The 55,506-nt window shown below is 74.7% G+C and carries 60 protein-coding genes (1 of these 60 only partly in view); 24 read left to right on the plus strand and 36 right to left on the minus strand.

Going from position 1 to position 55,506, the window contains the following annotated elements:
* A partial coding sequence (locus E4P43_RS20505) for a PhnD/SsuA/transferrin family substrate-binding protein (protein ID WP_348522226.1) occupies window positions 1-202 on the minus strand: 202 nt, incomplete at its 3' end.
* Here E4P43_RS20505 and E4P43_RS09610 point away from each other — a divergent pair.
* From E4P43_RS09610 to E4P43_RS09645, 8 genes are all read left to right on the plus strand, one after another.
* Window positions 195-851 carry a DUF881 domain-containing protein gene (locus E4P43_RS09610; RefSeq protein WP_245159049.1) on the plus strand — a complete coding sequence of 219 codons (657 nt, stop codon included), beginning with the start codon at window positions 195-197 and terminating at the stop codon, window positions 849-851. The two genes, E4P43_RS20505 and E4P43_RS09610, sit on opposite strands and share 8 nt — an antisense overlap.
* A 36-nt stretch (window positions 852-887) precedes the next feature.
* The gene (gene gcvH, locus E4P43_RS09615) at window positions 888-1,292 is read left to right on the plus strand and encodes a glycine cleavage system protein GcvH (RefSeq protein ID WP_135145236.1); all 405 of its coding nucleotides are present in this window, start codon (window positions 888-890) and stop codon (window positions 1,290-1,292) included.
* 265 nt (window positions 1,293-1,557) lie between these two features.
* Window positions 1,558-2,073, plus strand: a complete 516-nt coding sequence (locus tag E4P43_RS09620; protein WP_135145237.1) for an FHA domain-containing protein — start codon at window positions 1,558-1,560, stop codon at window positions 2,071-2,073.
* Entirely contained in the window at window positions 2,073-2,801 is a 729-nt protein-coding gene (locus E4P43_RS09625; protein ID WP_135145238.1) for a MerR family transcriptional regulator, read from the plus strand. Before E4P43_RS09620 ends, E4P43_RS09625 begins: the two co-directional genes overlap by 1 nt.
* A 116-nt stretch (window positions 2,802-2,917) precedes the next feature.
* On the plus strand, window positions 2,918-3,409 hold the full coding sequence (locus tag E4P43_RS09630; RefSeq protein ID WP_135145239.1) for a bifunctional nuclease family protein: 492 nt from the start codon (window positions 2,918-2,920) through the stop codon (window positions 3,407-3,409).
* A 233-nt stretch (window positions 3,410-3,642) separates the two neighbouring features.
* The gene (locus E4P43_RS09635; RefSeq protein WP_245159054.1) at window positions 3,643-4,185 is read left to right on the plus strand and encodes a MerR family transcriptional regulator; all 543 of its coding nucleotides are present in this window, start codon (window positions 3,643-3,645) and stop codon (window positions 4,183-4,185) included.
* A 74-nt stretch (window positions 4,186-4,259) separates the two neighbouring features.
* Window positions 4,260-7,253, plus strand: coding sequence for an aminomethyl-transferring glycine dehydrogenase (gene gcvP / locus E4P43_RS09640; protein WP_135145241.1), 2,994 nt, complete (start codon window positions 4,260-4,262; stop codon window positions 7,251-7,253).
* 40 nt (window positions 7,254-7,293) lie between these two features.
* Window positions 7,294-7,893: a DinB family protein gene (locus E4P43_RS09645; protein ID WP_135145242.1), complete on the plus strand. Its 600-nt coding sequence runs from the start codon at window positions 7,294-7,296 to the stop codon at window positions 7,891-7,893.
* Here E4P43_RS09645 and E4P43_RS09650 read toward each other — a convergent pair.
* Entirely contained in the window at window positions 7,890-8,093 is a 204-nt protein-coding gene (locus E4P43_RS09650; RefSeq protein WP_135145243.1) for a DUF5999 family protein, read from the minus strand. The genes E4P43_RS09645 and E4P43_RS09650 overlap by 4 nt on opposite strands.
* Before the next feature lie 213 nt (window positions 8,094-8,306).
* Window positions 8,307-9,269: a type I pantothenate kinase gene (gene coaA, locus E4P43_RS09655; protein WP_135145309.1), complete on the minus strand. Its 963-nt coding sequence runs from the start codon at window positions 9,267-9,269 to the stop codon at window positions 8,307-8,309.
* 113 nt (window positions 9,270-9,382) lie between these two features.
* On the opposite strand from coaA, the gene E4P43_RS09660 reads away from it, so the two are divergent.
* Window positions 9,383-10,195 (plus strand): GNAT family N-acetyltransferase, encoded by an 813-nt coding sequence (locus E4P43_RS09660; protein ID WP_135145244.1) that lies wholly within the window; start codon window positions 9,383-9,385, stop codon window positions 10,193-10,195.
* A gap of 36 nt (window positions 10,196-10,231) precedes the next feature.
* Here the strand turns inward: E4P43_RS09660 and E4P43_RS09665 are convergent, their stop codons facing one another.
* The gene (locus E4P43_RS09665; RefSeq protein WP_135145245.1) at window positions 10,232-10,777 is read right to left on the minus strand and encodes a YbhB/YbcL family Raf kinase inhibitor-like protein; all 546 of its coding nucleotides are present in this window, start codon (window positions 10,775-10,777) and stop codon (window positions 10,232-10,234) included.
* 154 nt (window positions 10,778-10,931) lie between these two features.
* On the opposite strand from E4P43_RS09665, the gene E4P43_RS09670 reads away from it, so the two are divergent.
* Both E4P43_RS09670 and E4P43_RS09675 read left to right on the plus strand, forming a co-directional pair.
* Window positions 10,932-11,675, plus strand: coding sequence for a beta-phosphoglucomutase family hydrolase (locus tag E4P43_RS09670; protein WP_135145246.1), 744 nt, complete (start codon window positions 10,932-10,934; stop codon window positions 11,673-11,675).
* Window positions 11,672-14,041: a glycosyl hydrolase family 65 protein gene (locus E4P43_RS09675; protein WP_135145247.1), complete on the plus strand. Its 2,370-nt coding sequence runs from the start codon at window positions 11,672-11,674 to the stop codon at window positions 14,039-14,041. Before E4P43_RS09670 ends, E4P43_RS09675 begins: the two co-directional genes overlap by 4 nt.
* Before the next feature lie 81 nt (window positions 14,042-14,122).
* Here the strand turns inward: E4P43_RS09675 and E4P43_RS09680 are convergent, their stop codons facing one another.
* A complete protein-coding gene (locus E4P43_RS09680; protein ID WP_135145248.1) occupies window positions 14,123-14,827 on the minus strand; it encodes a M50 family metallopeptidase in 705 nt (234 codons plus the stop codon).
* A 126-nt stretch (window positions 14,828-14,953) separates the two neighbouring features.
* Between E4P43_RS09680 and E4P43_RS09685 the strand changes: the two genes are divergently transcribed.
* Entirely contained in the window at window positions 14,954-15,550 is a 597-nt protein-coding gene (locus E4P43_RS09685) for an antibiotic biosynthesis monooxygenase (protein WP_135145249.1), read from the plus strand.
* A 27-nt stretch (window positions 15,551-15,577) separates the two neighbouring features.
* Here the strand turns inward: E4P43_RS09685 and E4P43_RS09690 are convergent, their stop codons facing one another.
* The 3 genes from E4P43_RS09690 to E4P43_RS09700 all read right to left on the minus strand — a co-directional run bounded on the left by E4P43_RS09690 (window position 15,578) and on the right by E4P43_RS09700 (window position 17,793).
* A complete protein-coding gene (locus E4P43_RS09690) occupies window positions 15,578-15,766 on the minus strand; it encodes a hypothetical protein (protein WP_135145250.1) in 189 nt (62 codons plus the stop codon).
* A 63-nt stretch (window positions 15,767-15,829) separates the two neighbouring features.
* Entirely contained in the window at window positions 15,830-16,504 is a 675-nt protein-coding gene (locus E4P43_RS09695; RefSeq protein WP_135145251.1) for a response regulator transcription factor, read from the minus strand.
* Complete coding sequence (locus E4P43_RS09700; RefSeq protein WP_209313817.1) at window positions 16,501-17,793, minus strand: histidine kinase; 1,293 nt, start codon at window positions 17,791-17,793, stop codon at window positions 16,501-16,503. Before E4P43_RS09700 ends, E4P43_RS09695 begins: the two co-directional genes overlap by 4 nt.
* A 139-nt stretch (window positions 17,794-17,932) precedes the next feature.
* On the opposite strand from E4P43_RS09700, the gene E4P43_RS09705 reads away from it, so the two are divergent.
* The gene (locus E4P43_RS09705) at window positions 17,933-18,859 is read left to right on the plus strand and encodes an ATP-binding cassette domain-containing protein (RefSeq protein ID WP_135145252.1); all 927 of its coding nucleotides are present in this window, start codon (window positions 17,933-17,935) and stop codon (window positions 18,857-18,859) included.
* The gene (locus tag E4P43_RS09710) at window positions 18,856-19,620 is read left to right on the plus strand and encodes an ABC transporter permease (RefSeq protein ID WP_135145253.1); all 765 of its coding nucleotides are present in this window, start codon (window positions 18,856-18,858) and stop codon (window positions 19,618-19,620) included. Before E4P43_RS09705 ends, E4P43_RS09710 begins: the two co-directional genes overlap by 4 nt.
* A gap of 58 nt (window positions 19,621-19,678) precedes the next feature.
* Here the strand turns inward: E4P43_RS09710 and E4P43_RS09715 are convergent, their stop codons facing one another.
* Entirely contained in the window at window positions 19,679-20,041 is a 363-nt protein-coding gene (locus E4P43_RS09715) for a VOC family protein (protein ID WP_135145254.1), read from the minus strand.
* A 58-nt stretch (window positions 20,042-20,099) separates the two neighbouring features.
* Window positions 20,100-20,684, minus strand: coding sequence for a hypothetical protein (locus E4P43_RS09720; protein ID WP_135145255.1), 585 nt, complete (start codon window positions 20,682-20,684; stop codon window positions 20,100-20,102).
* A gap of 543 nt (window positions 20,685-21,227) precedes the next feature.
* Here E4P43_RS09720 and E4P43_RS09725 point away from each other — a divergent pair.
* Window positions 21,228-21,467: a hypothetical protein gene (locus E4P43_RS09725; protein WP_135145256.1), complete on the plus strand. Its 240-nt coding sequence runs from the start codon at window positions 21,228-21,230 to the stop codon at window positions 21,465-21,467.
* A gap of 9 nt (window positions 21,468-21,476) precedes the next feature.
* On the opposite strand, the gene E4P43_RS09730 is transcribed toward E4P43_RS09725, so the two are convergent.
* A complete protein-coding gene (locus E4P43_RS09730; protein WP_167759138.1) occupies window positions 21,477-21,782 on the minus strand; it encodes a hypothetical protein in 306 nt (101 codons plus the stop codon).
* 231 nt (window positions 21,783-22,013) lie between these two features.
* Here E4P43_RS09730 and E4P43_RS09735 point away from each other — a divergent pair, with 231 nt between their 5' ends.
* From E4P43_RS09735 to E4P43_RS09755, 5 genes are all read left to right on the plus strand, one after another.
* On the plus strand, window positions 22,014-22,790 hold the full coding sequence (locus E4P43_RS09735; RefSeq protein WP_209313818.1) for a glycerophosphodiester phosphodiesterase: 777 nt from the start codon (window positions 22,014-22,016) through the stop codon (window positions 22,788-22,790).
* Window positions 22,787-23,677, plus strand: a complete 891-nt coding sequence (locus tag E4P43_RS09740) for a lysophospholipid acyltransferase family protein (RefSeq protein WP_135145257.1) — start codon at window positions 22,787-22,789, stop codon at window positions 23,675-23,677. Before E4P43_RS09735 ends, E4P43_RS09740 begins: the two co-directional genes overlap by 4 nt.
* Window positions 23,678-23,723: 46 nt before the next feature.
* Window positions 23,724-25,076, plus strand: coding sequence for an MFS transporter (locus E4P43_RS09745; protein ID WP_135145258.1), 1,353 nt, complete (start codon window positions 23,724-23,726; stop codon window positions 25,074-25,076).
* A complete protein-coding gene (locus tag E4P43_RS09750) occupies window positions 25,073-25,837 on the plus strand; it encodes a thymidine kinase (RefSeq protein ID WP_245159050.1) in 765 nt (254 codons plus the stop codon). The genes E4P43_RS09745 and E4P43_RS09750 overlap by 4 nt, the downstream gene beginning before the upstream one ends.
* A 192-nt stretch (window positions 25,838-26,029) precedes the next feature.
* On the plus strand, window positions 26,030-26,374 hold the full coding sequence (locus E4P43_RS09755; protein ID WP_135145259.1) for an RNA polymerase-binding protein RbpA: 345 nt from the start codon (window positions 26,030-26,032) through the stop codon (window positions 26,372-26,374).
* A gap of 60 nt (window positions 26,375-26,434) precedes the next feature.
* Here E4P43_RS09755 and E4P43_RS09760 read toward each other — a convergent pair whose 3' ends face one another.
* The 4 genes from E4P43_RS09760 to E4P43_RS09775 all read right to left on the minus strand — a co-directional run bounded on the left by E4P43_RS09760 (window position 26,435) and on the right by E4P43_RS09775 (window position 31,456).
* Window positions 26,435-26,944, minus strand: coding sequence for an FxsA family protein (locus tag E4P43_RS09760; protein ID WP_135145260.1), 510 nt, complete (start codon window positions 26,942-26,944; stop codon window positions 26,435-26,437).
* Between the two features lie 51 nt (window positions 26,945-26,995).
* Window positions 26,996-27,769, minus strand: coding sequence for a polyprenol monophosphomannose synthase (locus E4P43_RS09765; protein WP_135145261.1), 774 nt, complete (start codon window positions 27,767-27,769; stop codon window positions 26,996-26,998).
* A complete protein-coding gene (gene lnt / locus E4P43_RS09770) occupies window positions 27,766-29,439 on the minus strand; it encodes an apolipoprotein N-acyltransferase (RefSeq protein ID WP_245159051.1) in 1,674 nt (557 codons plus the stop codon). Before lnt ends, E4P43_RS09765 begins: the two co-directional genes overlap by 4 nt.
* Before the next feature lie 496 nt (window positions 29,440-29,935).
* A complete protein-coding gene (locus tag E4P43_RS09775) occupies window positions 29,936-31,456 on the minus strand; it encodes an amidohydrolase (RefSeq protein WP_135145263.1) in 1,521 nt (506 codons plus the stop codon).
* A gap of 141 nt (window positions 31,457-31,597) precedes the next feature.
* Here E4P43_RS09775 and E4P43_RS09780 point away from each other — a divergent pair, with 141 nt between their 5' ends.
* Window positions 31,598-32,125, plus strand: a complete 528-nt coding sequence (locus tag E4P43_RS09780) for a GNAT family N-acetyltransferase (protein WP_135145264.1) — start codon at window positions 31,598-31,600, stop codon at window positions 32,123-32,125.
* A gap of 4 nt (window positions 32,126-32,129) precedes the next feature.
* Here E4P43_RS09780 and E4P43_RS09785 read toward each other — a convergent pair whose 3' ends face one another.
* The gene (locus tag E4P43_RS09785) at window positions 32,130-32,990 is read right to left on the minus strand and encodes a lysophospholipid acyltransferase family protein (RefSeq protein WP_135145265.1); all 861 of its coding nucleotides are present in this window, start codon (window positions 32,988-32,990) and stop codon (window positions 32,130-32,132) included.
* A gap of 9 nt (window positions 32,991-32,999) precedes the next feature.
* Window positions 33,000-34,175: a glutamate--cysteine ligase gene (locus E4P43_RS09790; protein WP_135145266.1), complete on the minus strand. Its 1,176-nt coding sequence runs from the start codon at window positions 34,173-34,175 to the stop codon at window positions 33,000-33,002.
* Window positions 34,176-34,430: 255 nt separating this feature from the next.
* Here E4P43_RS09790 and E4P43_RS09795 point away from each other — a divergent pair, with 255 nt between their 5' ends.
* Entirely contained in the window at window positions 34,431-35,288 is an 858-nt protein-coding gene (locus tag E4P43_RS09795; RefSeq protein ID WP_135145267.1) for a hypothetical protein, read from the plus strand.
* A gap of 4 nt (window positions 35,289-35,292) precedes the next feature.
* Here the strand turns inward: E4P43_RS09795 and E4P43_RS09800 are convergent, their stop codons facing one another.
* Genes E4P43_RS09800 through E4P43_RS09810 form a run of 3 tightly spaced genes read right to left on the minus strand, consistent with a single transcriptional unit; the run spans window position 35,293 to window position 38,064 of the window.
* Entirely contained in the window at window positions 35,293-36,426 is a 1,134-nt protein-coding gene (locus E4P43_RS09800; protein WP_135145268.1) for an Rv2578c family radical SAM protein, read from the minus strand.
* Window positions 36,427-36,467: 41 nt separating this feature from the next.
* Window positions 36,468-36,941: an Lrp/AsnC family transcriptional regulator gene (locus E4P43_RS09805; protein WP_135145269.1), complete on the minus strand. Its 474-nt coding sequence runs from the start codon at window positions 36,939-36,941 to the stop codon at window positions 36,468-36,470.
* A complete protein-coding gene (locus E4P43_RS09810; RefSeq protein ID WP_167759139.1) occupies window positions 36,916-38,064 on the minus strand; it encodes a Xaa-Pro peptidase family protein in 1,149 nt (382 codons plus the stop codon). The genes E4P43_RS09805 and E4P43_RS09810 overlap by 26 nt, the downstream gene beginning before the upstream one ends.
* Window positions 38,065-38,140: 76 nt before the next feature.
* Between E4P43_RS09810 and E4P43_RS09815 the strand changes: the two genes are divergently transcribed.
* On the plus strand, window positions 38,141-39,058 hold the full coding sequence (locus E4P43_RS09815) for a 5'-3' exonuclease (protein ID WP_135145315.1): 918 nt from the start codon (window positions 38,141-38,143) through the stop codon (window positions 39,056-39,058).
* 22 nt (window positions 39,059-39,080) lie between these two features.
* Here the strand turns inward: E4P43_RS09815 and E4P43_RS09820 are convergent, their stop codons facing one another.
* From E4P43_RS09820 to E4P43_RS09855, 8 genes are all read right to left on the minus strand, one after another.
* The gene (locus E4P43_RS09820; RefSeq protein WP_135145270.1) at window positions 39,081-39,806 is read right to left on the minus strand and encodes a DUF4333 domain-containing protein; all 726 of its coding nucleotides are present in this window, start codon (window positions 39,804-39,806) and stop codon (window positions 39,081-39,083) included.
* A 98-nt stretch (window positions 39,807-39,904) separates the two neighbouring features.
* The gene (locus E4P43_RS09825) at window positions 39,905-42,742 is read right to left on the minus strand and encodes a DEAD/DEAH box helicase (RefSeq protein ID WP_135145271.1); all 2,838 of its coding nucleotides are present in this window, start codon (window positions 42,740-42,742) and stop codon (window positions 39,905-39,907) included.
* Between the two features lie 72 nt (window positions 42,743-42,814).
* Window positions 42,815-43,699 (minus strand): YegS/Rv2252/BmrU family lipid kinase, encoded by an 885-nt coding sequence (locus tag E4P43_RS09830; RefSeq protein ID WP_135145272.1) that lies wholly within the window; start codon window positions 43,697-43,699, stop codon window positions 42,815-42,817.
* A gap of 4 nt (window positions 43,700-43,703) precedes the next feature.
* Window positions 43,704-44,573: a twin-arginine translocase subunit TatC gene (gene tatC / locus E4P43_RS09835; RefSeq protein WP_135145273.1), complete on the minus strand. Its 870-nt coding sequence runs from the start codon at window positions 44,571-44,573 to the stop codon at window positions 43,704-43,706.
* Between the two features lie 86 nt (window positions 44,574-44,659).
* Window positions 44,660-45,010 carry a Sec-independent protein translocase subunit TatA gene (gene tatA, locus E4P43_RS09840; RefSeq protein WP_135145274.1) on the minus strand — a complete coding sequence of 117 codons (351 nt, stop codon included), beginning with the start codon at window positions 45,008-45,010 and terminating at the stop codon, window positions 44,660-44,662.
* Window positions 45,011-45,099: 89 nt separating this feature from the next.
* Window positions 45,100-45,312 carry a hypothetical protein gene (locus tag E4P43_RS09845; protein ID WP_135145275.1) on the minus strand — a complete coding sequence of 71 codons (213 nt, stop codon included), beginning with the start codon at window positions 45,310-45,312 and terminating at the stop codon, window positions 45,100-45,102.
* A gap of 10 nt (window positions 45,313-45,322) precedes the next feature.
* The gene (locus E4P43_RS09850) at window positions 45,323-46,300 is read right to left on the minus strand and encodes a WYL domain-containing protein (RefSeq protein ID WP_245159052.1); all 978 of its coding nucleotides are present in this window, start codon (window positions 46,298-46,300) and stop codon (window positions 45,323-45,325) included.
* Window positions 46,297-47,274, minus strand: a complete 978-nt coding sequence (locus E4P43_RS09855) for a WYL domain-containing protein (RefSeq protein ID WP_135145276.1) — start codon at window positions 47,272-47,274, stop codon at window positions 46,297-46,299. Before E4P43_RS09855 ends, E4P43_RS09850 begins: the two co-directional genes overlap by 4 nt.
* Before the next feature lie 64 nt (window positions 47,275-47,338).
* Here E4P43_RS09855 and E4P43_RS09860 point away from each other — a divergent pair, with 64 nt between their 5' ends.
* Window positions 47,339-48,505 carry a DUF3866 family protein gene (locus tag E4P43_RS09860; RefSeq protein WP_135145277.1) on the plus strand — a complete coding sequence of 389 codons (1,167 nt, stop codon included), beginning with the start codon at window positions 47,339-47,341 and terminating at the stop codon, window positions 48,503-48,505.
* Window positions 48,506-48,526: 21 nt separating this feature from the next.
* Here the strand turns inward: E4P43_RS09860 and pafA are convergent, their stop codons facing one another.
* The 8 genes from pafA to E4P43_RS09900 all read right to left on the minus strand — a co-directional run.
* Window positions 48,527-49,885 carry a Pup--protein ligase gene (pafA, locus tag E4P43_RS09865; RefSeq protein ID WP_135145278.1) on the minus strand — a complete coding sequence of 453 codons (1,359 nt, stop codon included), beginning with the start codon at window positions 49,883-49,885 and terminating at the stop codon, window positions 48,527-48,529.
* A gap of 74 nt (window positions 49,886-49,959) precedes the next feature.
* Entirely contained in the window at window positions 49,960-50,310 is a 351-nt protein-coding gene (locus E4P43_RS09870; RefSeq protein ID WP_135145279.1) for a hypothetical protein, read from the minus strand.
* Between the two features lie 32 nt (window positions 50,311-50,342).
* Window positions 50,343-51,209, minus strand: a complete 867-nt coding sequence (prcA, locus tag E4P43_RS09875; protein WP_135145280.1) for a proteasome subunit alpha — start codon at window positions 51,207-51,209, stop codon at window positions 50,343-50,345.
* Window positions 51,210-51,212: 3 nt separating this feature from the next.
* Window positions 51,213-52,070 carry a proteasome subunit beta gene (gene prcB, locus E4P43_RS09880; protein ID WP_209313819.1) on the minus strand — a complete coding sequence of 286 codons (858 nt, stop codon included), beginning with the start codon at window positions 52,068-52,070 and terminating at the stop codon, window positions 51,213-51,215.
* A 107-nt stretch (window positions 52,071-52,177) separates the two neighbouring features.
* Window positions 52,178-52,606: an endonuclease VII domain-containing protein gene (locus E4P43_RS09885; protein ID WP_245159053.1), complete on the minus strand. Its 429-nt coding sequence runs from the start codon at window positions 52,604-52,606 to the stop codon at window positions 52,178-52,180.
* 251 nt (window positions 52,607-52,857) lie between these two features.
* Entirely contained in the window at window positions 52,858-53,067 is a 210-nt protein-coding gene (locus E4P43_RS09890) for a ubiquitin-like protein Pup (protein WP_135145282.1), read from the minus strand.
* Between the two features lie 113 nt (window positions 53,068-53,180).
* Window positions 53,181-54,686: a depupylase/deamidase Dop gene (dop, locus tag E4P43_RS09895; protein ID WP_135145283.1), complete on the minus strand. Its 1,506-nt coding sequence runs from the start codon at window positions 54,684-54,686 to the stop codon at window positions 53,181-53,183.
* Window positions 54,687-54,723: 37 nt separating this feature from the next.
* A protein-coding gene (locus tag E4P43_RS09900) for an NAD(P)-dependent alcohol dehydrogenase (RefSeq protein WP_135145284.1) crosses the window boundary here: on the minus strand, window positions 54,724-55,506 show its 3' portion. It continues 186 nt past the right edge of the window; only the last 783 of its 969 coding nucleotides appear in the window; the start codon falls outside the window, past its right edge; the stop codon is at window positions 54,724-54,726.

Genomic DNA, 55,506 nt, shown 5'->3' on the forward strand with positions numbered 1-55,506 from the left:
CGACGTCGGAGGCGGTCGGCCCGCCCTCGGCCAGCCGGCTCTCCCACACCTGCTCGTTCAGCACGCCGGCCTGGTAGCTGCCGGAGGCGACCAGCGCGATGGTCGCGTCGTGCGAGCCGGAGAACCCAGGGCCGCCCGCAGCGCCGCCCGCGGCGCCCGGCCCGGGCCGCCGCCGGCGCGACCTGGTCGCCGCGGTGCTCATCGGCGTCCTCACCCTCGCCCTGGGGTTCGCCCTGGCCGTGCAGGTGCGCAACGCCGACGAGGCGCAGGTGCTCGCCGGCGCGCGCGAGGAGGACCTGGTGCGGATCCTCGACGAGCTCAACTCGCGGGAGCTGCGCCTCCGCGAGCAGATCTCCGAGCAGCGCTCCGCGCTGCAGGAGCTCTCGGGCTCGGGCAGCCGGACCGGCGCGGCCCTCCAGGAGGCCCGGCGGCGCGCCGAGGCGCTCGGCATCCTCAACGGCACGCTCCCCGCCCAGGGCCCGGGCCTCACCCTGACCATCCGGGACCCCTCCGCCGACGTGCGCGTCCGCGACCTGCTCGACGTCATCCAGGAGCTGCGCGGCGCGGGGGCGGAGACCATGCAGGTCGACGGCGTCCGCATCGGGCTCTCCAGCGCGGTGACCGGCCGGGCCGGCGGCCTGCGGGTCGACGGCACGGCGCTCCGGGCGCCCTACGAGTTCGTCGTCATCGGGGACCCGCAGGGCATCGAGACCGCCATGAACATCCCCGGCGGCGTCGTCCAGGCCATCGGCAACCGCGGCGGCGTGGTCGACATCGCGCAGTCGGAGCTGCTCGTGGTGGACGCGTTGCGACCGCTGGACCGGCCTCAATACGCTTCGCCCGACGACTGACCCACCCCCCACACGACCCAGGAGACCGACGCCCGCATGAGCACCCCCGACGACCGCCGCTACACCGACCAGCACGAGTGGGCGATGGTGCAGGGCACCGACGGCACGTCGACGGTCGTCCGGGTCGGCATCACCGACCACGCGCAGGACGCGCTCGGCGACATCGTCTTCGTCCAGCTCCCCGACGTGGGCGCCGAGGTCGGTCCCGGGACGCCGATCGGCGAGGTGGAGTCCACCAAGAGCGTCTCCGACGTCTACGCGCCCGTCGCCGGCACCGTGGCGGCCGTGAACGAGCGCCTGGCCGACGCGCCCGAGACGATCAACTCCGACCCCTACGGCGACGGCTGGCTGGTGGAGATCGCGGTGGCGGGGGAGGGTGGCGACCCGGTGGGCCAGCTGCTCGACGCCGCCGCCTACCAGGCGCTGGTCGACGCGTCGTGAACGGGTCGCCGGGAGGCTGACTCCCGGCATCGATCACTATGATCGCGCTGGGGCGGGAAGCACGTGGGTCACCTCCGGGAGACCCGACCGCCCCACCCTGCACATCCGGTTGACCCTCGGGCCGACCGGCTGGTTCCATGACCAACGGTCCGCCGCCCTCCCGCGGCGGCCGACCACGACGGGCTGACCGGCCCGTCGTCCGCCGGCCGCCCGCGGCCCGTCCCGAGGCCCCGCGGCGGGCCCCTCGCACCGGAGGAGACGCAACGTGCACTGCACTCGATGTGGCCACGAGAACCCCGAGGGCAGTCGCTTCTGCGCGCAGTGCGGTGCGGCGCTCGCCCCCGAGCGCATCGGCGAGGCCACCAGCGTGATCCCCAAGGTCGGTGGCGAGGACTCGGGTGACCAGCCCGAGGCCACCGAGGCCGCCGACGTCCACGCCGGCGCCGTCGAGTCGCTGCCGGCGGGTTCGGCCCTGCTGGTCGTCAAGCGCGGCCCCAACGCGGGCAGCCGCTTCCTGCTGGACCAGGACGTCACCACGGCCGGGCGGCACCCCGACAGCGACATCTTCCTCGACGACGTCACCGTCAGCCGTCGTCACGTCGAGTTCCACCGCGAGGGCGGCGGCTTCTCGGTGCACGACGTCGGCAGCCTGAACGGCACCTACGTCAACCGGGAGCCGGTGGACGTGGCCAACCTGGCCGGTGGCGACGAGGTGCAGATCGGCAAGTTCCGGCTCGTGTACCTGACCGGCCCCCGCACCGGCGAGCCGGCCGCTCGCTGATGGGCGTGCCCGAGCGCGAAGGTGCGCTCGGGGACGCCGCCGACCAGCACAAGCCACGCCTCACCATCGGGGAGGTGCTGGCTGTTCTTCGCGACGACTTCCCCGACGTGACGATCAGCAAGATCCGGTACCTGGAATCCGAGGACCTGGTGCACCCGCAGCGCACGCCGTCGGGGTACCGCAAGTTCTCGCGGGCCGACGTGAGCCGGCTGCGCTACGTGCTCACGGCGCAGCGGGACCACTACCTGCCCCTGCGCGTCATCAAGGACCACCTCGACGCGCTGGACCGCGGGGAGCCGCTCCCCGGCACCGGCGGGGCGGCCCCCCTGCCCCCGGCGTCCACCGCCGAGGGCGAGGAAGCCCCGCTCAGCCCCGAGCAGTTCGCCCGGGCGGCAGGGCTGGAGCCCGACCAGCTCGCCGACTGCGTGCAGTTCGGCCTGCTCTCCACCGACGCCGAGGGGCGGCACCCGGCCGGCGACCTGCCGATCGCGCGGGCGGCCGCGGGCCTGGCGCGGCACGGCATCGAGCCCCGCCACCTGCGGGTCTACCGCAGCGCGGTGGAGCGCGAGGCCGGTCTGGTCGAGCAGCTCGTCGCCCCGGTCCTGCGGGCGCGGTCGGACGAGGCGCGCACCCGCGCCACGGAGAAGCTGGCCGAGCTGGCGGCGCTGTCCGCGCAGTTGCACACGGCACTTCTCGAGACGCGCCTGAGGGACCTCCTGCGGCCCTGACCGGGCGTACCGTGGAGACGTCGCCGTCCGAGACCGACCGACGTCCCGACCCGTCACCGGCCGCCTGACCTGACCGTTCCGCCCGACCCCCCGGGCCGCAGCCGAGGAGCCGCACCGTGCAGGAGCTTCGAGTCGTCGGCGTCCGCGTCGAACTGCCGGGCAACCAGCCCATCCTGCTGCTCAAGGAGACGCAGGGCGAGCGGTACCTGCCCATCTGGATCGGCGCGGTCGAGGCCGCCGCGATCGCCTTCGAGCAGCAGGGCGTCCGCCCCGCCCGCCCGATGACCCACGACCTCCTCCGCGAGGTGGTGCGCACGCTGGGCGCGGAGCTGGAGGCGGTCAACATCACCGAGATGCGCGACGGCATCTACATCGCCGAGCTCGTCTTCGGCGACGACCGGGTGGTCAGCGCCCGCCCGTCGGACGCCGTCGCGCTCGCGGTCCGGACCGGCGCGCCCATCTACGGCGCCGAGGACCTGCTCGACGAGGTCGGCATCGAGATCCCGGACGAGCAGGAGGACGAGGTCGAGAAGTTCCGCGAGTTCCTCGACCAGATCTCCCCGGAGGACTTCGGCGCCGGCTCCGGCTCCGGTGGCGGGCCCGCCTAGGCCCAACAGGTGCCTATCGGCAGGGCGCGGCGGATCATCACTCGAAATGAGTGAGCGGCCCGACACGCCGTCCCGCTCAGTTGACCGGCCCCCTGGCCCGGCTTACCGTCGGCGGACAACAACGGTGTGACACCTGAGGTCACGGGGTGCGGGCCGGCGACCTGCCGCGGTTCGTGGCGGGACAGAGGAGGACGCTGGACGTGAGCGACCAGGACAACGGCTCCCAGGGTCAGCTGTTCAGCGACGCCGCCGTGGGGGCGCCGTCGTACGACGACGTCGACACCGACCTCGTCGGCTACCGCGGCCCGACCGCCTGCGCCGCCGCCGGCATCACCTACCGGCAGCTCGACTACTGGGCCCGCACCGGCCTGGTCGCGCCCTCGGTGCGCAGCGCCACCGGCTCGGGGACCCAGCGGCTCTACTCCTTCCGCGACATCCTGGTGCTCAAGGTCGTCAAGCGGCTGCTGGACACCGGCGTCTCGCTGCAGAACATCCGCAAGGCCGTCGACCACCTCCGTCAGCGGGGTGTGAAGGAGCTGGCCAACGTCACGCTCTTCTCCGACGGCGCCACGGTGTACGAGTGCACCTCCGCCGAGGAGGTCGTGGACCTGCTCGCCGGCGGGCAGGGCGTCTTCGGCATCGCCGTCTCCGGGGCCCTGCGGGAGCTGTCGGGCGAGCTCGCCGAGCTGCCGGCCGAGCGCCTCGACGGCGGCCAGGTCGTGCCGTCCGACGACGAGCTGTCGCTGCGGCGCCGCCGCCGCGCCGCGACCGCCTGAGCAGAACGCCCTCTCTCTCCGAGGGCCCCTGCACCGCGGCCGTGGCGGCGTAGGGCGCTGGTAGCGTCGCGGCAGTGACCGACCGCGCTGACGACCTCGCGCCGCTGCCCTCGCTGAGCGCCCTCGACACCGCCGGCTCGTTCGCCGGCCGGCACATCGGGCCCCGGCCGGACGAGACCGCCGAGATGCTCCAGGTGGTCGGGCACCCCACGCTGGAGTCGCTGGTCGACGCCTGCGTCCCCGAGGGCGTCCGCGACCGGGAGCCGCTGGCCCTGCCGCCGGCCGAGGACGAGGCCGCCGTCCTCGCGCTGCTGCGTGAGCGGGCGTCGGCCAACGAGGTCTTCACCTCGATGATCGGCCTGGGCTACTCCGGCACGGTCACCCCGCCGGTCATCCAGCGCACGGTGCTGGAGAACCCGGCCTGGTACACCGCCTACACGCCCTACCAGCCCGAGATCAGCCAGGGCCGGCTCGAGGCGCTCATCAACTTCCAGACGACGGTCGCCGACCTCACCGGCCTGCCCGTCGCCGGGGCCTCGATGCTCGACGAGGCCACCGCCGCGGCCGAGGCGATGACCCTGGTGCGCAGGGCCGGCCGGGGGAAGCCGGACGCGGTCTTCGTCGTCGACGCCGACACGCTGCCGCAGACCCTCGGGGTGCTGCGGACGCGCGCCGAGCCGCTGGGCATCCGGCTGCACGTCACCGACCTCGCAGCCGGCTGGCCCGCGGACCTGCCCGAGGCCGGCGCGTTCGGCGTCCTGCTGTCCTACCCCGGCGCCAGCGGCGCGGTGCGCGACCACCGCGCCCTGGCGGCCGCCGCGCACGAGGCCGGTGCGTCCGTCGTCGTCGCCGCCGACCTGCTGGCGCTGACGCTGCTGGAGGCACCGGGGGAGTGGGGCGCCGACGTCGCCTGCGGCACCAGCCAGCGCTTCGGCGTCCCGATGGGCTACGGCGGCCCGCACGCCGGCTACCTGTCCGTCCGCGAGGGGCTGGCCCGCCAGCTGCCGGGCCGGCTGGTCGGCGTCTCGGTCGACGCCGACGGCGACGTGGCCTACCGGCTGGCCCTGCAGACCCGCGAGCAGCACATCCGCCGCGAGAAGGCGACCAGCAACATCTGCACCGCCCAGGTGCTGCTGGCCGTCATGGCCGGCGCCTACGCCGTCTACCACGGCCCCGAGGGCCTCACGGCGATCGCGGCCCGGGTGCACCGCAGCGCCACCGTGCTGGCCGGCTGGTTGCGCGACGGCGGGCTGGACCTGGTGCACGAGCACTTCTTCGACACCCTCCAGGTCTCGGTGCCGGGCCGGGCGGCCGAGGTCGTGGCCGCGGCGGCGCAGCGCCGGGTCAACCTGCGCCTGGTGGACGCCGGCACCGTGGCGGTCGCCTGCGACGAGACGACCACGCCGGCGGTCCTGCGTGCGGTCGCGGAGTCCTTCGGCGTCGCCGTGGACGACGCGGCGCTCGACGACGCCGGTCAGGACGCCCTGCCGGCCGCGCTCCGCCGCCGGACGCCCTTCCTCACCCACCCGGTCTTCTCCGCGCACCGGTCGGAGACGGCGATGCTGCGCTACCTGCGCTCGCTGAGCGACAAGGACCTGGCGCTGGACCGCACGATGATCCCGCTGGGCTCGTGCACGATGAAGCTGAACGCCGCCACGGAGATGGCCGCCATCACCTGGCCGGAGTTCGCGAACCTGCACCCGTTCGCCCCGGCCGAGCAGGCGCGGGGCTACCGGCAGCTGATCGACGAGCTGTGCGCCGGGCTGGCCGAGGTCACCGGCTACGCGGCGGTGAGCGTGCAGCCCAACGCCGGCTCCCAGGGCGAGTTCGCGGGCCTGCTGGCCATCCGCGGCTACCACCGCTCGCGCGGCGACGACCAGCGCGACGTCTGCCTGATCCCGAGCTCGGCGCACGGCACGAACGCCGCCAGCGCCGTGATGGCCGGCATGCGCGTGGTCGTCGTCGCCTGCGACGAGGCCGGCAACGTGGACCTGGCAGACCTGCGGGCGAAGGTGGACCAGCACGCCGAGCGGCTCGCCGCCATCATGATCACCTACCCGTCGACGCACGGGGTGTTCGAGACCGACATCCAGGAGATCTGCGGCGCGGTGCACGACGCCGGCGGCCAGGTCTACGTCGACGGCGCCAACCTCAACGCGATGGTGGGGCTCGCCCGCCCCGGCCGCTTCGGCTCGGACGTGAGCCACCTGAACCTGCACAAGACCTTCTGCATCCCGCACGGCGGCGGCGGTCCGGGCGTCGGCCCGATCGGCGTCCGGGAGCACCTGGTGCCGTTCCTGCCGGGGCACCCCGTCGTGGACACCGGCGCCGGTGGCCCGGTGGTGTCGGCGGCGCCCTGGGGCTCGGCGGACATCCTGCCGATCTCCTGGGCCTACATGCGCCTGATGGGACCCGACGGCCTCACGAAGGCCACGCAGCACGCCATCCTCGGCGCCAACTACCTCGCTGCCCGGCTGCGCGAGCACTACCCGGTGCTCTACACCGGCGCCAACGGGCTCGTCGCCCACGAGTGCATCCTCGACATCCGCCCGCTGACCAAGGCCACCGGCGTCACCAACGACGACATCGCCAAGCGGCTGGTCGACTTCGGGTTCCACGCGCCGACGATGAGCTTCCCCGTGGCCGGGACGCTGATGGTCGAGCCGACCGAGAGCGAGGACAAGGCCGAGCTCGACCGGTTCGTCGACGCGATGGTGCACATCCGCGGCGAGATCGAGAAGGTCGCGACGGGGGAGTACGACCGCGAGGACAACCCGCTGCGCAACGCCCCGCACACCCTGTCGATGGTGGCGGGGGAGTGGGGCCGGCCCTACCCGCGCAGCGAGGCGGTGTACCCGGTGCCGGCGCTGAGGGGCCGCGGCTACCTCAGCCCGGTCCGCCGGATCGACCAGGCCTACGGCGACCGCAACCTGGTCTGCTCCTGCCCGCCGCCGGAGGCGTTCGCCGACGAGGAGCCGCACGAGGTGCCGGCGACCGTCCCGGACCGCGCCCAGGGGGCACCGGACGACCTGGGCACGACCGCGGACGTGGTGGGCGCCGCGCGGTGACCGGCGCGCGCTGTCGGTGGGGCGTGGCACTGTCCCGGGCATGACCGGTGCCGACCAGCTGAAGGCCGACCTGAGGGACTACCTGCAGGAGGGCCGCGACGTCGTCCTGCTCAAGGCCGAGGGGCTGTCGGAGTACGACGTCCGCCGGCCGCTCACGCCCACGGGCACGAACGTGCTGGGGGTGGTCAAGCACCTGGCGCTGGTCGAGGTGGGCTACTTCAGCGTCCCGTTCGGGCGCCCGGTGGGCCTGGCCCACCCGTGGTTCAGCGACGACGCCGAGGACAACGTCGACATGTGGGCCACCGCGCAGGAGTCGCGCGAGGAGGTCCTGGACGGCTACCGGCGCGCGTGGGCCCGGACCGACGCCGCGGTGGCCGAGCTGCCGATCGACGCGGTGGGCCGGGTCCCCTGGTGGGGGCCGGCCGGCGGCACCGAGGTGACCCTGCACCGGGTCCTGGTGCACGTGATCGCCGAGACCCACCGGCACGCCGGCCACGTCGACATCGTCCGCGAGCTCGTCGACGGCGTCGTCGGCAACCAGTCGGTCGGGGACAATTTGCCCGACCGCGACCCCGCGTGGTGGCGGGAGTACCGCGAGCGGGTGGAGCAGGCCGCCCGGCAGGCGGCGGAGGGCGGCTAGGCGCTGACGAGCGCCGGGGCTACCCAGACGTGGTGGTCGTCGACGGCGCGGCCGTCGGGGAGCAGCTCACCGTCGTCGTCGAACAGGACCACACCGTTGCAGAGGAGGCTCCAGCCCTGCTCGGGGTGGCTGCTCACCACGGCGGCGAGGTCGCGCAGGTCGCTGGTGGCGTCGGGGCAGGGGGTGCGGTGTGCGCACATGGCGGTCACTTCCGTTCGGCCGGGGGGAAGCCGGCAGTCACTGGCTGTGCATGAACGCTTACGCGTCTCCCACAGTGTCGGCACGGAAGGTGCCCGAGGTCACGTGATCCCCGTCACCTAATCACCCCAACGAGTCGTCAGGTCCTGCCATGGCGACGGCCGGTGCGACGCGTTCGCGCCGGTGGGGACGGCGTGTCGGGGGAGGGGGCGCGCTCAGAGCTTGCGCAGCAGCACCCTGCGCACCGAGTGGTCGCTGGCCTTCTGGAGGACCAGGCGCGCCCGGGAGCGGGTCGGGGCGATGTTGTCGCGCAGGTTCGGGCCGTTCACCGCCGACCAGATGCTCAGAGCCGTCTCCCGGGCCTCGCTCTCGCTGAGCCCGGCGAACCGGTGGAAGTAGGCGGAGGTGTCCTGGAAGGCGGTCCGGCGCAGCGCCTGGAAGCGCTCGACGTACCAGCGCTGGATGTCGGCCTCCGCGGCGTCCACGTACACGGAGAAGTCGAAGAAGTCCGACAGGAAGACCTCCGGCGCCGCCCCGTCGGTCCGCCGGCCGGCCTGGAGCACGTTGAGACCCTCCACGACGAGGATGTCGGGCCGGTCGACCGCCTGCACCTCGTCCGGGACGATGTCGTAGGACTGGTGGTCGTAGACCGGTGCGACGACCTCCTCCCGGCCGGACTTCACGTCGGCGAGGAAGCGCAGCAGCGCGCGGCGGTCGTAGCTCTCCGGGAACCCCTTGCGCCCGAGCAGCCCGCGCTCCTCCAGGACCGCGTTGGGCAGCAGGAAGCCGTCGGTGGTCACCAGGTCCACGCGGGGGGACCCGGGGCCGGCGGCCAGCAGCGTCTGCAGCAGCCGCGACGTCGTGCTCTTGCCGACGGCGACGCTCCCGGCCACGGCGATCACGAACGGCACCTTCGCCGTCGAGTCGCCGAGGAACTCGCTCTGCGCCGCCCACAGCCGCCGGCTGGCGGTCACGTGGAGGTCCAGCAGCCGGGCCAGCGGCAGGTAGACGGTGGCGACCTCGTCGAGGTCGATCCGGTCGCCCAGCGAGGCGAGCGCCTCCAGGTCGGCCTGGTCCAGGGGCAGCCGGTCGCCCGCAGCGAGCGCTCGCCACGAGGGGCGGTCGAACACCGCGTAGGGCGAGATGGAGCCGCGAGTCCCTGCCGTCACGCAGCCCATCGTGCCGTCCCGGCCGCCGGTGACCTGCGCGCGGGTCACCCGGGCGGGTGGGCAGGCCACCGCGGGCGGGCGTCGGGAGGCCCGGCAGCGCCGAACGCGTCTAGGGTTCTGACGTGTCTTCCCGCCCGGGGCTGCTCGAGTGCATCGAGCGCTACTTCGCCGCCGCGCCGCTGCCGGACGCACGCGTGGAGCGGGCCGGTGCCCTCGACGTCCCCATCGCCGACCCCTCCTGGCCGTACCCGGCCCGGCCGCGTCGCGACGGGGGAGGGGAGCCGGTGACGGTGGACGACGTGCGGGCCGCCATCCGGATGCAGCGCGCGGCGGGGCTGCCGGCCGCGCTCGAGTGGATCCCGGAGTGCTCCCCGGAGGTCGCCGCGGCCGCCCGTGCCGCGGGCATGCCGGTGGAGGAGCTGCCGCTGCTGGTGGCCGACGACCCGGTCGACCTGGTCCTGCCCGTCGGCGTCCGCCTGTACGTCGTCGGCGCCGACGACCCCGACCTGCCCGAGTACCAGCGGGTCGCCGCTGTCGCCTTCGCCCACCCGGGCGGCCAGGCCGACGTGCGCGAGGCCCCGCTGGACACCTCGCCCGAGGCCCTCGCGCGCACCGCCGTCCTCCGCGAGCGGATTGCCGACGGCCGCACGGTGATGATGGTGGCCAAGGAGCACGGACGGCCCGTGGCGGTCGGCTCGCACCAGCCGCTCGACCTCGACGGCACCGTGGTCAGCGAGATCGTCGGGGTGGCCACCCTCCCGCGCCTGCGCGGGAGGGGCCTGGGGGCCGGCATCGCCTCGGCGCTGGTCGCGCACGCCCGGGAGACCGCCGACATGGTGTTCCTCGCCGCGGGCGACGACGACGTCGCCCGGGTGTACGAGCGGGTCGGCTTCGCCCGCCTCGCCACCACCTGCGTCGCCGAGCTGCCCGGGTGACCGTCCTCCCCGGGGACCGGGGAGGACGGCTGCCGCTCAGTCCTGGGTGTAGGTGAGCACCATCGTCGCGCGGGCCAGCGTGTGGAAGAACAGGTTGAACCCGAGGACGGCGGGGGTGGTGCCGGCGTCGACGTCGAGCGTCTCGGTGTCCACCGCGTGCACGACGACGAAGTAGCGGTGCGGGCCGTGGCCGGCCGGGGGAGCAGCGCCCACGTAGCCGGCGAAGCCGCCGTCGTTGCGCAGCTGGAGCGCCCCCTCGGGCAGCTGCGGCGCGTCCTTGTCGCCGGCACCCGAGGGCAGCTCGGTCACCGACGCCGGGATGTTGGCCACGGCCCAGTGCCAGAAGCCGCTGGCCGTGGGGGCGTCGGGGTCGTACACGGTGACGGCGAAGCTGCGGGTGCCCTCGGGGAAGCCGGCCCAGGACAGCTGCGGCGAACGGTCCTCACCGCCGGCACCCATCACGCCGCTGACGTGCGGCATGGGCAGCACCTGCCCGTCGGAGACGTCGCTGCTGGTGACGGTGAAGCCGGGCACCTGCGGCAGGAAGTCGTACGGGTTCGGCGGGGTGGGCCGGTCGGTCATGGGTGGTCCTCTCCCTCGGTCGCTGCGGACGGCAGGTCGGGTGCGCCGTCCCCGGAGCGACCCTAGGCAGCGCCGGGGCGGCCCGCCCGTCGGCGTCACCGGATCGCCGCGGCTCCGACACGTGCGCGCACCGCTGCGCCGGTAGCGTCGCGGCGTGCCCTCTCCGCGAACCGTCGGCCTGCCGGACGGCGTCCGTGCCTGCCTGTTCGACCTCGACGGCGTGCTGACCCGGACCGCCACGGTGCACATGGCGGCCTGGAAGCGCACGCTCGACGAGTTCCTCCGCTCCCTGGACCCGGCCGCGCCGGAGTTCACGCAGGACGACTACAACCGGTACGTCGACGGCAAGCCGCGGGCCGACGGCGTCCGCGACTTCCTGGCCGCTCGCGGCATCGAGCTCCCGGAGGGGTCGCCGGGCGACGCCCCCGACGCGGCGACCGTGCAGGGCGTGGCCACCCGCAAGAACGAGCTGGTGCTGCGCGAGCTCGACGAGCACGGCGTGGAGGTCTACGAGGGGTCGGTCCGGTACCTGCGCGCGGTCCGGGACGCCGGCCTGGCCACCGCCGTGGTGACGGCGTCGGCCAACGGCGGGCAGGTGGTGGCCGCCGGCGGCTTCGCCGAGCTGGTCGACATCCGCGTGGACGGCGTGGTCGCCGCGCGCGACGGGCTGCGCGGGAAGCCGGCGCCGGACACGTTCCTGGCGGGGGCGCGGGCGCTCGGCGTGGAGCCGGGGGAGGCCGCGGTGTTCGAGGACGCGCTCGCCGGCGTGGCCGCGGGGCGGGCCGGCGGCTTCGCGTTCGTCGTCGGCGTGGACCGGGTGGGCCAGGCCGAGGGCCTGCGCGAGTCCGGTGCCGACGTCGTCGTGACCGACCTCGACCAGCTGCTGGGCCACTCGTGACCGAGGGCCGGGCGGTCTTCCCGATCGAGCCCTGGGCGCTCACCGAGCTGGGCCTGGACCGCTCCTCGCTCGGGGTGCACGAGTCGGTGTTCGCGCTGGCCAACGGGCACATCGGCATGCGCGGCTCGTTCGAGGAGGGGGAGCCGGTCGCCGTGCCGGGCACCTACCTCAACGGCTTCTTCGAGGAGCGGCCGCTGCCCTACGCCGAGGCCGGGTACGGGTTCCCCGAGATGGGCCAGACCGTCGTCAACGTGACCGACGGCAAGCTGATCCGCCTGCTGGTCAACGACTCGCCCCTGGACCTCACCTACGGCGAGATCGTCGACCACCAGCGGACCCTCGACCTGCGCGCCGGCGTGCTCCGCCGGGCCACCGAGTGGCGCTCGCCGGGTGGCCGCACGGTCCGGGTGACCAGCACCCGGCTGGTGTCGCTGGTGCGCCGCTCGATCGCCGCCGTCGAGTACAAGGTGGAGGTGGTCGACGACCTCGGCGACCTCTACGTCGCCCTGCAGTCCGACCTGCTGGCCAACGACCACGGCCCCGTCGGCGAGGACGGCGACCCGCGCGCCGCGGCGGCCCTCTCCTCCCCGCTGCAGTGCGAGCTCGCCGCCGCGCGGGGCCGCAAGGCGGTGCTGGTCCACCACACCAAACGCAGCAGGCTGCGGGTGGCCGCCGGCATGGACCACGTCATCGAGATCCCCGACAGCTGCACCGAGGACATCGAGGCCGCCGGTGACCTCGCCCGGTACACCCTGGCCGCCCGCATCCCGCCCGGCGGCTCGCTGACCCTGGTCAAGTTCCTCGCCTACGGCTGGTCCTCCCGCCGCTCGGCCCCCGCGCTGCGCGACCAGGTGGAGGCCGCGCTCTCCACCGCCAAGCTGGCCGGCTTCGACCGGCTGCTGCGCGAGCAGCGGGAGCTGCTGGCCCAGCACTGGGACGAGGCCGACGTCGAGATCGAGGGCGACGACGAGCTGCAGCAGGCCGTGCGCGTCGGCATGTTCCACGTCCTGCAGGCCGGGCTGCGCGCCGAGCGGCAGGCGATCCCCGCCAAGGGCCTCACCGGCCCGGGGTACGACGGGCACACCTTCTGGGACACCGAGACCTACGTCCTGCCGGTGCTCACCTACACCGCGCCCCAGGCGGTGCGGGACGCGCTCATCTGGCGGCACTCGACCCTGCCCCTGGCCCGCGACCGCGCGCGGGTGCTCGGCCTCCGCGGTGCGGCGTTCCCGTGGCGGACGATCCGCGGCGAGGAGACGTCGGGCTACTGGCCGGCAGGGACGGCGGCGTTCCACATCAACGCCGACATCGCCGACGCCGTCATCCGGTACCACTCCGCGACCCTCGACGAGTCCTTCGACGTCGACTACGGCGCCGAGCTGCTCCTGGAGACCGCACGGCTCTGGGCCTCGCTGGGCCACTTCGACGCCGAGCACGGCTTCCGCATCGACGGCGTCACCGGGCCGGACGAGTACACCGCCGTGGTGGACAACAACGTCTACACGAACCTCATGGCGCAGCGGAACCTGCGCGAGGCGGCCGCGGCCGTGCGGCGGCAGCCCGACGTGGCCGCGCGGCTGGGGGTCACCGACGACGAGGTGGAGGAGTGGCTGCGGGCGGCCTCGCTCATGGCCGTGCCCTACGACACCCAGCGCGGCGTGCACATGCAGTCCGACGGGTTCACCCACCACGAGGAGTGGGACTTCCTGCACACGCCGGGGGAGAAGTACCCGCTGCTGCTGCACTACCCGTACTTCGAGATCTACCGGACGCAGGTGGTCAAGCAGGCCGACCTGGTGATGGCGCTGCACCTGCGGGGGGACGCGTTCACCCTCGAGGAGAAGATCGCCGACTTCGCCTACTACGAGGCCCGCACGACGCGGGACTCCTCGCTGTCGGCGACCCAGCAGGGCGTCGTGGCCGCGGAGACCGGGCACCTGGAGCTGGCCCACCAGTACTGGGCCGAGGCGGCGCTGACCGACCTGCAGAACCTGCACCACAACTCCGGGCACGGGCTGCACATCGCCTCACTGGCCGGCGGGTGGACCGTCGCCGTCGCCGGGTTCGGCGGCCTCCGGGACCACGCGGGGGAGCTGACCTTCGCGCCGCGGCTGCCCGAGCGGATCAGCCGGCTGCGCTTCCGCGTGGTCTACCGCGGCCGCAAGCTCACCGTCACCGTCGAGCCCGGCCGGGCGACCTACCGGCTGGTCGACGGCGACCCGCTGGAGATCCGCCACCACGGCCGGCCGGTGACGGTCGACCACGCGGACCTGGTGCTCGACATCCCGCCGGCGCCCTCGGTGCAGCCGGTCTCCCAGCCGGTGGGCCGCGAGCCGCGCCGCCGCTCGCGCCCGACCGCCCGCTGACCGCCTGAGCGCCGGGCCGGCCCTGTCACCGGCGTCCGGCTCGACCGTTATCCCCAACAGCGAACCGGCGTAGCCGGTGGCTCAGCCGAGCAGCCACCTCGCGCCCAGGACGAGAGCACCGAGGTCCACGAGGAGGAAGAACCCGACCCAGCACACGGCGGGCAACGGGGTGAGGCGGGCCAGCTGGTCGGCGTCGGAGTCCGGGGCCGAGCGCCGCCGGCGGGCGGCCTGCAGCTCGAGGACGGCGCGGGGAGCGGCGAGGAGCAGGAACCACGTGGCCAGCGCCGCGAACACGGCCTGGCCGAGCGGGGAGAGCCACCAGGTGGCGGCGAGGACGATGCCGCCGGTGACGAGGACCGACCAGAGCCCGAACCAGTTGCGGATCTGCACCAGCAGGAGGGCGAGCAGGAGGAGCAGCGCCCACAGGAGCCCGACGGCGTGCCCGGCCGCCAGCAGCGCGGCCGCGCCGAGGCCGAAGAGCGCCGGCCCGGTATAGCCGGCCGCGCACGTGAGCACCATGCCCAGCCCGGTGGGCCGCCCGGCGGAGACGGTCAGCCCCGAGGTGTCGGAGTGCAGCCGGATGCCGGCGAGCCGCCGCCCCGCCGCGAGGGCCACCAGGCCGTGCGCGCCCTCGTGGGCGATCGTCACCACGTTGCGGGCCGGCCGCCAGAGGGCGGGGGAGAGGACCAGGAGCGCCGCGGCGGCCGCGGTGACCAGCAGCACCGTCGTCGACAGCTCCGGGACCGTCGCGGTGACGCGGGCCCAGAACCGGCCGAGGACCTCCACGCCGGGCAGTCAACCGCACCGACCTGGGAGGGCCGGGGGAGCGGCGACCGTGTCGGGCACCTGCGAGGCGCGGCTCACACCGCCCCGGGGGACGCGGATCGGGGGTCCAGGCCCGATCCTGGAGGCATGACGACGTCCATCACCCTCACTCGGGACGACCTCCCGGTGACGGTGTCCTTCACGCGGCGCGCCGACCCGGCGCACGCGCGCGAGATGACGGCGTGGATCCGCGCCGGTCTCAGCATGGCCGAGAGCTTCCCGGGCTTCCTCGGGGGCGGCTGGGTGCGCTCACGCCGCGACGCCGACGAGTGGCACATGCTCGCCCGGTTCGCCGACCACACGGCCCTGGCCGGCTGGGAGGCCTCCTCGGAGCGCCAGTGGTGGCTGCGGTCGGCCCAGGGGCTCGCCGAGGTCACCCGCAGCGAGCGCCGCACCGGCATCGAGGGCTGGTTCGACTCACCGGTGGCCGAGGAGGTTTGCGAGGCCCCGGCCGCGCCCGCGCCGCCCCGGTGGAAGCAGGCGGTGACGATCTGGCTGGTCTTCTTCCCGGTGAACCTGCTGGCGACGCTGACCCTCGGCGTCGCGCTGACCGACGTGCACGTGGTGCTGCGGGTCCTCGTCATGACGGCGGTGCTCACGCCGGTCATGACCTACCTGATGCTGCCGTGGATCACCGCGCGGCTGCAGTGGTGGCTGCACGGCCGGCGGTGGCGGGACCGGTAGGGAAGGGCCCGGCCCCGCCGCGCGCACCTAGTTGCCCGGCTTGACCGCCTTGCCGCGCTCCTGCTCGGCCTCGTCGGCCTGGTAGGCGCCGGGCACCGCCTTGGCGGACCCGTCGTCCCCGGGCCCGACCGGGCGGTCGGTGAGGTTGTCCGGCCCGGGCGACGGCGTGCCGCCCGGCTCGTCCTTCTCGTCGGTGTCGGGGCGCTGCTCGGTCATCGCTCCTCCTCGTGGGTCGGTCGTCGTCGGACCGCTACCCGGTGCGCGCGGCCGGAACCGGCGTCAGACGAGGCCGGCGTCGTGCACCACCAGGGCGACCTGCACGCGGTTGGCGGCGGCCAGCTTGATGAGCAGCCGGGAGACGTGCGCCTTGACGGTGGCGACGCTCATGTAGAGCTCCGCGGAGATCTCGGCGTTGGACAGGCCCCTGCCGACAGCGAGCGCGACGTCCCGCTCCCGCTCGCTGAGAGCGACCAGGCGCTGCCGGGCGCGCGCCGCGCGGTCGTCGACCGGGTCGGTGGCCTGCTCGGCCTCCGCCACGTGGGCGATCAGCCGCCGGGTCACGCCCGGGGAGAGCATCGGCTCGCCCTCGGCGACGCGGTGGACGGCCTCGACGATGGCCGCCGGCGGGGTGTCCTTCACCAGGAAGCCGCTCGCCCCGGCGCGCAGCGCCCGCAGCACCTGCGCGTCGGCGTCGAAGGTGGTCAGGACGATCACCTCGGGACCGCCGCCGCTGCCCTTGAGCCGCTCGGTCGCGGCCAGCCCGTCGACGCGCGGCATGCGGATGTCCATCAGGACCACGTCGGGGGAGCAGGCGGCCACGGCCGCGGGCACCTCGTCGCCGTCGCCCGCCTCCCCGGCCAGGACCAGGCCCTCGGCGCCGCCCAGCACCATGGTCAGGGCCGCCCGGACCAGCGGGTCGTCGTCGACGACGAGGACGCGGACCGGCGCCGTCACCCGGCGCTCCCCGCGCCGGCCCAGGGCAGCCAGGCCCGCACCCGGAAGTGCCCGTCCGCCGTCCAGCCGTGGTCGAGGTGCCCTCCGGCCAGGCCGACGCGCTCCAGCAGCCCGACCAGGCCCGTGCCGGCCCCGGGGAGGGGCTCTGCGGTGTCCGCGCCCAGCCTCGGCGGGTTGGTGACCTCGACGGTCAGCCCCTCCGCCGGGCCGCCCGAGACCAGGATCGTCGCGGTCGTCCCGCCCGCGTGCTTCCGGACGTTGGTCAGCGCCTCCTGGACGACGCGGTAGACCGTGCGACCGGTGACGTCGGGCACCGTCTGCACGTCGGGTGCCCGGTACTCCACGTGTGCCCGCAGGCCGGCCCGGCGGGACTCCTCCACCAGCGCGGGAAGGTCGGCCAGGGTGGGCTGCGGCCGCTCCGGGGCCGCGGCGTCCTGGCTGGTGCGGAGCACGCCGATGACCGCGCGGAGGTCCTCGAGGGCGTCGCGGGCGCTGGCCCGGATCACGCCGGCCGCCCCCGCGACCTCCGCCGGTGACGCGTCCGGCCGGAACTCCAGCGCCCCCGCGTGCATGCTCAGCAGGGAGAGCCGGTGGGCGAGGACGTCGTGCATCTCCCGCGCGATGCGGGTGCGTTCCAGCTGCCGTGCCTGCTCGACGCGCAGCCGCTGCTCCGCCTCGGCGCGGGCAGCCCGCTCGCGCAGCGACAGCACCAGCTGCCTGCGCGCCCGCACGAACATCCCCCAGGCGACGACGGCCGCCGTCAGCACCAGCCCCAGCGCCAGGAAGACCGCCTGGGGCAGGTCGTGCACCGGGCGGACGACGACGTAGACGAGGAAGGCGGCCACGTTCGCGGCGGTGACCAGCAGGACCGGCGGCCAGGGCCGGTGCACGGCGACGGTGAACAGCGAGACGAGGACCGCGAACCCGCCCATGTCCGAGAACGTGCCCACGGCGGCCAGCACGAGGCCGACGCCGACCGGCCAGCGCCGCCGCCACCACAGCGCCACGCAGGCGAGGACCCCGACCAGGAGGTCTGCCCTCAGCAGCCAGTCCGGGGGCGGGGCCGCCGAGCGCGACGCCTCGTCCACGAGGACCAGGCCGATGGCGACCGAGGTGAGGAACAGGCAGACGTCGACCACCCAGTCCCGCACCGAGCGGCGGACCCGCGGTGGCACGGTCCCCGGGTCGTAGGGCCCGGCGCCGGCGTCGGCCAGGAGGAGGGCCGGGACCAGCGACGGGTGGTCCACCCCCTGCGGGCGTGCGGCTGCGCCGGCGGTCACGGTGCTCACCCCGGCAGGCTACGGCCGCCGTGCCCTTCCCCGGCACCGACGAAAGTCGGTCTCCCCACGGCGGGGGCCGACCGAAGTAGCAGCGTCCTGGCCGGTCGGCCGATGTGCCGGCGGGCCCGGGTCGGCCAGCCTCGGCGGCATGATCGCCATCGAGCACCTCACGCGGCGGTACGGCGCCCAGCTCGCCGTCGCCGACGTCTCCTTCACCTGCCCGGCCGGGAGCGTGACCGGGTTCCTCGGGCCGAACGGCGCCGGCAAGAGCACCACCATGCGCGTGCTGTGCGGGCTGGCCGAGCCGACGAGCGGCTCGGCGACCATCGGCGGGCGGCGCTTCCGCGACCTGCCCAACCCGGGACGGTCGGTCGGCGTCCTGCTCGACGCCGGGGCGCAGCACGCGGGCCGCACCGGCCGGGAGGCCCTCACGCTCTCGGCCATGGTCCAGGGCGTCCCCGCGGCCCGCGTGGACGCGATGCTGGAGCTCGTGGGGCTGGGCGGCCCTGCCGCCGGCAAGCGGGTGGGCCAGTACTCGCTCGGGATGCGCCAGCGGCTCGGCCTGGCCCAGGCGCTGCTCGGCGACCCGCAGGTGCTGGTCCTCGACGAGCCGGCCAACGGCCTGGACCCCGACGGCATCTACTGGATGCGCGGCCTGCTCCGCGGCTTCGCCGACCGGGGTGGCACGGTGCTGCTCTCCTCGCACCTGCTGCGCGAGGTGGAGGCGGTGGCCGACCAGCTCGTCGTCATCGCCGGTGGGCGGCTGGTGGCCGCAGGGAGCAAGGACGAGCTGCTCGCCGGCACCGGCACGCTCGTCCGCGCCCGGGACCGCTCGGCCCTCCAGCAGGCGCTGAGCGCCTCCGGCATCTCCACCCGGCCCGGTGACGGGGACGCGGTCCTGGCGTCGGCCGACCCCGAGCAGGTGGGCCTGGCGACCGCCAGGGCCGGCGTCCCGCTGGTGGAGCTGCGCCCCGCCGGGGGAGCGGGGCTCGAGGAGCTGTTCCGGTCGCTGACCCACGCCGGACCCCAGGGCGCCGACGGCGCCGCCGCCACCGTGCAGGAGACCCGCGCATGACCACCACGCTGCTTCCCGCCCCGCCGGCCCCGACGCTCCCCACGCTCACCCGTGTGGAGCTGCGCAAGTCCCGCGACACCCGGGCCGGCTTCTGGCTGCTGCTGACCCTCGGCGTGGCGGCGCTCGCGGTGCCGCTGCTGACCATGTTCTTCGCCGACCCCCGCGCCAAGACCTTCACCGAGTACCTGACGTTGGCCCAGTTCCCGGTCAGCCTGCTGCTCCCGGTCCTCGGCATCCTGCTGGTCACCAGCGAGTGGTCGCAGCGGACCGCGATGACCACGTTCGCGCTCGTGCCCCAGCGGGCCCGGGTCGTCGTCGCGAAGCTGCTGGCCGCGGCGCTCCTCGCCCTGCTCGGCGTCGTGGCGACGCTGGTCGCCGCCGGGCTGGTCACCGCCCTCACGCCGGTGCTCACCGACGACGCGACGTCCTGGGAGGTCACCGCGCAGCACGTCCTGCAGGTCGTGGCCCTCGAGGTGCTCTACGTCCTGGTGGGTGTGGCGTTCGGTCTGCTGCTGCGCACCTCGCCGCTGGCGATCGTCCTGTACTTCGTGGTGCCCACGATCGTCACCGTGCTGGTCACGACCATCCCGGCGCTGGACTGGGTGCGCGAGTGGCTGGACCTGACCACGACGACCGAGCCGATGTACTCCGGGGACCTCGACGGCGCCGGCTGGGCGCGGGCCGGCACGGCGACGGTGCTGTGGTTCGTGGCCCCGCTCATCGGTGGCTGGGTCCGGCTGCAGCGCAGCGAGATCGCCTGACCCGGGTGGGCGTCCGGTCCTCCGTCACTGTGACGGAACCCGGGCGCCCGCCCGGGAGTCAGAGCTGCTGCGTCAGGTTGATCGCGTTCCCGTCGGGGTCGGAGACGTGCGCGACGCGCTGGCCCCACGGCATGTCGTTGGCCGGCCCGGAGCTGCGGCCGCCGAGTGCCTCGACGCGGGGGAGGAGCGCGTCGACGTCGGGCACCTCGATGCTGAGCAGCACCCGACCCGGGCCGCCGGCGGCCACCGTGGTGTCGGCGGTCAGCCCGAGGCCGGAGTCGCCGACGCGCAGGCCCAGGTAGAAGACCGCCCCGTCCTCGGGGAAGCGCTCCACCTCGGTCGCGTCCAGGACGCCGACGTAGAACGCACGCAGCCGCTCGAGGTCGGGCGTGACGATGATGGGCTGGACGGTGCCGGGCACGGGGCCTCCAGGGGGAGTGGCGGGCGGGTGCAGGGTGGACCGCCTGGTGTGACGGAACTCAGCGGTCGGCCCGGGTGAACAGCCAGCGGGCGAAGGTGGCGTCCTCGTGCAGCTCGGTGCGCCAGCGGACCGACAGCAGGAACGACCCGGGCGGGACGACCAGCAGCGGGCTGGCGTCGTCGGGCTCGGCGTCGTCGGTGGACGGCGCGGGACCGGGGGACTCGGGCATCAGCCGGGCGCCGTCCTCGCCGGTGCCGTCGAGCGCGGCGCTGATGAAGGCCAGCCGGCCGCTGGGCACCGACACCGCGTCGCCGGCCTGCTCGTCGGTCGTCGGGAAGCGCAGCGCGAGCTCCAGCGTGCCGCGGTAGTCGTCGGCGTTCGCCTGGACGACGGCGATGCTGCCGTCGTCGCCGCGGAACACCTCGAGCCAGCCCTCGTCGCCGATCTCCGGATCGGTCAGGACCAGCGCGGCCGTGCCGGCGCCGACCGGGATGCCGGTCAGCTCGTAGTCCAGCCGTGGGACGAGCGCCTCGTAGGCCTCGTCGGACATGCCGCGCCACGCGGGCAGCAGGTCCTCGTCGAGGGCGAGGAAGGGCTCACCGTTGGACCAGAACCGGCCAACGTGCGTCCAGGCGACTGTCACCCGGCCATCCTGTTGTGCGGGTGGGGAGTCGTGCTCGGCGGGGAGGGCTTCTCCCGGCCCCGTTCCGGATGAGTTGACATAACGTCGGTTATCGGCGTTGTGCTGAGCTGCGCCGGAAGGGGTTGTCGATCTTGTGGGGCCCGACGCGCGGTGCGCTGGGCCGCGCCGCGTGCACACCGCGCCGCACGGACGGCGCCCGCAGGTCGGCGGCTGCACGCCCGGGCGGCACGTGCGGCAGTCGGTCGGTGCCGGACCTGGGCCGCCGGCGCCGACGTCGTGCCGCCTCGGAGGCCGGCCGTTGCCGACCCGTCCACCCGTCTCCGACTCCCCCAGATGTTGATCTTGCTCTCGTGATCTTGGTCGACGACAGCCCGGCCTCGGTGTCGCACCGCCGCCGCTCGAGCCGCTCGACACCCACTGGGCGCCATGAGGCACCGCTCCCCCTGTCCGCCTACACCCCGGTAATTACGTAACACTGACGTAATTACCGGGGTGTAGGCGGCTCGACGGGCGGCGGGCCGCCGGTGTTCGTAGGGTCGAGGCATGCAGATCAGACGACCGCTCGCCGCCGTCCTGGCCGCCCTGGCGCTCTTCGGAGGCGGCGCCACGCTGACCGCCTGCGGGGACCCGGCCGGGCTGGACCGCAACGACGGCACGAGCGACGACACCGAGAACACCGACGGCAACGACCCGGGCAGCGAGGAGCAGGGCAACCTGCCCGACAACAGCAACCCGGAGCCGGGCACCGAGGACCAGAACGACGACTCGCAGGACCCGGACTGACCGAGCCGGCTAGCTCGAGCGCTCGGTGACCCAGAGCCGGTCGAGCCGTCCGGTGGAACGCACCAGGTCGGCCAGCGAGCGCTCGAGCTCGGCCTTCGTGGGCTTCTCGGCCAGCATCGTCTGCACGTCCTCGAGGGCGCAGCGCAGCTGGTAGAGCCGGTCCTGCAGGCCGTCGAGGTCGGCGCGGGACACGAGGACGACGTCGCCCGGCAGGCCGGCCTTCTGCGTGGCCGAGCGCTGCTCGTAGGCGCGCTGGCGGCACGCCTGGCCGCAGTAGAGCCGCGGACGGCCCACCGAGCCCTGCTCGGGCAGCACCCGGCGGCACCACCCGCAGCGCCGCTGCTCACCGCTCCCACGGCTGGGGAGGGGTGCGACGGGGAGCGATGCCGTGCTGCCGGACGCGTGCTGCTGTGCCACGCCTCGGGACGGTAGACGCCGCTGCCGACAGTGCCGGGTGACACGCCCTGGGAAGGGTCTGTGAACCGTGGCGGGGCCGGTCGGCGAGGGCCCTACAGCGACGTCGGCAGCCCCCACTAGCGTGAACGCGTGCTCCCCGCGCGGTTCGCCTTCCTCGACGCACCGACGCCGTTGGCGATGGCACACCGCGGCGGGGCGATCGAGCACCTGGAGAACACGCTGCCGGCGTTCCAGGCGTGCGTGGACATGGGCTACCGGTACCTGGAGACCGACGTCCAGGTGACCGCCGACGGCGTCCTCGTCGCCTTCCACGACGCCACGCTGGAGCGGGTCACCGGGCAGTCCGGCCGCATCGACTCCCTCACCTGGGCGCAGGTCAGCGAGGCGCGGATCGGCGGCCGGGAGCCGATCGTGCGGCTGGAGGACCTGCTGGGGGCCTGGCCCGACGTGCGCTTCAACCTCGACATCAAGGCCGCGGGCGTGCTCGCCCCGCTGGTCCGCCTGGTCCGGAGCATGAAGGTCGCCGACCGCATCTGCCTCGGCTCCTTCTCCGACGCCCGCATCGCCGCGGCCCGGCGGCTGTTCGGCCCGTCGGTGTGCACCTCGCTCGGTCCCCGCGGGGTGGCTGCCCTCCGGCTGTCGTCCTACTCGCCCCGGGCGGCCGGCCTGGTCCGCATCCAGGCCGGGTGCGCGCAGGTCCCCCTCCAGCTCGGCGGCCGGGCGCTGGTGGACGAGCGGTTCCTGGCCGCCGCGCACGCCCGGGGGCTGCAGGTGCACGTCTGGACCGTGGACGACCCGGTGGAGGCCGAGGCCATGCTGGACCTGGGCGTCGACGGGATCATGACCGACCGCCCGGCGATGCTCCGCGAGCTGCTGGAGAAGCGCGGGCAGTGGACCGGTCGGTGACCGCGGGGGGACGGCTGCGGCGGTGGCGGCCGCGGACCCCTCCCCTGCCGGAGGACCTGGCCGACCTGGTGCGGCCCGACGACCCCGAGTGGTTCGCCCGCGAGCTGGCCGTCGCCGTCGCCCCGCCCTGGTGGTTCTGGCGGTTCGTGCTGCGCCGGTTCTCCTGGCTGGTGGGCCTCTTCGGCCGGGTCGAGGTCACCGGCTCCATCCCCGAGGAGCTCCGCCGGGGGCCGCTGCTGCTCGCCGCGAACCACATCGGCGACTTCGACCCCTTCGTGGTCGCCGTCGCGCTGCACCGGCTGGGCGTCGTGCCCCGGTTCATGGCGACCGGCGGGATCATCGCCGCACCGGTCGCCGGCCCGGTGCTGGAGCGGGCCGGTGCCATCCGCGTGGACCGCGGCACGGAGCTCGCCCGGCACGCCGTCCGCGTCACCGAGGTGGCGCTGGTGCACGGCGGGCACGTCGTCGCCTACCCCGAGGGCCGGATCGGGCTGGCTCCCGACCTCTGGCCGGAGCGCGGCCGCACGGGGATGGCCCGGCTCGCGCTGGGGCTGCGGGTCCCGGTCATCCCGGTGAGCCAGTGGGGCGCCCACGAGGTGCTCCAGTACGGCAACGACCGCGGCAAGCTGCGCACCCTGGCCCGTGCCCTCGTGCGGCGGCCGCGGCTCAGGGTGCACGTCGGGCCGCCGGTCCACTTCGACGACCTCCAGATGGGGCGCGTGGGCGACGCGAACCGCGCCCGCATGCGCATCGCCGCGGCGCTCACCCGGGGCCTGCGCCCGCTGCGGGCCGGTGAGCTGGACGGGCCGGCGTTCCACGACCCGACGCGCCCGACCACGGCCGTCGCCGCCTTCCCCGGCGGTGCGGTCCCGGAGGACATCCCGTGACCGCGCGGTGCTGGACCGCGCGCGGCTGGGCTGGGAGCCTGCCGCGGTGACCTCAGCCCCTGCCGCCGCCCCGTCGGTGCCGCCGGTCGACCGCGCCCTCCAGCGCGAGCGCTTCGGCTGGTACTCCTACGACTGGGCCATGTCGGTCTTCAACACCTCGGTGACGACCGTCTTCCTGGGCCCGTACCTGACGGCCATCGCCCGCGACGCCGCCGGCCCCGACGAGCGCCTGCAGCTCCTCGGCCTGTCGATCGCCGCCGGCAGCTGGTTCTCCTACGTGCTGTCGGCCTCGGTCATCCTGCAGGTGCTCGTGCTGCCGCTCACCGGCGCGGTCGCCGACCGGACCGGGCGCAAGCGGGAGATGCTCGTCGGCTTCGCCCTCCTGGGCGCGCTCGCGACGACGGCGCTGTTCTTCGCCGGCGACGGCCGCTGGCTGATGGGGGCGCTGCTCTTCGTCCTCGCCAACATCAGCTTCGGCGCGGCGACCGTCGTCTACTACTCCTGGCTGCCCGACCTGGCCGGCCCCGACGACCGCGACAAGGTCTCCAGCCGGGGATGGGCGTTCGGCTACGTCGGCGGTGCGCTGCTGCTCGCCGTCCACCTCGGCCTCGTGGTCGGCGCCGAGGGCCTGGGGCTGACCACCGGCGAGGCGGTGCGGATCTGCCTGGCCACCGCGGGCCTGTGGTGGGGCGCGTTCACCCTCTTCTCGGTCTCCCGGCTGCGCAACCGCCCGGTCGCGCCCTCGGCCGCGCGGTCGGGCAGCAGCTTCCGGCAGCTGGCCACCACGTTCCGGGAGATGCGGGCCTTCCCGCTGACCCTGTGGTTCCTCGGCGCGTACCTGCTGTTCAACGACGGCGTGCAGACCGTCATCTCGCTGTCGGCCACCTACGCGACCGAGGAGCTGGACCTGGGCCAGGACGTGCTCACCGGCGCGATCCTGATGGTGCAGGTGGTGGCGATCTTCGGCGCGCTGGGGCTCGGTCGCATGGCCGGGCGCTACGGGGCCAAGCGGGTGGTGCTCGGCGCGCTGGTGGCCTGGATCGGCGTCCTGTTCGCGGCGTTCTTCCTGCAGACCGGGGCGGTCGCGCAGTTCTACGCCCTCGCCGCGGTCATCGGCCTCGTCCAGGGCGGCACCCAGGCGCTGTCCCGCTCGATGTTCAGCCAGCTGATCCCGGCGGGCAAGGAGGCCGAGTACTACGGCTTCTACGAGATCAGCGACCGCGGCACCAGCTGGCTGGGCCCGCTGGCCTTCGGGCTGACCTACCAGCTGACCGGGTCCTACCGGCTCGCGATCGTCAGCCTCGTGATCTTCTTCGTGGGCGGCTTCCTCGCGCTGGCCGCCCTGCCGATGCGCCGTGCCGTCCTCGCGGCGGGCAACACCCCACCGGAGCGCCTGTGACCGCGGTCGAGTCCGTCCAGCCGACCACTCCCCTGCCGATGCCGATGCCGATGCCGGGGCCGGCCGCCGTGCCCGCGTCCGGTGACCGGCGGCGGCACCCGGCGCCGGCGCACCTGCGGTTCTTCCACGGGCCGATGGACTGCGGCAAGTCCACGCTCGCGCTGCAGGTCGACCACAACCAGAGCAGGCAGGGCCGGCACGGGCTGCTGGTGACCCAGGGCGACCGGTCGGCGGCCCCGCAGATCAGCTCCCGCGTGGGGCTGTGCCGGGCGGCCATCGAGATCGACCCGGCCACCGACCTGCGGCTGCTCGTGCGCGACCGCTGGGCCGACGGCCACCGCGTGGACTACCTGATCGTCGACGAGGCGCAGTTCCTCTCCCCCGGCCAGGTCGACCAGCTGGCGGAGCTGGTCGACCAGTCGCACGTCGACGTCTACGCGTTCGGGCTGACCACCGACTTCCGGGCCCGGCTGTTCCCGGGCACCCAGCGGCTGCTCGAGGTCGCCGACGACGTGCAGCGGATCCAGGTCGAGGTGCTGTGCTGGTGCGGCCTGCCGGGGCTGCTGAACGCCCGCGTCGTGGACGGCGTGATGGTCCGCTCGGGCGAGACCGTGGTGGTGGCCGACACCGCTCCCCCGGAGCTGCCCGGGGAGGGCGGCGACTCCCCCGCCGTCCGCTACCAGGTGCTGTGCCGGCGGCACCACGTGCGCGGTGAGCTCGGCCCCACGGCCGCCGGGCCGGGACAGCTCGCCCTCCCCTGACCCTCCGGAGTCACCCGTGCGGGGGGCGGTGACCGTCCGGATCTGACCCCATGCGATGATGAACAGCCGATTCGGCGGAATCTCTCCGCCTTTTTCGTCGTTTATCTCTCTGACTCCCCGATCACCTGGGTATGGCCCCGGGTGACCGGACGTCGAGTCCCTACCGACACTAAGACGAGAGGACGGTGTGCCATGGGTGAGCGTTCCTTGCGCGGCAGCCGACTGGGCAGCGTCAGCTACGAGACCGAGCGGAACACCGCGCCCATCGAGCGGCAGTACGCCGAGTACAAGTGCGCTTCCGGCCACCTGTTCACGGTCCCGTTCGCCGACGACGCCGAGCTCCCCGACACGTGGGAGTGCAAGTTCGACGGCTCCGCGGCGAAGCTCGTCGGTGGGACCGAGCCGGCCCCCAAGAAGGTCAAGCCCCCGCGGACCCACTGGGACATGCTGCTCGAGCGCCGCAGCGTCGAGGACCTCGAGGAGGTCCTGGCCGAGCGCCTCGAGGTGCTCCGCGGCCGGCGGACCCGCGCCAGCTGACAGCAGTACCTGACGGAACGGCCCCGGTGGATCCCCACCGGGGCCGTTCTGCGTCCGGGGTCAGGTCGCCGGGCGCCCGTCGGCGTCGCGCAGGACCTCGCCCTCGATCACCAGCGGGGTGCCGTGGGGTGCGGGCCGCTCCCCCACCCCGGCGGTGCGCGTGCTGCTCACGTGCACCGGGCCGCGCATCCGGTCCGGCAGCCGGGAGAGCACCAGCCCACCCAGCGCCCGGCGCACGAGGCCGCGCGTGAAGGGCAGCAGGCACAGCAGGCCGACGAGGTCGCCGATGAATCCCGGCAGGACCATCAGCAGCCCTCCGGCCGCGACGAGCCCGGCGTTCCCGAGCTCGACGCCCGGGGAGCGCCGGCTGCGCGCCCGCTCCCGGAGGTCGGCCAGCGCGCGCGTGCCCTGCCGGGCCAGCAGGACGAACCCCAGCGCGCTGGTGGCCATCGTCGCCAGGATCGTCCAGCCGATGCCGATCCAGGCGGCGACCAGTGCGAAGACGACGAGCTCTGCCAGCGCCGTCACCCCGACGACCAGCTTGAGCCGACGGCGTACCAGGTCAGCCACGTCGGTCACCCCTCTCCGTGCTCAGGCCCTCGCCGGGTGCCGGTCGGCCGGTCAGCGACGGGCGTCGCCGGCCGGGCCGGGCATCGGCGGCCGCACGCGGCCGGGCAGCAGGCCCGCGAGCCGGTCCTGGACGCCCCAGACGGTCACGCGTACCCATGCCTCTCTAACGATCGAGCCGCTCATCTTGCTCCGGCCGTACTCCCGTTCGGTGAACGTGATCGGCACCTCGACCACGCGGGCACCGGCGCGCAGCGCCCGCCAGGCCCAGTCCACCTGGAAGCAGTAGCCCTCGCTGGCCACCTCGTCGAAGGGCAGCCGGTCGATCAGCTCCGCCCGCGCCGCGCGGAACCCGCCGGTCGCGTCGCGGAGCGGCAGGCGCAGCGCCCAGCGGGTGTAGCGGTTCCCCACGCGGGAGAGCAGCAGCCGGTGCGCCGGCCAGTCCTCGACCCGGCCGCCGTCGACGTACCGGGAGCCCAGCACCAGGTCGGCGCCCTCCAGCGCGGCCAGCAGGTCCGGCAGCTGCTCGGGCGGGTGGGAGCCGTCGGCGTCCATCTCGACGAGGACGTCGTAGCCGCGCTCGCGGGCCCAGCGGAAGCCGGCCACGTACGCCTTGCCCAGGCCGGCCTTGGCGGTGCGGTGCAGGACGTGCACCCGGGGGTCGCGGGCGGCGACGCCGTCGGCGATGGCGCCGGTGCCGTCCGGGGAGCCGTCGTCCACCACCAGGGCGTGCGCATCGGGCACGCTGGCGTGCAGCCGGCCGAGGATCCGCTCGACGTTCTCCGCCTCGTTGTAGGTCGGGATGACGACCAGCACCCGTGCGCTCACGCCGCCGTCCCGCGCCGGCGGGCGAGGCCGGACCGGACGACGAGGAGCACGGCGCCGAGCCCGAGCGCGGTCAGCACCCACTCGGGGGCCGCGCCCAGGCGCTGGGCGACCGTGACGTCGTCGCGCTGGGCGATCTCCTCGACGAACACGTCCGGCGTGAACAGCTCGGACTCCCGCACGACCGTGCCGTCGGGGGCGACGATCGCCGAGATGCCGCTGGTCGCCGCCACCGCGACCGAGCGGCCGAACTCGACGGCGCGCAGCCGGCTCATCGCCAGCTGCTGGGCGCTCTCGTCGGTGTAGCCGAAGGTCGCGTTGTTCGTCTGGACGACGATCATCCCGGCCCCGCCGTCGACGACGTCTCGCACGAGGCCGTCGTAGACCACCTCGAAGCAGATGAGGTCGCCCACGCGCACGCCGCCGACGTCGAGGACGCCGACCTCCTGGCCCTTGGCGAAGTCGCGGCGCACCAGGTCCACCTTCTCGCTGAAGAAGCGGAAGAAGGAGCGGGCGGGCACGTACTCGGCCAGCGGGACCGGGTGCCGCTTGACGTAGGTGTCCCCCGGGCCGTCCTCCGGTGCCCAGACGATCGCGGTGTTGCTGACGAACCGGCCGGGCCCCTCGACGACGGCGCCCACGAGGACCGGGGCGGCGACGGCGTCGGCCGCCTGCTGGATGCGCCGTGCGGCGTCCGCGTTGCGGTAGGGGTCGATGTCGGAGCTGTTCTCCGGCCACAGGACGACGTCGGGCTGCGCCTCCCGGCCGGCGGCGACGTCCTCGGCGAGCTGGAGGGTCTGCTCGACGTGGTTGTCGAGCACCGCCCGGCGCTGCTCGTTGAAGTCCAGGCCGGCCCGCGGCACGTTGCCCTGGATGACCGCCACCGTGGCGGTGGGCCCGCCCTCGCCCAGCGACGAGCCGGGCAGCGGCAGCCAGGCCACGGCCCCGACCAGCGGGACGGCGAGGACGGCGGCGACGGCGACCGCTGCGGCGCGCAGCGCGGGGCCGCGCTCCCCCGCGGGGCGGTCGCGGTCGGCGCTGCGCCAGGCCCGGAGCAGCGGCAGCACCGCGGCGGCCAGCAGCGTGCCCATGAGGGCCACGGCGAAGCTGACCAGCGGGACGCCGCCGTAGGCCGCCAGCGACAGCAGTGGGCCCTCGGTCTGGCTGAAGCCGAGGCGGCCCCACGGGAAGCCCCCGAGGACGAACCGGCCGCGCACGGCCTCGTCGGCGACCCACAGGGCCGCGGCCCACAGCGGCCAGAGGGGCAGCCGCGAGGTGGCGGCGAGCGCCGCGCCCAGGAGCGCGACGTGCAGGGCCTCGAACGTGGCGAGGGCCAGCCACGGGAAGGGGCCGACGTAGATGCCGGTCCACGACAGCAGCGGCACGAAGAAGGCCAGTCCCAGGACCATGCCGAGCCAGAGCCCGGACCGCGCCCGCTGGCCCCGGACGGCCAGCGAGAGGGCGGCCGGCCCGAGCAGCGCCAGCGCGGAGAGGTCGTGCCCCGGGAACGCCAGGAACAGGGCGAGGCCGCCCGCGAGGGCCAGCGCCGTGCGCCAGGGCAGGCGGCGGGGAGGACGCACCGTGGCGTCGTCCTGCGCCGGGGTCGTGGTCCCCGCGGGAGGGGCCGACCGGGGCAGCGTTCCCGTTCCGGGCACGCCGTCGCCTGCGGGCACGCACTGCCTCCTGGATGCCGCGCCCCGACGGGGCGGTTCGTCCCCGTACCGCTCGGGCGGGGTCCGGACCGCCGGTGGTGCGCGGTCCTGACCCAGCATCCCATCCCGCCCCGTGGGGTCGTCGCGCGTGCGCCGACGCCACCCGCACGGGCTGCGGACCTCCTGGCGGTTCGCGCCGGCGGGGCCCCGCGTGGTCGCCGCGCCTTCGGGCCGGACGGCCGCTCGCCGGGTGCGAGCGGCGCGACCGTTGTCTGATGGCGTGGTCCGCGCGGGCTCCGCCGGGTGTCCGCGGCCGTGCACCACCGGCTGCGCCCCGCTCCTCCTCGGTCCGGTTCGCCGCGGGCGGCCGGGGCCGCGCCGCGTCGACCGGGAGGACCGACGCGCCCGCCGGAGGAGCACGGTGCGTGCAACCGGTCAGGAACTCCAGGCACTGTAAGAAGTGCGCGCGCCGGAATCGAGACCCGGGAGGACTGCGAGCCGGAGTGTGACCGGATCGTTACTGATCGCTGTTGCGGCCGAGCGGGACGCCGTCGACGAGCAGGAGGGCGCACTCCGGCCGCGCCCGGTCGGCCAGCACCCGCGACAGGCCGTCGGCCGTCGACCACAGCGCCAGGTCGGCCGGTGCCCCGACCGCGAGAGGGCCGGCGGCGTGCTCGACGCGGGCGGCGTACCAGCCGCCGTGCGTCGCCGCGTCGAAGGCGTCGAACGGGCGCAGCCCGGAGCCGGGGGTCCGGTGGTCGACGGCGGCGTGCACGCCTCCCCACGGGTCCAGCGGCGTCACCGGTGCGTCGCTGCCCAGCGCGAGCGTCACCCCCGCGTCGGCGGCGTCGGCGAACGGGTTGCACGACAGCGCCCGCGCGACGCCCAGGCGCTCGGCGTACATCCCGGTGTCCCCGCCCCACGCGGCGTCGAACGCCGGCTGCACGCTGGCCACCACGTCCCAGGCCCGCATCCGGTCGAGCACGTCGTCGGACACCATCTCCAGGTGCTCGAGCCGGTGCCGGCAGGCCCGGACCGCGGCGGCGCCCAGCTCCTCGACGACGGCGGCCACCGCGTCCAGGACCTGGTCGACGGCGGCGTCGCCGATGCAGTGGAAACCGGCCTGGACGCCGGCCAGCGTGCACGCGCGCACGTGCTCGACCAGCTGGGCGGTGTCGAAGCGCAGCTGCCCGGACGTGTCGGGCCGGTCGCTGTAGGGAGTGCTCAGGGCAGCGGTGTGCGAGCCGAGGGCGCCGTCGCAGAAGAGGTCTCCCCCGGCGCCGGCCAGCCCGAGCTCGCGGACCAGGTCCAGGCCGCCGCGCTCGGACAGCTCGCCCCAGTAGCCGAGGACCCGGGGGCCGGGCGCGGCCGAGGCGAGGGCGAGCAGCTCGCGCAGGTCGTCGGCCGAGGACACCTCCGGTCCGGCCATCTCGTGCAGGCTGCCGATGCCCAGCGCCGCCGCGGCGTCCAGGGTGGCCCGCTGGGCGGCCCGGCGCTGTTCCCCGTCCACGGCGCCGTAGGCCGCCTGCCGCGCCGCGTGGTGGGCGTCGAGGCGCAGCCGGCCGTCGGGCGAGAAGCCGGGCAGGTCGGCGATCCCCGGGATGCGGTCGAGCAGGGCCGTCGAGACCGTCGCCGAGTGCACGTCGACCCGAGCCAGGTAGGTGGGGCGGTCCCCGACGACGGCGTCGAGGTCCTGCCGGGTGAGCCCTCTGCGCTCCGGCCACGCGGTCTCGTCCCAGCCGGTCCCCAGCACGATGCCGGTCGTCGACCGTGCGACGTGAGCGCGGATCCGCGCGACCGCGTCGGCAAGGCTCAGGCTCGAGTGGAGGTCGAGACCGGTGAGCGACAGGCCCGTCGCCGTGGCATGCACGTGGGCGTCCACGAAGGCCGGGGTGAGCAGCGCCCCCTCCCCCGGGACCACCCGGTCGGCGGCCGGGGCGTCGGCGGCGGCGCCGAGCCAGGTGATCCGACCGGCCTCGACGCGCACCGCCCGCCCGGGGCGGTCGCCGACGGTCACGTCGGTGACGAGCAGGCTCATGCGGTGGTTCCTCCGGTGCGGCGGTGCAGGACGGGAGAAGCAGACCACGGTGCCGGGGCGGTCCGGTGACCGGTTCCCCCCGGGGGCCGGGCGCGGGCGGACCCGATGTTTGTCGGGCGGCCGCAGCGGTAGCCATCGGCGATGGGAGCCGCGGGCGAGGTGCTGTGCACCGAGCGCCTGCGCCTGCGCTGCTGGACCACCTCGCCCGACGACCTCGCCCGCCTCGAGGACATCTACGGCCGTGACGAGGTGACCCGCTGGCTGGGGGGCCCGCCCACCGTCCCCCTGGACGAGCTCGTGGACCGGTGGCAGCGCGTGCACCGCACCGACGAGCGCTACGGGTGCTGGGCGGTGCAGCGGCCCGACGGCGTGGCGGCCGGCACGCTGCTGCTCAAGCCGCTCCCCCAGGGCGTCGGCGAGGTGGAGGTCGGCTGGCACCTGCACCCGGACTCCTGGGGGCACGGCTACGCCACCGAGGCCGCCCGCGCGGTGATCCAGCGGGCGTTCGAGCTGGGCCTCCCGGAGGTCTACGCCGTCGTGCGCCCCGGGAACGAGCCGTCCATGGCGGTGTGCCGGCGGCTCGGCATGAGCCCGCTCGGGCGCATGCGGCGCTGGTACGACGTCGAGCTCGAGGCGTTCCGGCTGATGGCGCCGGTCGTCGTCGACTGACCCGTCAGCGGCGGCGCAGGCGGCCGGTGAGGCGGGCCAGCGGCGACTTCTTCGGCGCCCGGACCTCCTTGCCGGCGGCGCGCAGGGCGTCCGCGGTGGCGGCCTCGGCCGGCGTGGGCGCGGTCCCGCCCAGGTGGGCCGGGAGCCACCAGCGGTCGTCGTCGCCGGCGGGCCGGTCGGGGTAGCTGCGCTGGGCCTCGTCGAGGAGCGCCTCCATGGCGACCCGCGTGCGCTGCATGAGGGCCGGGACCGCCTCCCCCGGCTCGGCGGTGATCGGCTCGCCGAGGATGACCGTGACGGCGACGCCGCGACGAAGCTCCACCTTGTGCCCCTTGGTCGCCACCCGGTGCCCGCCCCACACCGCGGCCGGGATGATCGGGACGCCCGAGTCGACGGCCATGCGCGCGGCGCCGGCCTTGAGGTCCTTGACGGTGAAGCTGGTGCTGATCGTGGCCTCGGGGAAGACGCCGACGACCTCGCCGTCCTTGAGCGCCCGCACGGCGGCCTCGAACGCCGCCGACCCGGCCCGGCGGTCGACCGGGATGTGCTTCATCGCCTGCATGAACGGCCCGGCGAAGCCGTTGTCGAACACCGCCTTCTTCGCCATGAACCGCACCAGGCGGTGCCGGGGCAGGGCGCCGAGGCCCAGGAAGGTGAAGTCGAAGAAGCTGACGTGGTTGCTGCAGATGATCGCGCCGCCGGTCGCCGGCACGTGCTCGGAGCCGCGCACATCGAAGCGGAAGCGGAACAGGCGGAAGACGACGAGCGCGATCCGGATGACGAACCGGTACGGCTTGTCCCTCGGGTCCGGGGAGGCACCGAACAGTTTCGGACGGACCACGTCGCGCCAGCTCGCCGTGTACATGCGCGGAATCTAGCCGGTGGCCCCGGCCGACGCCCCGTCGGCGTCCGCGCCGCTCGTGACCGCGACGGCGGCACGGACGACGGCGGCGAGGTCGCCCGTCTCCCGGTGCACGCGCCGCTGGAGGTCCGCCCCCGTCCCGCGGGTGAGCAGCTGCCGGACGCCGTCGGAGACGGTCTGCTCGTCGCCGGCGTCCGCGAGCGCCGGCCGGATGTGCTCCAGCAGGTCGCCGAGGACGTCGGCGGCCGGGACCGGCCGCCCCGTCAGCGGGTGCACGAGCTCGCCCGAGAGACCGGAGCGTCCCGCCCGCCAGGCGGCCAGCCGGAGGACCTCGGGGCGCATCTGCGGCACCTCTCCCCCGGCGCGTGCGTCACGGGCGGCGGTCTCGACCAGGCCGCGCACGACGCCGGCGAGGGTGACCGCGTCCTCGACGCGCAGGGCGACGTCCGCGGTCCGCACCTCGACGGTGGGCCACTTCGCGGAGATCCGGGCGTCGAAGTAGACCATCCCGGTGTCCAGGACGGTCCCGGTCGCCAGGACCTCCTCGACGAGCCGGTGGTAGTCGGCGGCGTCGGTGAACGGGCCGTTCGGGCCGGCGGAGGGCCAGCGGTGCCACACCTGCGAGCGGAAGCTCGCGTAGGCGGTGTCCCGCCCCCGCCAGAACGGGGAGTTCGCGGTCATGGCGGTCAGCAGGGGCAGCCAGACGCGGATGCGGTTGAGGACCGCCACGCCCTCCTCGTCGTCGTCCACGGAGACGTGCACGTGGCAGCCGCAGGTCAGGACGTCCCAGGCGGTCATCCCGAAGGTCTCGCCGAGCCGGGCGTACCGCTCCCCCTCGGTCGGCACCGGCTCGACCGCCACGGGCGAGGTGGCCAGGGCCGCGACGCGGGCGCCGACGGCGGACGCGGCGGCGTCGGCCCGGTCCCGCCAGTGCCGCAGCTCCCGGCGGACGTCGTCGAGCGTGGTGCAGACCGGGGTGCCGAGCTCCAGCTGCTGGGCCTTCAGCTCCGGCATGAGGTGCGCGGTCTCCGGGGTCTCCCGCTCGCCCCGCTCGGCGCGGTCGTGCTGCGCCACGTCCTCACCCTCGCCGGCGCGCGCGGCCAGCTCCAGCGCCTCCGGGCCCTTGGGTACCGGGATGCCGGTCGCATCGACGACCAGCAGCTCTTCCTCGACGCCCACGGTTCGCACCCGTCCATGATCAGGAGTCGGGGACCGGATCGCAGGGCGCCGGCGGGCGAGCTCACCCGGAGGGGCCTGTGACGACCGTTATGCCCAAGGTCATGCCGAACTCTTCAGGGCTGCGCCGCTGCCGCTCGTCGTTCCCCCGGGACGCGCCCCGCGGCGCGGCTGCTCCGGCGCCCGCAGGGCGCCGTGACCTCGGTCTCGGCAGGTGACCACAACGAGAAGTCGCAGCGTTGTTGGGGATAACGGTAGTATTCGGTCATGTCCCGTGCGTGGCAGCAGCCGCTGCCCGACATGCCGGCCCCTCCCCCGCCCGCGGCCTGGGCCCGGATCGCGGTGCCGTCCGGCTACGAGCCGCAGTGGCGCCGGCTGGTGGACGCGGCGCTGGAGCTGGGTCTCGGGCCGGACGACCTCGCGGCGCAGGGGCTGGAGCCGCTCGCCGGCGCCCGGGGCTGGAAGCCGGCGACCGTGGCGCTGTACAGCAAGGTGGCCCGCTACGGCGGGCTGGCTCTCCCGATCGCCCCGACGCCCGAGCCGGACCCGCAGGAGCTCGACCTGCGACCGCTGACGCAGGTGCGCGGAGACGACCCGGAGCACCTCCGCACGGTGGCCTGGTGCTCCCTGGCCCTCGGCTGGCCGGCTCCGGTCGCGACGTTCCGCTCGCTGCGCCGCGACCAGGTACGGGCGACGGCCCGGCGGCTGGTCATCTCCACCGACGACGGTGAGTGGGCGGTACCGGGGGCGCTCACGGCCTGGCACGCCTGGGAGACCGCCCGCGCGCGCTTCCCGGCCCTCGCGGCCAGCCCGTGGGTGCTCCCTGCGCTGCGCCGCGGGCCGGGGCTGGACTCCCGGGTCGGTGGTCGGCTCTCCTCCCAGGCGCTGCAGACGACCTTCACCAAGCACGCCCGGAACACGGTCCGCCATCTGCGCGCGACCGTGCCACCCTCCCGGCGCGAGGCGGTCGAGGAGCTGGCCGAGGCCTACCGCCACCTCTCCTACGACTCCTACCGACGGCTGGCCCTCGCCGCCGGGGCGCCCCCGGTCTCCTCGCGCGGCGTCGTCCGGGCGGCCCGGTCGGCGCACCGGGCGACGGCGCGGGCCGCCCGGCTGGCGGGCTGACCGCTCACAGCAGGGTGAGCTGCTCCGCCGGGCCGGTGTCGACGGGCGCCGGCGGAGAGCCCTCGTCCGGCGGACGGACGCCCGGCAGGCCGCCGGTCGGGAGGCTGCCCTCCGGGAACCCGACCTCCTCGTCACCGGGCACGCCGGTCGCCACGGGGTCGTCGACCTGTCGCGCGGCGCCGCCCGACTGCCGGTCCAGCCCGTGCCGCGCCAGCAGCGGCGCGACGCGAGCGGACAACCAGGACCGGTACTCGGCGGAGACGTAGGCCCGGCGCGCGTACATGCGCTCGTAGCGCGGGACCAGGTCGGGACGGGCGCCGCGGAGCCAGGCCATGAACCACTCGCGCGCACCGGGGCGCAGGTGCAGCGGGATGACGGTGAGGCCCGTGGCGCCGGCGGCCGCGATGGCACCGATGGCGGCGTCCAGGCTCTGCTCGTCGTCGGTGAGCCCGGGCAGGACCGGTGCCAGGAAGACCCCGCACGGCAGGCCGGCATCGGCCAGCGCCCGCACCAGGTCCAGCCGGGCGCGCGGTGAGGGGACGCCGGGCTCGAGCGCCTGGTGCAGCTCGTCGTCCCAGATGGCCATCGAGAGGCCCAGGCCGAGCGGGACCTGCCGCGCCGCCTCGGCCAGCAGGGGTACGTCGCGACGCAGCAGCGTGCCCTTGGTGAGGATCGAGAAGGGCGTGCCGGAGTCGGCCAGGGCACGGATGACGCCGGGCATCAGCCGGTAGCGCCCCTCGGCCCGCTGGTACGGGTCGGTGTTGGTCCCCAGGGCGACGTGCTGCCGGTCCCAGGACGGCCGGGCCAGCTCCTTGCGCAGCACGTCGACCAGGTTGGTCTTCACCACGACCTGGGTGTCGAAGTCCCGCCCGGAGTCGAACTCCAGCCACTCGTGGGTGCGCCGCGCGAAGCAGTAGACGCACTGGTGGCTGCACCCCCGGTACGGGTTGACCGTGTACGGGAACGGCATCGAGGAGCCGCCCGGGACCGCGTTGAGCGCACTGCGCGCCCGCACCTCGTGGAACGTCAGGCCGGGGAACTCCGGCACCTGGACGCTGCGCAGCAGCCCGCGGATGCTGGGCATGCCGGGCAGCGCCGAGGTGTCCTCGACGTCCAGCCGCTGCGCTTCCCACCGCACGCCGTCGATCCGAACACACGTTCGAACAGTTGTCCAGCCGGTCAGATCGGCGGGCGCGCCTCGAAGGACGTGGAGAGCACCACCGTCGTCCGGGTGGTGACGTTGGCGGTCGCCCGGATGTCCTTGAGCAGCGCCTCGAGGGCGTCGGGCGAGGCGACCCGGACCTTGAGGATGTAGCTCTCCAGCCCGGCGACGGCGTGGCACTCCTCGATGGCGTCCAGGTGCGCCAGCAGCGCCGGCGCGTCGTCGGTCTGGGCGTCGGTGGGGGTGATCGAGACGAAGGCGGTCAGCGGCAGGCCCAGCTGCCTGGCGTCCAGCGTCGCCCGGTAGCCGGTGATCAGGCCGCGCTGCTCCAGCCGGCGCACCCGCTGGTGCACCGCGGAGACCGACAGGCCCACGCGCTCGGCCAGCTCGGTGTAGCTCGCGCGCCCGTCGCGGGCCAGCGCCGCCATCAGCGCCCGGTCGACGTCGACCCCGGCGGCGCCAGCCTCAGCCGGGGAGTTCGACGAGCTCACGGGGACCGTTGTTGAGGACGCGGACGCCGTCGTCGGTGCAGACCACGATGTCCTCGATGCGGGCCCCGACCCGGCCGGGCAGGTAGATCCCCGGCTCGACGGAGAAGGCCATGCCCGGCTCCAGCGGGAGGGCGTTGCCGGCCACGATGTAGGGCGCCTCGTGGGTGTCCAGCCCGATGCCGTGACCGGTGCGGTGGATGAAGCACTCGCCCCAGCCGGCGTCCGCGATGACCTGGCGCGCGGCGGCGTCGACCTGCTCGGCGGTCACGCCGGGGCGGACGGCGGCGGTCGCGGCCTGCTGGGCGGCGTGCAGCACGCCGTACCACTCGGCGACCTCGGCGTCGGCCGGGCCGCCGACGACGTAGGTGCGGGTGCAGTCGGAGCGGTAGCCGGTGGCCGTCTCGCCGCCGATGTCGACGACCACGACGTCGCCGGCCTCGATGACGCGCTCGGAGAGCTCGTGGTGCGGGCTGGCGCCGTTCGGCCCGGAGCCGACGATCGTGAAGTCGACCCCGACGTGGCCCTCGGCCAGGATGGCCGCCGCGATGTCGGCACCGACCGCCGCCTCGGTGCGGCCGACCCGGAGCCACTGGCCCATCGAGGCGTGCACCCGGTCGATGGCGGCGCCCGCCAGGGCCAGCTCCTCCACCTCCGCGGGCGTCTTCACCATGCGCAGCCGGTCGACGACCGGGCTCGCCAGCTCCAGCGCCGAGCCCGGGAGGGCGCGCTGCACGCCCAGGGCGTGCTCGGCCCAGGTGCGGGACCCGACGGCCACGCGGGCCGGCGCGCTGCCCAGCCGCGCCGTGGCGGCGGCCGCCAGCACCCCGAAGGCGTCGTCGGTCTCGTCGCAGGCCAGCAGCTCCAGGCCGAGGGCGCCCGCGGGGCTGGCGTCGACCATCGGCGCCTCCAGCCGGGGCACCACGAGGAAGGGGTCACCGGTGCGCGGCACCGCGAGGGCCGTCAGCCGCTCCATGGCGTGCGCGTCGTAGCCGCACAGGTAGCGCAGGTCCGCGCCCGGGGTGAGGACCAGGAGGTCCACCCCGGTCTCGGCCGCGATCGCGCGGGCGGCGTGCACCCGGTCGACGGTGACCAGCGGACCGGCGGAATCACTCTGGGTTCCCACAGCGGCAGACTAGCCAGGGACCCCAGCCCTCCCCGCACGAGTTCTCGGGCGGCTACCGTCCGCCGTCGTGACGACGATGCTCCTGGACGCGGCCAGCCTCTACTTCCGGGCCTTCTACGGGGTGCCCACCAGCGTCACCACGCCCGACGGCCGGCCGATCAACGCCGTCCGCGGGTTCCTCGACATGTCTGCCCGGCTGATCGCCACCCACGGCCCCGACCGCTTCGTGGCCTGCTGGGACGACGACTGGCGCCCGGCGTTCCGCGTCGAGGCGCTGCCCTCGTACAAGGCGCACCGGGTGGCGCCCGAGGGCGGCGAGGAGACGCCCGACGAGCTCGGGCCGCAGGTGCCGGTCCTGGTCGAGGTGCTCGCCGCGGCGGGGATCGCCCGGGTGGGGGCGCCGGGCTACGAGGCCGACGACGTCATCGGCACGCTGGCAACCCGTGCGCGCGGTCCGGTCGACGTCGTCACCGGCGACCGGGACCTCTTCCAGCTGGTCGACGACGCCCGTGGCGTGCGGGTCCTCTACACCGCGCGGGGCATCTCCGACCTCGACTTCGTCGACGAGGCCGCCGTCGCCGCCAAGTACGGGATCCCGGGCCGGGCCTACGCGGACTTCGCCGTGCTGCGCGGCGACCCCAGCGACGGGCTGCCCGGGGTTGCCGGGGTGGGCGCCAAGACGGCGGCGGCGCTGATCAACGAGTTCGGCGACCTGGCGGGCATCCGGGAGGCCGTGGCACGCACCGTCGTCCCGAGGCCCCCGCTCACCGCGGCGGTGCTGAAGAAGCTGCACGCGGCCTCGGACTACCTCGACGCCGCTCCGGTCGTGGTGGCCGTGGCCCGCGACATCGACATGCCGGCGGTCGAGGGGACCCTCCCCCGCTCCCCCGCCGACCCGGACGCGCTGGCGGCGCTCGCCGAGCGGCACGGGCTGCAGTCCTCGCTCGGCCGGCTCGGCGCCGCCCTGGGCTGGCCGGCCGACGCCGTCGGCTGAGCACGCCGTGGGGTGAGCCGGCTCAGGGCTCCGACCAGGTGTACCGGGCGCCCTCGACGTCGGTGATCTCGATCTGCAGGGTGACCTGCTCGTCGTCGGCGGTCACGCCGGTGCACTCGTAGGTGGCGCCCTCCTCCACCTGCATCTCCTCGGCGCACTCGAGGTCGACGGCCACCCCCTCGCGCTGCTCGAACTGCTCCGCGACGTCCCGCTCCACCGCGCTGCGGGACAGGACGGTGGGGCCGGTGGTCAGCGCCAGGGCGACGACCCCGGCGACGACGGCGGCGGCGAGCAGGAGGAGGCCGACCAGCAGCCCGCGCCGCTTCCGCCGGGGCGGCTCCGGCGAGCCGTACGGGACGGCGCCGTAGGGCGGCTGCCCGTACTGCGGAGGACCGTAGGGCTGCTGGCCGTGCTGGGGCTGGCCGTACTGCGGGGCCCCGTAAGGCTGCTGGCCGTAAGGCTGCTGGCCGTAGGGCTGCTGGCCGTACGGGGGCTGCCCCGGCTGGGGAGCGCCCTGCTGAGCCGGGGGGTAGCCCGGGAAGCCGTAGCCGGGAACTCCGTGCCGGGGAGCACCCTGCGGCGGGATGCCGTAGCCGGGGACGCCGTGCGGCGGCGGCCCCTGCGGCGGCGGCCCCCACGGGGGCGGCCCCTGCGGCGGCTGGCCCGGCTGCGGCTGCCCGTGCTGCTGGCGACCGTGCTCCTCGGGACGGTCCCCGCGCGGACCGTCGTCGTGCGGCGGGTTGGTCATCGTCGCTCCCGGAGCCGTGGCCTGGTGCCCCCGGCGGTGGCCGGGCGCGGGGAATTCTGCCCCACCGGGGTGCCGGGTGCGCGGCAGCGAATCGCTGCTCAGCCGCCGACCGCGACCGCCACGACCCCCCGCCGGACCCTCTCCACCGCAGCGCGCGCGGTGCGGGCGACCGCGTCGTCGGCCACCTTGCCGAGCTGGTCCAGCAGGTCGACTAGCTGGCGGGTCCACCGGACGAAGTCGCCGCCGGAGAGCTCCGTACCGGCCTGCTCGGCGCCGGCCAGCACCTTGTCCAGGCTCTGCCCGTCGGCCCAGCGGTAGGCGGCCCAGGCGAACCCCAGGTCGAGGTCGCGGGTGGCCGGCACGCCGCGGTCCAGCTCGACGTCCTGCAGCCGGGAGCGGATGCCCCGCATCGCCCCGATCGCGGCCGCCACCTTGCCCGCCGGCACCGCGGGCAGGGCGGGGCTGTCCCGGCGAGCCTCGAAGACCAGCGTGGAGACCGCGGCCGCGAGCTCCGCCGGCGTGAGCCCCCGCCACACGCCCTCCCGCAGGCACTCCGCGACGAGCAGGTCCGCCTCCGACCAGATGCGGGCCAGGCGCCGGCCGTCGTCGGTCACCACCGGCACGCCGTCGGCCGGAGCGGCCGGCACCGCGTCGGCCGCGACCAGCTGCGGCACCTCGGGCACCAGGTAGCCGAGCTCCTCGAGGACGTCGCAGGTGCGGTCGAACTGGCGGGTCAGCGAGCCGGTGCGCTCGGCCATCTTCCGGTGCAGCTGCTCGGCCTCGTGCACCGCGCGCAACCAGCGGTCGGCGGTGCGCACCCGCTCCTCGCGGTCGGGCAGCTGGTGCACCGGGTGGTTGCGCAGCGCCTGGCGCAGGTCGGCGAGCACCGGGTCGTCGGCGGCCGCGGAGCGGCCCTTCTTGACCCGGCGGGCACCGAGGTCGTTCTCCACCCGTGCGTTGCGGAGGGTGGAGGCGAGGTCGCGGCGCGCGTGCGGGCTCCGGTGGTTGAAGTTCTTCGGCACCCGCACCCGGGCCAGCGCCTCCACCGGGGTCGGGAAGTCCACCGCGCCGAGCCGGCCGGCCCACTTGTCCTCGGTGAGCACGAGCGGCCGGGGGTCGGCCAGGTCGGTGATGCCGGGGTCGAGGACGACGGCGAGCCCCTGCCGGCGGCCGGTGGGCACGCGGATGACGTCGCCGGGGCGCAGCGCGGCGAGGGTGTCGGCGGCCTCCATGCGGCGCTTGGCCTGCGAGTCCCGGGAGAGCTCCTTCTCGCGGTCGGAGATCTCCCGGCGGATGCGGGCGTAGTCCCCGACGTCACCGCGGTCGGAGCGCATCTCGGCGGCGAACCGCTCGGCGTCGCGCTCGAGCCGGCCGGCCGCCCGCGCGAGGCCGACGACGGACCGGTCGGCCTGGAACTGGGCGAACGAGCTCGCCAGCAGCTCCCTGGCGCGCGCCCGGCCGAAGGAGCTGACCAGGTTGACCGCCATGTTGTAGCTGGGCCGGAACGAGGACCGCAGCGGGTAGGTGCGGGTGCTCGCCAGGCCGGCGACCACCGAGGGGTCCATGCCCGGCGCCCAGACGACGACGGCGTGCCCCTCGACGTCGATGCCACGGCGCCCGGCCCGCCCGGTGAGCTGGGTGTACTCCCCCGGCGTCACGTCGACGTGCGCCTCGCCGTTCCACTTCACCAGCCGCTCGAGCACGACCGTGCGCGCCGGCATGTTGATCCCCAGCGCCAGCGTCTCGGTGGCGAACACGGCCTTGACCAGGCCGCGGACGAAGCACTCCTCGACCGTCTCCTTGAACGCCGGTACCAGGCCCGCGTGGTGCGCGGCGATCCCGGCCAGCAGCCCCTCGCGCCACTCCCAGAAGCCGAGGACGTGCAGGTCCTCCTCCGGCAGCGACCCGGTGCGCTCGTCGATGATCTGCGCGATCTCCGCGCGCTCGACCTCGTCGGTGAGCCGCATGCCGCTCATCAGGCACTGGTGGACGGCGGCGTCGCAGCCGTTGCGGCTGAAGACGAAGGTGATCGCCGGGAGGAGCCCGGCCTTGTCCAGGCGCTCGATGACGTCGGAGCGCGCCGGCGGCCGGAAGCGGGGCTTGTGCCAGCTCTCCCCGCGCTTGCCGCTCCCCCAGGCCTCGATGCGCCGCTCGTGCTCGCGCACGTAGCGCACCAGCTCCGGGTCGACCACGGAGGCGCCCCGCTCGCGGGTGGACAGGCCCCGGGGCGTCTCCTCCTGCTCGCCGGCGTGCGCCGCCGGCCGCAGCGAGAAGAGGTCGAAGACCCGGTTGCCGACGAGCATGTGCTGCCACAGCGGGATCGGGCGGACCTCGCTGACCACCACCGTGGTGTCCCCGCGGACGGTGACCAGCCAGTCGCCGAACTCCTCGGCATTGCTGACCGTGGCCGACAGCGAGACGAGCGTGACCGACGACGGGAGGTGGATGATCACCTCCTCCCAGACGGCCCCGCGGAAGCGGTCTGCGAGGTAGTGCACCTCGTCCATGACCACGTACCCGAGGCCGTCGATGGCCGGCGACTCGGCGTAGAGCATGTTGCGGAGCACCTCGGTGGTCATCACGACCACGGGCGCGTCCCCGTTGACGGCGTTGTCCCCGGTCAGCAGGCCGACCCGGTCGGCGCCGTAGCGCTCGACGAGGTCGTTGTACTTCTGGTTGGACAGCGCCTTGATCGGCGTGGTGTAGAACGCCTTCCGGCCCTCGGCGAGCGCCTTGTGCACGGCGAACTCGCCCACCACGGTCTTGCCGGCGCCCGTCGGCGCGCAGACCAGCACGCCGGAGCCGTCCTCGAGCGCCTCGCAGGCCTCGACCTGGAACGGGTCGAGGGAGAAGCCCAGGTCGGCCGTGAAGTCGGCCAGCGTCGGGTGGGAGGTCCGCCTGCGGGCGGCGGCGTACCGCTCAGCGGGGCTGGACATGGCTCCCACGTTAGGCGCAGGACCACCGGTCCCGCTCAGGGGCCGAAATGGCCATTCCGGCCCCTGCGGGGGTCAGGACCGGGTGCCGACGACGGTCAGCGCCCCGGGGACGCACTCGGTCACGGCGGGGAGGGGCGCCACCGGCTCGCCGTCGGCGTAGGTGGTGACGCCGTCGCAGGACAGCTCCACCCGGGCCGCGCGGTGCACGCTCACCGAGGGGTGCTGCACGTGGGTGCCGTCGGCCAGCCGGGGCTTGGTGCGGATCAGCTCGAACCGCGACCCGGCCTCCACGACGGTGACGTCGAGCAGCCCGTCGCCCGGGTCGGCGTCCGGGCAGATCCTCAGCCCGCCGCCGTACCAGGGCGTGTTGCCCACGGCGACCATCGTGGCGGCCAGCGAGCGGGTCTCGCCGTCCAGGGTGAGGGTCACCTGGTACGGGCGCAGCCGGGCCAGCTCCAGCAGGACGGCGACGTCGTAGCGGCGCCGCCCGCGCGGCCAGCGCAGCCGGTTGGCCCGGTCGGTGACGGCGGAGTCGAAGCCGCAGCACAGCACGGTGGCCCACCAGCGCCCGTCGGTGCGGCCGGCGTCCACCTGCCGGGTGCGGCCGCCGAGCAGGTCGGCCGCGGCGGCCCGTGCGGCGGCCACCGGGTCGTCGTGGACGCCGAGCGCGAGCGCCAGGTCGTTGCCGGTCCCGGCGGGCACCACGGCCAGCGGCACCGCGGTGCCGGCGACCGCCTGGAGGGCCGCGTGCGCCGTCCCGTCGCCGCCCACCGCGACGACGGCGCCGATGCCCTCGGCGACCGCACGGGCGGCCTGCGCCTCCGCCTCGCTCCCGGTGGTCGCGGGCAGCACGCGCGCGGTCAGGCCGGCGTCGCGCAGGGCCGCCAGGACGGCGGTGGCGCGGCTCCGCGCGCGCCCGCGGCCGGCCGCCGGGCTGACGAGGACGGCGACGTCCACGCGGTCAGCCGCGGGGGGAGGTCGGGGAGTCGACCGGCGCGTCCAGCGGGGCGGGCCGGGTGTCCAGCGCCGAGGGGCGGGCGTCGAGCGGGGACGCCTCGTCGTCGTCGAGCTCGTGGAAGTGCTCCAGCGCCGCGCGCTTGGCGCGGCGGCGGTCGACGATCCGGGTGACCTGGATGGCCAGCTCGAACAGCACGATCATCGGCCCGGCCATGAGCAGCATGGTGAAGGGGTCCTGCGTGGGCGTGACGAACGCGGCGAAGACGATCGTGAGGAAGAAGATCCAGCGCCGCCCCTTGGCCAGCGCCTCGTGGCTGAGGACGCCGACCAGGTTGAGCGCGACGGCGATGAGCGGCACCTCGAAGCTCACGCCGAAGGCGATGAGCAGCGAGAGCAGGAAGCCGATGTAGTCCGGTGCGGTCAGGGCGACGACGACGCCGTCGCCGGCCAGGGACAGCAGCAGCTCCAGGCCCTTGGAAAGCGAGACGTAGGCCAGCACCGCGCCGAGCACGAACAGCGTCGTGGAGATGAGCACGAAGCCGATGCCGTAGCGCTTCTCGGTGCGCTTGAGGCCCGGGGTGATGAACGCCCAGAGCTGGTAGAGCCAGAAGGGTGCCGACAGCACGGCACCGGCCAGGAGCGACACCTTGAGGCGGATGAAGACGCCCCCGAAGACGTCGAGGATCAGCAGGCCGCAGCCGGTGTTGGCGTCGCCGTACCGCAGCTTCGGGTCCAGGTTGCAGTACGGCGCCCGGATGAAGTCGCCCAGGCCGTGCTCGTACCACCAGAAGGCGACGGCGGTGCCCAGGAACAGGAAGAACAGCGCCTTGCCGACGCGGTTGCGCAGCTCGGCGAGGTGGGCGACCAGGCTCATCGTCGCCTAGGGGTCCCGAGGGGCCCGCCGGCGTCGCGCCCCACGGGTCGCCTCGCTCACCGCCGTCCTGCCGGGTACGGGGTGGGTCAGCGGGAGCCGTCGGCCGAGCGCGCCTGCTCGGCGCGACCGCGCAGCTCGGCGGCACGCAGCTCGGCCTCGCGGGCCTCGTCGAGCAGCCGCGCGCTCAGGTCGTCCGAGGCCGGGCCCGTGGTGCCGGCCGGCAGCACCTCACCGCGGAGCGGCGTGCTGGTCTGGGCGGCGTCCTTGGTGCGGACGCCGTCGGCGGCGGAGTCGTCCTTCATGCCCTTCATCTCGCCCTTGAAGATGCGCAGCGAGCGGCCCAGCGAGCGCGAGGCGTCCGGCAGCTTCTTGTAGCCGAAGAGCAGCAGGATGGCCAGGATGATCAGGCCGATCTCCAGCGGGCCCAGGGATCCCATGGCTCGTCCTCCAGATGTCGAGAGCTTGCGCCGATGCTACGCCGCAGGGCGTTCGGTTACCGGCGGTCGAACGGTTCGCCGACCGGTGTTCACCGATCGTTCGTGCGCGCCGCCCGGTGCGCCTTCGTCCGCTCGGCCGCGGCGACCGTGGACTGGACCTGCTCCAGGACGGGGCGCAGCTCGCGCGCGCCGGCGTCCAGCTCCCGGCGCAGCCGGCCCAGCCCGCCGACCACACCGTGCACCAGCACGGCGAGGGTCAGGAGCGCGACGACGGCCACGGCGAGGGCGATCCAGAGCAGCACGGCACCGACCCTAGCCGCCGGCCGGCGCGGGCTCGATGCCGTAGCGCCGCAGCGCCTCCCGGGCCTCCGCGGCGACCTGCGCGCCGAGCTCGGCCGGCTCGTCGACGACGGCGTTGCCGCCGAGCGTCGCGACCAGGCGCCGGGCCCAGGCCAGGTCCGCGGTCCGCACGGTGACCGCGAGCCCGCCGGGCGGGTCGTCGACCGGGGCGACGTCCTCCACCGGGTAGTAGTCGGCCACCCACCGGCCGGCGCGGGCCAGCCGCAGCCGCACCGCGGGGGCGTCCTCGTCGGGGCGGTAGACGCCCTCGTCGATGTTCCGGCTGGTCGCCTGCGGCGGCGGGGCCGCGGGCTCGTCCAGGACGACGACGTCGTCGACGCGGTCCAGCCGGAAGAGCCGGACGCCCTCGGCGCGGCGGCACCAGGCCTCCAGGTACCACCGGCCGTCGACCAGCAGCAGCTGCATCGGGTCGACGGTGCGCTCGGTCCGCTCGTCGCGGGTGGGCACGTAGTAGTGCAGGTGCAGCGCGCGGCGCTGCTCCAGCGCGGACCGGACGACGGCGAGCGTCTCCTCCCGGGCGTCGACGCTGACCGCGACCGGGGTGACCCGCTCGGCGGCGTCACCGGCGGCGGCCGACACCTTGGCCAGGGCCCGGCTCACGGCGTCGCGCTCGGCGAGGCCGGGCAGCTCCAGGAGGGTGCGCAGGGCGACGACGAGGGCGACGGCCTCGTCGGTGGTCAGGCGCAGGGGCCGCACCATGCCGGCGCTGAAGGTGACCTTGACCCGGTCGCCCTCGAAGGAGACGTCGATGAGGTCGCCGGGGCCGTAGCCGGGCAGCCCGCACATCCACAGCAGCTCGAGGTCCTTGCGCACCTGCCCCTCGGCCACCCCGAAGTCGCGGGCCGCCTCGGCCAGCGCTACCCCGTCGGGCCGGGCGGAGAGGTACGGGACGAGGGCGAGCAGCCGGGTCATCCGGTCGGTGGTGCTCACGCCGTCTCCCCCATCGCGGCCAGGCGGGTGAGCCGCTCGACCACCGCGTCGCGCATCTCCGTCGGCGCCTCGACGACGACGTCCGCGCCGTAGGCGGTCAGCTCGTCGGCGAGCGCCCACGGCTCGGTGGTGCGCAGCTCCAGCAGGTCGTCGCCGTCGGCGGCGGGGCCGAGCGAGGTGGCCCGGCGGCGCAGCCCGACGGCGGTCCCGGGCCGTGCGCGGACCACCACCAGGTGCTCCTCTCCCCCGACCTGCCGGGCGACGACGGACGTGAGGTCCAGGTCGGCCGGCGGGTCGAACGCGCCCGCCGGGCCGGTGGCCTTCGGCGTGCCCGCGACGCGGGAGAGCCGGAAGACCCGCGGGGCCTGCCGGTCGAGGTCCTGGCCGACGAGGTACCAGCGGCCGTGCCAGGCCACGACGCCCCAGGGCTGCACGTGCCGGCGGACGGCAGTGTCCTCGTCGGGGCGGCGGTAGTCGAACTGCAGGGCCCGGCGGTCCCGCGCGGCGGCGTAGCAGGGCTCGAAGGCCGCCTCGCCCCGGTCCAGGCGGGGCTGGATCGGCAGCGCGCGGGTGGCGTCGAGGTCGACCCCGGCGGCCTTGAGCTTCACCAGCGCGCTCTGGGCGGCGCCGGCGAGCCGGGCGGACTCCCAGAGCCGCAGGGCGAGGCCGACGGCGGCCGCCTCCTCACCGGTCAGGTGGATCTCGGGCAGCTCGTAGTCGGCCCGCGCGATGCGGTAGCCGTCCTCGGTGTCGAACACGCTCGTGCGGCCGGTCTCCAGCGGCACGCCCATCTCGCGCAGGTCGGCCTTGTCCCGCTCGAACATGCGCTTGAAGGCCTCGTCGGCGCGGTCGGAGCCGTCGTCGGCCTCGTACCCGGGCACCGTGGCCCGGATCCGCGCGGCGGTGACGAACTGCCGGGTGCTGAGCAGCGCGATGACCAGGTTGACCAGTCGCTCCGCCCGCTTGGCCGCCATGCCCCACAGGCTAGTCAGCCCTCGCCGCCGGGCCGCGCGGCGGGACGGTCGATAGCCTGCCGGTATGAGCAGCTCTGCCGCCGCCCCCGTCTCCCGGATCCGATGGCGGCGTGGCGAGGTCACCGCGACGGGCCGTTCGTGGCGGGACGCGCTGGAGCTGACCGTGCAGGTCGAGGGCGAGGGCGACCTCTCCGCGCTGGCCTACCCGTCGCTGGTCGGCGTACCCGAGGTGGGCGACCAGGTGCTGCTCAACACGACGGCGCTGGCGCAGGGGCTGGGCACCGGCGGGTACGCGCTCGTCGTCGCCGTCCCCGACCGGCTGCCCCCGGACCCCGAGGGGCCGGGGCACCTGGTGAAGGCGCGGTACACGCCGATGCAGGTGATGGTCCAGGGCGTCGACGAGCAGGACACCGAGCACCACGCGGCGATCGCGGCCGCCGACGACCTCGGCGGCATGCCGGTCGTCGTGGCCGACCTGCACTCGGCGCTCCCGGCCGTCCTGATCGGGATGCTGGCGACCGACCCGGACCTGAAGGTCGCCTACGTGATGACCGACGGCGGGGCGCTGCCTGCGGCGTTCTCCCGCACCGTGACGGGGCTGAGGTCGTCGCTGGCAGGGGTCGTCACCGTCGGGCAGGCCTACGGCGGCGACGTCGAGGCAGTCACGCTGCACACCGGGCTGCTGGCCGCCAAGCACGTGCTGGGCGCGGACCTGGCGATCGTCACGCAGGGGCCGGGCAACCTGGGCACCGGGACGCCGTGGGGCTTCTCCGGCGTCGCGGCCGGCGAGGCCTGCAACGCGGTCTCGGTGCTGGGCGGGGTCCCGGTCGGGGCGCTGCGCATCTCCGACGCCGACCCCCGCGAGCGCCACCGCGGGGTCTCGCACCACTCGCTGACCGCGTTCGGCCGGGTGGCGCTGGGCGGCGTCGCCCTCGTGGCGCCGCGCGGGCTCTCCTCCGAGCTCGGCGGCCAGGTCGGCGAGGACCTCGCGGGCCAGCCGGAGCGCAACGTCGTCGTTTGGGTGGACACCGACGGGCTGGACACCGCACTGGGGCTCTCCCCCGTGCCGCTGCGCACGATGGGCCGCGGCTACCCCGAGGAGCGGGCGTACTTCCTGGCCGCCGCGGCCGCCGGCAGGTACGCAGCGCTGCAGATTCCTCTCGCCGACGACGCCACGGCCGGGGACGGGGCACCGGCCGAGGCGGCCGCCCCGGAGGGCACCGGAAGCTGAGGCTCCCGGCGGCCCGTCCGCTCACATGCTGGCGATCAGCTTCTCCACCCGCTCGTCGACGGCCTTGAACGGGTCCTTGCACAGCACGGTGCGCTGGGCCTGGTCGTTGAGCTTGAGGTGCACCCAGTCCACGGTGAAGTCGCGGCGCTTCTCCTGGGCCTTGCGGATGAACTCACCGCGCAGCTTGGCGCGCGTGGTCTGCGGCGGCACGTTCTTGGCCTCGAAGATCCGCGGCGCGTGGGCGACGCGGTCGACCTGGCCGTTGCGCTCCAGCAGGTAGTACAGGCCGCGGGTGCGGCTGATGTCGTGGTACGCCAGGTCCATCTGGGCTATCCGCGGGTGGCTCAGCGAGAGGTCCCGCTTGGCCCGGTAGCGCTCGATGAGGCTGTACTTGATCGCCCAGTCGACCTCGCGGTCGATGAGCGACAGGTCCTCGGTGTCGACGGCCTTGAGCACCCGGCCCCAGAGCTCGAGCATCTGGCGGTGCACGTCGCCGAAGCCCTCGCGGTCGACGAACTCGGCGGCGCGGGAGTGGTACTCGGCCTGGATCTCCAGCGCCGACATCTCCTTGCCGTTGGACAGCCGCACCTTGCGCCGGCCCGTGATGTCGTGGCTGATCTCGCGGATGGCCCGGATCGGGTTCTCCAGCGTCATGTCCCGGATGGGGACGCCCGCCTCGATCATGCGCAGCACCAGGTCGGTCATGGTGACCTTGAGCAGCGTCGTCGTCTCGCTCATGTTCGAGTCGCCGACGATCACGTGCAGCCGGCGGTACTTCTCGGCGTCGGCGTGCGGCTCGTCGCGGGTGTTGATGATCGGGCGGCTGCGGGTGGTGGCGCTGGAGACGCCCTCCCAGATGTGCTCCGCCCGCTGGCTGACGCAGTAGAGGGCGCCGCGCGGGGTCTGCAGGACCTTGCCGGCGCCGACGACGAGCTGCCGGCTGACCAGGAACGGGATCAGCACGTCGGCGAGGCGGCCGAACTCGCCGTGCCGGCCGACCAGGTAGTTCTCGTGGCAGCCGTAGCTGTTGCCGGCGGAGTCGGTGTTGTTCTTGAACAGGTAGATGTCGCCGACCACGCCCTCCTCGGCGAGCCGCTGCTCGGCGTCGACGACGAGGCCCTCGAGGATCCGCTCCCCCGCCTTGTCGTGGACGACGAGCTCGCTGACGTCGTCGCACTCGGCGGTGGCGTACTCGGGGTGGCTGCCGACGTCGAGGTAGAGCCGGGAGCCGTTGCGCAGGAAGACGTTGGAGCTGCGGCCCCACGACACCACGCGGCGGAACAGGTACCGGGCGACCTCGTCCGGGGAGAGCCGGCGCTGCCCCTTGAAGGTGCACGTGACGCCGTACTCGGTCTCGATGCCGAAGATCCGTCGGTCCACGATCCGAGACTAGGCCGCGGGGGTGACACCGCGCCTGTCGCGGAGGGCGCGGCGGGCCAGAACCTGCGGGGGGGTCAGGACCGCTTCGCGTCGAGGCGCTGCAGCAGCTCGTCGAACGCCTCCTCGATCTGCCCGTGGTCGTTCTGGGCGGCGCGCTGCTTGCCGTGGATGAGCGCGGCGCGGTTGACCTTCCGGAAGTCGCCGTAGGGGAACCGGTACCGCTTCTTGGTCTCCTCGCCCGCGTCGGGGTCGACGGCGAGGTGCCAGGAGGCGTAGCCCGGCCAGCCGCGCTGCTCGATCTCGCGGTTGCCGTCGTCGGCCGAGGGAGCGGCGTCCGACCACTCCGTCGTGTCGTCGACGGCCCCGTCCTCGATCAGCTTCCGCGCCTGGGTGACGGCATCCTCGTTGAGCTCGTAGGTCGGCATGCGGCTCCCCTACCCCGCCGGGCGGTGAGAACTCAGCCCTGCGGGCCGGGCCCCTCGCCGCTGCCCGCCGTGCCGCCCGCGGTGTCGGGTGCGGCGGGGTCACCGAGGCCGGCGGGGGTGCCGGGGGCCGGCTGGCTGGGCGTGTGCGCGTGCGTCTCGCCCTCGGGGGCGTCGGGCGCCGTTCCCCCGTCACCGAGCAGCGAGTGCAGGGAGGCGCCGACGACGCGGCGGAAGGCGCGCTTGGGACGGCGCCGGTCGAGGACGGCCACCTCCAGCTGCTCGGCGCTGAGCCGGGCGTGGCCGCCGTGGCCGGAGCCGGCGGTGGCAGGGCTGACGGCGGACAGCGCGTCGACGCCGACCTTGAGCGCGTCGGCGAGACCCATGCCGGCGTGGAAGTTCTCGCGGAGGTGGCCGGTGACGGCGTCGGCCTGGCCGCCCATCACCACGAAGTCCGGCTCGTCGACGACCGAGCCGTCGAAGGTGAGCCGGTAGAGCTGGTCGCGCTCGGGGGTCTCCCCCACCTCGGCGACGCACAGCTCGACCTCGTAGGGCTTCATCTGCTCGGTGAAGATGGCGCCGAGCGTCTGCGCGTAGGCGTTGGCGATGACCCGGCCGGTGACGTCGCGCCGGTTGTAGGAGTAGCCGCGGACGTCGGCCAGGCGCACGCCGGCGACGCGGAGGCTCTCGAACTCGCTGTACCGGCCGACCGCGGCGAAGCCGATGCGGTCGTAGATCTCGCCGATCTTGTGCAGCGTGGAGCTCGGGTTCTCGGCGATCAGCAGGACGCCGTCGGCGTAGGTGAGGACGGCGACGCTGCGACCGCGGGAGATGCCCTTGCGGGCGTACTCCGAGCGGTCGCGCATGACCTGCTCGGCGGAGGCGTAGTAGGGCATGGTCATGGCTCAGGCCTCCCGGTCCATGTTCTGGCGGTCGGCCGCCGCGCGCTGGGTGACGATCTCGTCGGCGACGGCCGCGACCTCGGCGTCGGTGAGCCGGACGGCGCCCTCGGCGTCGACCCGGTAGACGATCGGGTACAGCCGGCGCACGGGGTCGGGGCCGCCGGTGGCGGAGTCGTCGTCGGCGGCGTCGTAGAGCGCCTCGACGACGGTGCGGGTCGCGGCGTCGGCCGGAAGTCCGGAGCGCCAGGTCTTCTTCAGCGAGTTCTTCGCGAACAGCGAGCCCGAGCCCACGGCGGCGTAGCCGCGCTCCTCGTAGTTCCCGCCGGTGACGTCGTAGCTGAAGATCCGGCCCGGGGAGGCGCCGGCTGCGGCGTCCAGGTCGAAGCCGGCGAACAGCGGGACGACGGCCAGGCCCTGCATGGCCGCGCCGAGGTTGCCGCGGATCATCTGCGCGAGCCGGTTGGCCTTGCCGTCGAGGGACATGGTCAGCCCCTCGATCTTCTCGTAGTGCTCCAGCTCCACCTGGTAGAGCTTCACCATCTCGATGGCGATGCCCGCCGCACCCGCGATGCCGATGACGCTGTAGGAGTCGGCCGGGTAGACCTTCTCGATGTCGCGGCTGGAGATCAGGTTGCCCATGGTGGCCCGGCGGTCGCCGCCCATCAGGACGCCGCCCTCGAACGTCGCGGCCACGATCGTGGTGCCGTGCGGAGCGATGTCACCCATCGGCACGGCCGGGACCGGCCGGCGCCCCGGCAGCAGGTCGGGCGTGGTGGCCCCGAGGAAGTCGGTGAACGAGGAGCCCACCCGGTCCAGGTACGCGGGCGGGAACCCGCTCCGGCCAGCTGACGACTCGTTCACCCATCCGCCTCTCCCACCCGCTCGCGCCGGCGTGGATCGCTGTCCTGCCGGGTGCCGCACGTGCTGCTCGGACGCGGTCCCGGACCTCGCTGCGACCCTACCGGCGGCTAGCGCACTCGGACGGGTCGGACCGGACCGAGGCCGCCGGCGGCGAACGTGGCGACGATGTACTGGCTCAGCGTGTGGAAGGCGACGTAGTCGGCGGCTTCGCGCAGCACCTCCGGGTCGTCCTTGAACTGCCCCAGACCGCCGTTGCAGTTGGAGCACAGCAACGCTCGGACCGCACCGGTCGCGTGGTCGTGGTCGACGTGCGCTGCGGGAGCCGTTCTGCAGATGGCGCAGGCGCCGCCCTGGGAGACGAGCATCTCGTCCGCTTCGGCGGCGGTGATCCCGTACCGCCGGGACAGGTGATAGGTCCGGGACCCACCGACCTTCTCCCGGGATGCCTTCCCTCGCTGGTTGTGGCACGGCAGGCAGTAGGTGGCGACACCAGTCGCGCTCGCTCGCGACCGGGCGAAGTGCTCCAGCGGCTTCACCTCGCCGCAGTCAGGGCCCCACTTGGAGCCTCGAGGCACCACCAGGCCTTCCGGAGGGCGTCGATGGACTCCTGGTGCCACCCGCCGCGCAGCCCTGCTCCGCGCGGACCTCTCAACGAGGTGCTCGCGGCAGTAGAACGCGAGACCGTCGCGCGATCGCTTGTTCGACGTGAATGCGCTGACCGGACGGTGCTGCCCGCAGTCGCGGCAGAACTTCGTGTCCATGGGCGGGCATTACGGAACAAGATCGTTCACTGGCCGCCCTTTTGTACGTATGCACGTACGAAGTCCTCGGCGTTCTCCTCGAGCACGTCGTCGATCTCGTCCAGGAGGGAGTCGACGTCCTCGGTCATCTTCTCGTGGCGCTCGGCGACGTCGGAGTCGACCGAGGCCTCGATCTCCTCGTTCTCCTCGCGCGAGCGCGTCGCCTTCTGCTGTCCGCCGGTGTCCCTGGTGACCATGCTGCCCTCCGGTCCTTCACGTGGCTGGTGCTGGTCAGGAAACTACTCGCAGGCGCCGACATCCGGCGTCCGCCGACCGGGTGCCGTGGACGCCGCTGCGCCCTGTGGACGCCTCAGGGACCGGTGATGGTGTCGACGAGCTCCTGAGCCGTCGCCGACGCCTCGAACAGCGCCCCCACGTGCTCCCGCGTCCCGCGCAGCGGCTCGAGCGTCGGGATGCGGACGAGGTTCTCCCGTCCCAGGTCGAAGACGACCGAGTCCCACGAGGCCGCGGCGACCTGTCCCGGGAACCGCCGCAGGCACTCACCGCGGAAGAAGGCCCGGGTGTCCCCCGGCGGCGAGGTCATCGCCCGCGTAACCTCCTCGTCGGTGAGCAGCCGCTTCATCGCCCCCCGGGCGACCAACCGGTTGTAGAGCCCCTTCTCGGGCCGGACGTCGGAGTACTGCAGGTCGACCAGCCGCAACCGCGAGTCGCCCCAGTCCAGGCCGTCGCGCGAGCGGTAGCCCTCCAGCAGCCGCAGCTTCGCCGGCCAGTCGAGGCGGTCGGCCAGCCGCATGGGGTCGGCCTCGAGGTCGTCCAGGACGCTCGCCCACTGCGCCAGCACGTCGCTGGTCTGCTGGTCGGCCTCACCGCGCGTCTCCACGAAGCGGACCGCCTTCTCCAGGTAGATCCGCTGCAGCTCGACAGCGGTCAGCCGCCGCCCGTCCCGCATCCGGATGCGGTGGGTCAGCGTGGCGTCGTGGCTGACCGCCTGGAGCTCCTGCACCGGCTCCTCGATGGCCAGGTCATGGGGCAGCGCGCGGGCCTCGATCATCGCGAGCACGAGCGACGTCGTCCCGACCTTGAGGTAGGTCGACAGCTCCGCGAGGTTGGCGTCGCCGATGATGACGTGCAGCCGGCGGTACTTGTCCGCGTCGGCGTGCGGCTCGTCGCGGGTGTTGATGATCGGCCGCTTGAGCGTCGTCTCCAGGCCGACCTCGACCTCGAAGAAGTCGGCGCGCTGGGAGAGCTGGAAGCCGGCGGTGCGGCTGTCCACGCCGATGCCGACCTTGCCCGACCCGGCGAAGACCTGGCGGGTGACGAAGAAGGGCACCAGGCCGCGGATGATGTCGATGAACGGCGTCCGCCGGTCCATCAGGTAGTTCTCGTGGGCGCCGTAGGAGGCACCCTTGCCGTCGGTGTTGTTCTTGTAGAGCTGGATCGGGCTCGTGCCGGGGATCCGCGCCGCGCGGCGGGCCGCCTCGGCCATCACCTGCTCCCCCGCCTTGTCCCACAGCACGATGTCGCGCGGGGTGGTGACCTCCGGCGTCGAGTACTCGGGGTGCGCGTGGTCGACGTACAGCCGGGCACCGTTGGTCAGGATGACGTTGGCCATCCCGTGGTCCTCGTCGAGGTCGTTGTGGTCCAGGGCCTGCGCCGGCGTCAGGTCGAAGCCGCGGGCGTCGCGAAGCGGCGACTCCTCCTCGAAGTCCCAGCGCGGCCGCCGCGGCGTCGGCGCCTCGGCCACCGCCCAGGCGTTCACCACCAGGCTCGACAGCGTCGTGGGGTTCGCCCCCGGCTGCCCCGGCACCGAGATGCCGTACTCGACCTCGGTGCCCATGACCCGCCGGACGCTCATGGCCCAACCCTAGGCCGCGGGCGCCGGACGGCTCGCGCTAGACCGTGACGACGGCCTTGCCGGCGACCCGGCCCCCCTCCAGGTCGCGGATGGCCCGAGCGGCGTCGGCGAGCGCGTAGGTGCGGCTCACCGCGGGCCGCACGGCGCCGCTCTCGAGCAGCTCGCGGACGGTCTCCAGATCGGGCCGGCGGACCACCGCGACGAAGAAGTGCAGCCGCTGGCGGACCAGGGGTGACAGCAGAGCGGCTCCCAGCTGTCGGCCCATCCCGCCGGTGAGGCGGTCGCCTCCCTCGCCGCCCACGATGACCAGCGTCCCGCGCGGCGACAGGACCCGGCGCAGCCGCGAGACGCTGCGGTTGCCGGCGATGTCGAGGACGAGGTCGAACCGGTCCTCCGACTCGACGACGTCGGTCACCGTGTAGTCCACGACCTCGTCCGCCCCCAGCGACCGCACCAGCTCCAGCTTGGACGTGCTGCACACGCCGGTGACGTGCGCTCCGCAGGCCTTGGCGATCTGCACCGCGTACGAGCCGACGCCGCCTCCGGCGCCGATGACCAGGACCCGCTGGCCAGCCCGGACCCGGCCGTGCGTGCGCAGCGCCTGCAGCGCGGTGACAGCGGACGTCGGCACCGCCGCCGCCTCCTCGAAGGTCAGCACCGCCGGCTTCAGGACGCACCGGTCTTCCCGCACGGCCGCGAGCTCGGCGAAGGCGCCGGAGCAGGTGCCGAGCACCTCGTCGCCCGGCCTGAGCGCCTCGACCTCGACCCCGACGGCCTCCACGACGCCCGAGACGTCCATGCCCAGCACCGGGTTCCGCGG

It is taken from the genome of Blastococcus sp. TF02A-35 (genome assembly GCF_004571075.1).
In the GTDB taxonomy this organism is placed as follows: domain Bacteria; phylum Actinomycetota; class Actinomycetes; order Mycobacteriales; family Geodermatophilaceae; genus Blastococcus.

Bases quoted from the DNA above. Each gene is read 5' to 3' on its own strand.
- E4P43_RS09625 (WP_135145238.1), top strand. From the start codon at position 2,073: ATGGGCGTGCCCGAGCGCGAAGGTGCGCTCGGGGACGCCGCCGACCAG.
- E4P43_RS09870 (WP_135145279.1), bottom strand. From the start codon at position 50,310: ATGCCGACCTACGAGCTCAACGAGGATGCCGTCACCCAGGCGCGGAAG.
- tatA (WP_135145274.1), bottom strand. From the start codon at position 45,010: ATGGGATCCCTGGGCCCGCTGGAGATCGGCCTGATCATCCTGGCCATC.
- prcA (WP_135145280.1), bottom strand. From the start codon at position 51,209: ATGACCATGCCCTACTACGCCTCCGCCGAGCAGGTCATGCGCGACCGC.
- E4P43_RS09645 (WP_135145242.1), top strand. From the start codon at position 7,294: ATGACCGGTGCCGACCAGCTGAAGGCCGACCTGAGGGACTACCTGCAG.
- dop (WP_135145283.1), bottom strand. From the start codon at position 54,686: ATGAGCGTCCGGCGGGTCATGGGCACCGAGGTCGAGTACGGCATCTCG.
- E4P43_RS09815 (WP_135145315.1), top strand. From the start codon at position 38,141: ATGCTCCTGGACGCGGCCAGCCTCTACTTCCGGGCCTTCTACGGGGTG.
- E4P43_RS09685 (WP_135145249.1), top strand. From the start codon at position 14,954: ATGACGACGTCCATCACCCTCACTCGGGACGACCTCCCGGTGACGGTG.
- coaA (WP_135145309.1), bottom strand. From the start codon at position 9,269: ATGGGCTGCGTGACGGCAGGGACTCGCGGCTCCATCTCGCCCTACGCG.
- E4P43_RS09710 (WP_135145253.1), top strand. From the start codon at position 18,856: ATGACCACCACGCTGCTTCCCGCCCCGCCGGCCCCGACGCTCCCCACG.
- E4P43_RS09795 (WP_135145267.1), top strand. From the start codon at position 34,431: ATGTCCCGTGCGTGGCAGCAGCCGCTGCCCGACATGCCGGCCCCTCCC.
- E4P43_RS09890 (WP_135145282.1), bottom strand. From the start codon at position 53,067: ATGGTCACCAGGGACACCGGCGGACAGCAGAAGGCGACGCGCTCGCGC.
- E4P43_RS09785 (WP_135145265.1), bottom strand. From the start codon at position 32,990: ATGTACACGGCGAGCTGGCGCGACGTGGTCCGTCCGAAACTGTTCGGT.
- tatC (WP_135145273.1), bottom strand. From the start codon at position 44,573: ATGAGCCTGGTCGCCCACCTCGCCGAGCTGCGCAACCGCGTCGGCAAG.
- E4P43_RS09855 (WP_135145276.1), bottom strand. From the start codon at position 47,274: ATGGCGGCCAAGCGGGCGGAGCGACTGGTCAACCTGGTCATCGCGCTG.
- E4P43_RS09690 (WP_135145250.1), bottom strand. From the start codon at position 15,766: ATGACCGAGCAGCGCCCCGACACCGACGAGAAGGACGAGCCGGGCGGC.
- E4P43_RS09860 (WP_135145277.1), top strand. From the start codon at position 47,339: ATGAGCAGCTCTGCCGCCGCCCCCGTCTCCCGGATCCGATGGCGGCGT.
- E4P43_RS09725 (WP_135145256.1), top strand. From the start codon at position 21,228: ATGCAGATCAGACGACCGCTCGCCGCCGTCCTGGCCGCCCTGGCGCTC.
- gcvH (WP_135145236.1), top strand. From the start codon at position 888: ATGAGCACCCCCGACGACCGCCGCTACACCGACCAGCACGAGTGGGCG.
- E4P43_RS09780 (WP_135145264.1), top strand. From the start codon at position 31,598: ATGGGAGCCGCGGGCGAGGTGCTGTGCACCGAGCGCCTGCGCCTGCGC.
- E4P43_RS09755 (WP_135145259.1), top strand. From the start codon at position 26,030: ATGGGTGAGCGTTCCTTGCGCGGCAGCCGACTGGGCAGCGTCAGCTAC.
- E4P43_RS09665 (WP_135145245.1), bottom strand. From the start codon at position 10,777: ATGACCGACCGGCCCACCCCGCCGAACCCGTACGACTTCCTGCCGCAG.
- E4P43_RS09650 (WP_135145243.1), bottom strand. From the start codon at position 8,093: ATGTGCGCACACCGCACCCCCTGCCCCGACGCCACCAGCGACCTGCGC.
- E4P43_RS09705 (WP_135145252.1), top strand. From the start codon at position 17,933: ATGATCGCCATCGAGCACCTCACGCGGCGGTACGGCGCCCAGCTCGCC.
- E4P43_RS09825 (WP_135145271.1), bottom strand. From the start codon at position 42,742: ATGTCCAGCCCCGCTGAGCGGTACGCCGCCGCCCGCAGGCGGACCTCC.
- E4P43_RS09820 (WP_135145270.1), bottom strand. From the start codon at position 39,806: ATGACCAACCCGCCGCACGACGACGGTCCGCGCGGGGACCGTCCCGAG.
- E4P43_RS09775 (WP_135145263.1), bottom strand. From the start codon at position 31,456: ATGAGCCTGCTCGTCACCGACGTGACCGTCGGCGACCGCCCCGGGCGG.